We start from the raw sequence: 57671 nt of genomic DNA, 5'->3' as shown, positions 1-57671 counted from the left end.
GAGATCGGCCGGCGCGACCTGGCGGTGATCCTGGGCCAGTCGGCCCATGCCGACGGCTATGGCCAGTTCGGCCGCATCGCCTTCCCGGTCATGCCCACGCCGCCGGGCGCGAACTGGACCATGGTGCACGCGCTGACCCGGCAGGAAAGCCAGTTCGCCCAGAACGCGCTGAGCCACGCCGGCGCGCGCGGGCTGATGCAGCTCATGCCCGGCACCGCGCGCGAGCAGGCGGGCAAGCTGGGCCTGTCCTACGATCCGGCCGCGCTGACGACGAACGCGACGTACAACATCCAGCTTGGCAATGGCTATTTCGGGCGGATGATGGACTATTACGGCGGCGCCTATCCGCTGGCCGTCGGCGCCTACAACGCCGGGCCGGGCAACGTGAACAAATGGCTGGCGGCAAACGGCGATCCGCGCACCGGCGCGATCGACTGGGTGGAATGGATCGAGAAGATCCCGATCTATGAGACGCGCAACTACATCCAGCGCGTGCTGGAGAACGCCGTGGTCTATGACGCGATCTATCCCGATCACGCCTATTACAAGGGCGACACCCCGCTCAGCCATTTCCTTGGCAAGCGCACGCCGGGCTGACGGGTGAAGCCCGTTTCCCCGCCGATCTCGCCGGCCGGCATGGCGAGCCTGCGCGCCCGTTACGACCACCTGCTGGGCAAGGAGCGGCCCGAGATCGTCGAGATCGTGAGCTGGGCGGCCGGCAATGGCGATCGTTCGGAGAACGGCGACTATCTTTATGGCCGCAAGCGGATGCGCGAGATCGACCGCGAGCTGGCGCACCTGGCGCGCCGGATGAAGGCGCTGCGCGTGGTCGATCCGGCGGCACAGGAGGATCGCAGCCGCGTGTTCTTCGGCGCCACGGTGACGCTGGCCGACGAGGACGATGCCCGCATCACCGTGACGCTGGTGGGCGATGACGAGCAGGACGCCAGCGCCGGGCGAATCGGCTGGAGCGCACCGCTCTCGCGCGCGCTGCGCGGCGCCGCGATCGGCGATTTGCGCCGGGTGCGCCTGCCATCGGGCGAGAAGGAATGGGAAGTGACGGCGATCGCATATCCGACCGCCTGACCGATTTGCGTTCGATCAAAGATGCACCGCCACCCCCTCCGCTAGACCGGCTGAACACCTGGACAGCGCCGCTGCGCCGGGCCGGTTGCGGGAGTGGGACATGAACGAGGCAAGCAGGATCGAAGCCGGGGCGCAGGATATGCCCAGGCCCATGGTCATCCCGGTGGAAGCTTATATTTCAGCCGATTACGCCCGTGCCGAGTGCGACAGGCTGTGGCGCAAGTGCTGGCTTCAGGCCGGCCGGGTGGAAGACCTGCCCGAGATCGGCAGCTACCTGACATACGACATCGTCGACGATTCGGTGCTGATCGTGCGGGTGCGTCCGGGCGAGGAACCGGGCGCGATCAAGGCCTACCGCAATGTCTGCACGCATCGCGGCCGGCGCCTGGTCGATACGCCCAAGGGTATGCGCAACGCGCGCGGGCGCCAGATGAACTTCGTCTGCGGCTTCCACGCCTGGACGTTCGAGCTGGACGGCAGCGCCAGCTACATCGCCGCGAAGGAAGACTGGGGCCCGGCGCTGTGCGACGCGGTGACGCGGCTGGGCGAAGTGAAGCTGGACACCTGGGGCGGCTTCCTGTGGATCAACCTTGATCCCGAGGCAGAGCCGCTGCGCGCCTATCTGGAACCCGCCGCGACCATGCTCGATCCCTTCCGCCTGCAGGACATGCGCCCGCGCTGGCGCAAATGGACGGTGTTCGACTGTAACTGGAAAGTCGCGCTCGAAGCCTTCAACGAGACCTATCATGTCCCCGGCACGCACCCGGAATTCATGGCGTTTGGCGATTTCACCGGCTGGGGCCGGCAGCAAGGCAAGCACAGCCACATCGGCTATGACGCGCCCAAGGGGCTGGAGGAGAACAAGGCCAAGCTGCGCCTGGGCGCGGGCGATCCGCGCATCTCCACCGCCGAGATGCAGAAATACACCTGGGAAGGCGTCAACACCAACACCACGCAGACGCTGGTGGACGTGGCGCAAAGCCTGCCCGCAGTGCTCGCCGAGGACACGCCGGCCGACGAAGTGCTGCGCTATTGGCTCGACACGGCCCGCGCGCTGGACGAACGGCGCGGCGTCGTCTGGCCGAAAGTCGATTCGGGGCATGTCGCGGCCAGCGGCACGGCCTGGCAGATCTTCCCGAACCAGCAGATCGGCCACGCAGTCAACAACATGCTGTGCTACCATGCGCGGCCGTTCGGCCACGATCCCGACAAGTGCTATTTCGAAGTCGCGGTCTACGAGCTTTATCCCGAAGGCGCCGCGCCCGAAACCGAGTGGGAATACGCCAATCCCGAGCAGTTCCCGCATGTGCTGCGGCAGGATTTCTCGAACATGGCGGCGGTGCAGCAGGGGATGAAGACAGGCGGCTATGCCGGCAATATCCCCAACCCCAAAGGCGAAGGCGCGGTGATCAGCCTGCACCGTAACCTCGCCCGCTACATGGGCACGGGCGAACCGCGCGAACTGGGCTGACCATACCGCCTGCCGCCTCGACGGGCGAGGGGCGGCGCGATCAAGCGATCGCGAAGTGATCCGGCGCCAGTCCCTTGAGGCGGCGTTCGTGCATGGCGGCATAGGCGGCTTCCAGCCCCTGGGTATGCGTGGCGGTATCGAACAGCGGGTGCGTCAGGCGGTTGGCGGCAAGCCGCGCGCGCAGGTCCGCCAGCCGCGCCGGATCGCGCGCCAGGTCCAGCGCCAGCGCGGCATAGGCCGCCTCGCCGTGCGTCACCAGTTCGGGCAGGCCGACGGCGTGGAGCAGGCTGGCGCAGACACGCGCGGCGAACTGGCGGCCGGCCAGGGTCAGCACCGGCAGCCCGCCCCACAGCGCGTCGCTGGCGGTGGTGTGGGCATTGACCGCGAAACTGTCGAGAAACAGGTCGGCCAGCGCGAGGCGGCCGAGATGCTCGCCGTGCGGCAGGCACTCGCCGAACACCAGCCGCGCGGGATCGACCCCGCGCCGGGCCGCTTCGGCGCGCAAGTTGGTTTCGGCCCAGCGGTTCGATCGCAGCAGCCACAGCACGCTGCCCTCGACCTCGCGCAACAGGCCCATCCACACGTCGAACTCGCGCGGGCCGATCTTGTAGGTGTGGTTGAAGCTGGCGAAGACAAAGCCCTGCTCGGGCAGCCCATGCCCCGCCCGGCCCCGGCTGTCGGGCGTGATCGGCCGGCGATCGTCATTGGCCTGATAGCTGCCGGCAAGGCGCGCCACTTTCTCGGAATAGAACCGCTCGTCCCCCTCGGGCAGCACCACGGGGTCGGCGACGATATAGTCCATGCACGGATGGCCGATCGAACCGGGATAGCCCAGGTAGCTGACCTGCACCGGCGCCAGCCGCCCGGCGAACAGCGCGACCCGGCTGTCGCAGGTAAAGCCCTTGAGATCGACCGCGATGTCGAGCGCGTCGGCGCGGGCGCGGGCGATCACGGCGGTATCGTCCATCTCGCGAATGTCGATGAAGGCGTCGACATGATCGCGCACATGGCGGCGCATGGCATCGTCCCGGCCCGGCCCGTAGCTGTAGGCGCGGATCGCGAAGCGCGAACGGTCATGCGCGCGCAGCAGGCCCGACATCAGGAACAGCGTCGCGTGGTCATGGAAATCGGAGGAGAAATAGCCGATGCGGATGCGCCCGTCCGCGCTCGGCGGCGGCGGAGCGAGCGGCGCGGTTTCAGAGGGAAAGGTCGCGCGGGCATAAGCGGCCGAACGGCGCAGCTGGTGCTCGGGATCATCCTCGAACGGCAGCGCCGAGAACGGGGCGAGCGCGCCGCTATCCTGCCCCGCCTCGACCGGAAGCGCCGGGAATTCGGCATAGGCTTCCCAGTCGCAGGCGTGGGCCTGATGGAATAGCTGGTACTTCCTCACCGCCGCATCGCCCGGCGCGATCGTCAGCGCGCGCTTGAAGCAGGCCACGGCCAGATCAAGCTCACCCCGGCGGGCCAGCGCCTTGCCTTCGTTGACCAGCGCGGCGGCATTGCCTGGCTGCATCGCGACGGCGCGGCGGAACGCGGCGATCGCCTCCTCGTCGCGGTCGAGCGCGAGCAGCGCGCAGCCCAGGTTGTTGAACGCGTCGCCGTGATCGGGACGCAGCGCGATCGCGCGGGCGTAAGGCTCCAGCGCAAGGGCCGGTTCGCCGCCCTCGCGCAGCAGGTTGGCGAGGTTGTAGTGCGCATCGGCATAGTCGGGCTTCAGCGCGATCGCGGTTTGGTAGCCGCGCGCCGCTTCGGCCGCGCGGCCTTGCGCATGGAGCAGGCCGGCCAGGTTGTAATGCGCCTCGGCATAGTCCGGGCAGCGCGCGAGGATGTCGCGATAAGTCGCCTCGGCCTCGTCGATCCGGCCGGCGCGGCGCAGGGCAATCGCCAGGTTGTTATAGCTGGCCACTTGCCCCGGATCGATCGCCGCGGCTTGCCGGAACGCGGCCGCCGCCCGCGCATGATCGCCCAGCGACAGGCAGGCCGCGCCCAGCAGGTTGTGCACCGCGTGCGAGTGTGGATGGGCTTGCGCCAGCGCCTCGGCCTGTCGCGCAGCATCGCCGAACGCGCCCCGGCGATAATCGCGCACCGCCGCATCGAACGCCGCCTGCGGCGGATCGTTCTTCGGCGGGGCGGCGCTTTCCAGCTTGCGCAGGCTTTCATGGACACGCGGATTGCGGGGATAGCGCGCTTGTGCCTCGCGATAGAGCCCGAGCGCCAGCTCGCGCTCGCCCCGGCGCTCGGCGCCCCTGGCTTTCCTTAACAGCGTATCGAGCCCCGCGTTCATCTCTCGCCCTCAGCAAAGTCGAGGATTCGCGCGGCTTCACCGTCGCGCGCAAGGGCGGCGATAAGGGACGATTCATGATATCGGGTAATTCGCGGGCTAGGTAATGGCCCCTGCCCCCGACCTTTTCTCCCTGAAAGGGGAGAAGGCAGGATTATCGCGCCATGCGGTTCCAGGCATCGAGCGCGGCGATCTTGTAGGCTTCGGCCAGCGTCGGATAATTGAACGTGTTCTCGATGAAATAGTCGATCGTGCCTTTCAGGTTCAGCACGGCCTGGCCGATGTGGATCAGCTCGGTCGCGCCTTCGCCGATGATGTGCACGCCCAGCAGGCGCCGCGTCTTGTTCGAGAAGATCATCTTCATCAGGCCCTGTTCCAGCCCCATGATGTGCCCGCGCGAGGTCTCGCGGAAGCGGGCGATGCCGCATTCGTAATTGATCCCGCGATCGCGCACTTCCTGCTCGCTCATGCCCACGGTCGAGATCTCGGGCACGGCATAGATGCCATAGGGAAAATAGGCCGGCGCGGGCGGCAGCGGCAGGCCAAAGGCGTGGCAGGCGGCGATCCGGCCCTGTTCCATCGAGGTGGAGGCGAGGCTGGGAAAGCCGATCACGTCGCCCGCCGCATAGATATGCGGCACCGATGTCTGGAACGTCGCCGGGTCGATCGTCAGCCGGCCGCGCGCGTCGCACTCCAGCCCGCACCTGTCGAGCCCCAGGTCAGCCGTGGCGCCCATGCGCCCGGCGCAGTAGAGCAGCATCTCGGTGCGCACCATGCGCCCGTCGGACAGCGTCGTCACCACCCGGCCATCGGGGCCTTTCGCCACATTCTCCACCGCGACGCCGAGCCGGAAGGTGACGCCGCGATCGCGCAGCTGGTGGACGAACTCGTCGATGATCTCGCGATCGACGAAATCGAGGAAGGTCGGGCGCGGCTCCACCACGGTCACGGCCACGTCGAGCGCGGAAAAGATCGTCGCGTATTCGATGCCGATCACGCCCGCGCCCACCACCGTCATCGAACGCGGCAAGCGCGGAATCTCGACGACCTCGTCCGAATCCATGATGTCGGGATCGGTGAAATCGACATTGCCGGGATGGAACGGCACGGTGCCCACCGCGATCAGGAAACGCTCGCCTTCCACCAGCAGCTCGCTGCCGTCGGGCGAGGTGACGACCACGTGCTGCGGATCGGCGAAGCGCGCGAACCCGGCCAGCGTGGCGACGCCGTTGCGCAGGAACTGGTGTTCCAGCACGTCGACTTCGTAGTCGAGCGTCTTGCCCAGCCGGATCGACAGGTCATCGCTGCCGATCTCTTTCTTGACCCGGTAGGAACGGCCATAGAACCCGCGCTCGCGCCAGCCGGACAGGTTCAGCGCGGTTTCGCGCAAGGTCTTGGACGGGATCGTCCCGGTGTGCACCGAAACCCCGCCGACCTTCAGCCGCCCCTCGATCACGAGCACCGACTTGCCCAGCTTCGCGGCCTGGATAGCGGCACGCCGGCCCGCGGGCCCGCTGCCGATGACAATGAAATCGTATCGCCCCGCCAAGTTCGCCCCCTGGAAGACCGCCCGGCAGGATTGCCCGGACGGTTCCCTCTCCTCCCTGAAAGCGAGCGCGATTGTGCGGCCTGCCGCGACGCGACGCAACCGCCGAATTGCGGCGCGGCCACGTTTTTCCCTGGCGCGGACATATGAGCGATAGTATATCGTGAGCACGCTTACTGATGCGCCCGCCGGCGCCTTCCGCACCCTTTTCGAAATGGCGGTTTTCGCCCATTTCCGGGGCGGGCGAACGACGGGAAAAGACATGGGAGAAGAGAGAAATGGCAGGAATCACCGTCCGCGACCTTGATGACACGCTCAGCTTCGGCGCGCAGGTCAGTGGCCTGGGCTGGAGCAATATCGAGGACGAATCGATCCGCCAGCAGCTGCGCGACCTGTTCGTCGATCGCGGCATGATCGTCTTTCGCGGCATGGAGCCCAGCGCCCGGATGCAAGTGGCGCTGAGCAAGGTGTTCGGCCCGCTCAAGGACCACCCGACCAAATCGACCCCGCGCGACAAGGAAACCGGCGACGAGGCCGAAGGCGTGATCGACATGCACTATGTGCCCCGGAACGAGAATCCCGAGGAGGGCGAGGGTCTGGTCGAATATCAGGGCGAAGTGCTGGCGCGCTTTTCGCCGTGGCACTTCGATCACTGCTACAACGACGAGCTGAACTATGCCGGCGTGCTGCGATCGCCGATCGCCGCGCCCGTGGGTGGCCGCACCGGCTTCATGGACGGCATCGAGCTGTACCGCCAGTTCCCGCGGGGCTTGCGCGACCGGCTGGAAGGCCGGAATGTGATCTACACGCTCGACACCCGGCTTTCGAAGCAGAAATACGGGGTCAATTTCACGCCGCTGACCGAACATGCCTCCACCGCCGCGCTGCTCAAGGAAGTGGCGATCTTCCCGCGCGCCATGCACCCGGCGATCTGGGAGCGCCAAACCGGCGAGAAAGTGCTGCACTTCGGCCCGTGGATGGCGGTCGCGCTGGAGCACGAGGAGAACGCGGCCGGCGATGCCCTGCTTGACGAAGTGGCGCACGAGATCAACCGCCTGGGCGAAGGCACCAGCGCCTATTGGCACGACTGGTCGCCCACCGACATGGTGATCTGGGACAACCACCGGATGCTCCACGCGGTGGAAGGCTGCAACGCGAAGTACGAACGCCAGACCCTGCGCACCACGATCAAGGGCGACTATGGCCTGGGCTATTTCGAGGACGGCAAGAAGATCGGCGAGGTCTTCCGCGAAGTCGCCTGAGGAATCGCGCGAACGGGGCCTTTCGCCGGCTGACGCGATCTGCGATGGGGACGGCCGTGACCAGACGGACGGCCCTTTTCGCACTCTGCCTTGCCGCGATGGCCTTCGGCGGGCCGGCGCAGGCGCGAGAAAGCCTGGGGATGTATGGGCAGTGGGGCGCGTTTCGCGATCCGGCGGTGCCGCGCTGCTATGCCATCGCCATGGCCGAGCCCAGCACGCTGGCGCGCGATTACCAGCCCTATGCCGCCATCGGCACCTGGCCCCGGCGCGGCGCGCGCAATCAGGTGCATTTCCGGGTTTCACGCAAGCTGGCCGCCCATGCGCGGATCGTGCTGACCATCGCTGACCAGCGCTATCCGCTTTCGGGCGGCGGCGGCGATGCCTGGGCGCCCGATGACCGCGCCAATGCCGCCATCGTCGCGGCCATGCGCTCCGCCCCGGCCATGACCGTGAGCGCCACGGACGCGCGCGGCCGGCGCTTCAGCAATACCTGGCCCTTGCCGGGCGCCGCATCGGCGATGGACGCGGCCTCGGTGGGCTGCGCGAGGGTGCGGTAGCGGGCCGCCGACGCCGCAACGAAACACGCTCCTTGAAACACGCTCTTTCGCGTATTTCCGACACCCTTCATAAAGCGAAGGGGCGGCCGCGCGGTCGCCGCCCCTTCGCCGTTACGGCCTATGCTTCAGATCAGAAGCGCATACCGACGCTGGCCACCACCTGGTGCCGGTCCAGATCGACGTCGAAGCGCTGGCTGTCCGGCAAGTCGTCGCCAAAGTCGATCTCGCCCTTCGAGTAGTTCGAATAACGGTATTCGAGCTTGGCGAAGGTGTTCCTGCCCACCGCCTGCTCCACGCCGGCGCCCACGCGGTAGCCATCGGCATCGAACTTCTCGCGATAGGCGACTTCGCCGTCGCTCGAATAGGCGCCGAAGCGACCGTTGGTGTAGCCGGCCTTGGCATAGAGCAGCGTCGTCGGCGCGACTTTCACGCCGGCGCGCGCACCAACGTAGAGGTCACGGTTGGTCTTGATGTTGCCGCTGCCGAAGCCTTCGAAGTCCCCGGCGCCGAAGCTCTGCTTGGCGGTCGAATCGGTGACTTCGGCCTCCGCGCCCAGCACGACGCTGCCGAGATCGACGTCATAGCCGGCCCCGACGCCATAGAGCACGCCGTCCATCGACTGCTTGTTGCCGACCGCGGCATCGGTATCGACGCTGCTGCCGGCGCGGGTCTTGTCATAGCCGACGATGGCCTCGACACGCGGCCCGGTGAACGGCGAGGCCGTGTCCTGCGCCAGCGCGGGGACCGAAACGAGCGCGCCACCGGTGGCGATGCAGACAAAAATCTTCTTCATAGTGAACTCCATAATGCTCGGCAGCCGTGGCCGCCGGACTTGTGGAATGAAGTTCGTGGGAAGAAAGTTTCATGAACCTGACACAACGAAACAAGTGAGGGAAATTTGTCACATGTTTGCGATGGCCCGGCTTTGCCATGCGATCGTCGGCGGGAACCCGGCGGGCGAACACGCCATTCGCGCGCAAGCGACCCGGCGGGCTTCCCGTTCGGCCCGCGAAGGCTTATATCCGCGCTCCCATGGCCGATACCAATCTCATGCCGATCCCCGGACACATCGATCCGGTGCCCGTGCCGCGCCCCGATCTGGTCGAGGGCGTGACGCCGCGCGCCGATGGCCGCCTCGATCTGATGGGCCTGCCCCGGCGGCGGATCGCCGAACTGTTCGCCCAGGCCGGGCTGGACGCAAAGCAGGCGCGGCTGCGCGCCAAGCAAGTGTTCCACTGGCTCTACCATCGCGGCGTCACCGAATTCGAGGCGATGACCGATATCGCCAAGACCATGCGGCCATGGCTGGCCGAGCGCTTCGTGATCGGCCGGCCGGAAATCGTCGAGGCCCAGCATTCGACCGACGGCACGCGCAAGTGGCTGCTGCGCACCGCCGACGGCCACGATTTCGAGATGGTGTTCATTCCCGATGCCGATCGCGGCACGCTGTGCGTTTCCTCGCAAGTGGGCTGCACGCTCAATTGCCGGTTCTGCCACACCGGCACGATGCGGCTGGTGCGCAACCTGACGGCGGGCGAGATCGTCGGCCAGGTCATGCTGGCGCGCGACGCGCTGGGCGAATGGCCCAAGGGCGGCGGGACCATGGCCGGGCTGGACGAGGAGGAGGACGAAGGCTCCTATTCCTCGGACGGACGCCTGCTGACCAATATCGTGATGATGGGCATGGGCGAGCCGCTCTACAATTTCGACAATGTGCGCGATGCGCTGGCGCTGGTGATGGATGGCGATGGCCTGGCCCTGTCCAAGCGGCGCATCACGCTGTCCACCAGCGGGGTGGTACCGCTGATGGCGCGCTGCGGCGAGGAGATCGGCGTCAATCTCGCGGTCTCGCTCCACGCCGTGACCAAGGAGGTGCGCGACGAGATCGTGCCGATCAACCGCAAGTTCGGCATCGAGGAACTGCTGCAGGCCTGCGCGGATTATCCCGGCGCCAGCAATGCCCGGCGCATCACCTTCGAATACGTGATGCTGAAGGACAAGAACGACAGCGACAAGGACGCGCGCGAGCTGGTCCGCCTGATCCGCAAGTACAAGCTGCCCGCCAAGGTCAACCTGATCCCGTTCAACCCCTGGCCCGGCGCGCCTTACGAATGCTCCAGCCCCGAGCGTATCCGCCGCTTTTCCGACATCGTCTTCGAAGCGGGCATCAGCGCGCCGGTGCGCACCCCGCGCGGCCGCGATATCGACGCCGCCTGCGGCCAGCTCAAGACCGCGGCCGAAAAGAAGAGCCGGGCCGAACTGGACCGGCTCTATGCGGAAAAGCAGGCGGCGCTGGGTTAAGGCTGGCCTCTTACGGGCAGCGGGGATCGCGCTGGGGGGCGCCGCCGCCGCGCGTCTGCCAGCTTCCGTCCGGCGCCTGGTACTTCTCGCCCGGCCTGGTCTGCGAGATCAGCAGGCAGCCCGAAGTGAAGGCATATTCCTCCAGCGTGGCGTGCTGTTCCTGCGCCTTCTGGGCATAGACCGCCTTGCGCTTGATATTGAGATCGCTGATCATCTTCTGCACCGCGGCCGGAACGCCGCCGACCGCGCCGAGATAGCCATCCATCTTCTCGCCGATCTGGCCGGCGGCGCGCGCGGCCTCATAGGCCGGATCGCGCTGCGCGAAGGCCGGCGCGGCCAGCCCGGCCAGCATCAGCGCGGCGGCGCCGGCGGCAAGGCCGATACGGTGGAAACGGCTGGTCTGCATGTCATTCCTCATCAGAAGATATCCCCGTGGCTTTCGATCGTCTTCGAGGCATCATCGGCGAGACGATAGATCACTTCCTGCTTGATGTTGATGTTAAGCTCGATGACGATCGGCTTGTCCGGCGCGTTCACCGAAATGCAGCCCGAAAGCATCATCGCCCCTGTCACCAGCACCGCCGCCGCGCGTCCCGCGCCTTGCGGGAGCCCACGCCGGCCCGGCTGCCCGTATCCCATCCCTGCCACAGTCATGCCTGTGCTTGTCGCAGCGGGGAATCGAACGGTCAATCGTGATGGCTTCATGGCTGGTGCGCGCTTTCGGAAGGCTGAATGGGCGGTTGCGGCGGAGCAAGGCCGGCCGGCGCGCCGGGGGCGGGCGCGATCGGGCGGCCTTGCGCATCGATCAGGCCCAGCCCGCGCGGATCGCGCACATAGGCCGGATCGTAGAACGAGCGGAACGAGCTGGCGAGCTGGAAGAACGGCGCGCGCAGGTTGACGTTGAACCGGATGGGCAGCTTGGCGATCCGCCTGGTCAGGAAATTGCTCGACGTGCCCTGCCCCTGCTTGATGCCCAGGAACTGCACGCGCGTGACGATCTCGCCTTCCAGCGCGCCTTCCATGCCGATCTCCATCTGGCGATAGTCGAGCGATTTCAGCGCGTCGAACGCGAAGTTCGCCATGGCCGACAAGTCTTTATAAGTCAGCTCGCCGATGTAGGAGACATTGCCGCCGGGCGGCCGGGCGGTGAGCCTGCCGCCGACGATGCGCCCGCCGTTCTCGTCGAACACCAGCGGCATCGTGCCATCGAACGTGCCGGTGGCCGAAAGGTTGGCCAGCTCCATCCGCTCGACCAGCTGGGCCGCGTCCAGCCCCTCGATATCGAGCACATAGCGCCGCGTCTCGGCCACGCCCATGCGCATCGTTACCGGCTGCAGGCGCAGCGTGCCGCCAAGGAACGGCCAGTTTCCACCCTCGACGTCGACGACGTAGCCGGGCTTGAGATCGAAGAACAGCACACCCCCATAGACCTCGATGCCCGGATTGATCGCGGCGATATCGAGCCGCTGGCGCGGCGCGGTGACAAGGCCGAGCAGGTCGGTGAAGGCGACCGTGCCGGACAGGCCCCGCACCGGCCCGAAGGCGGCGGCGAAATCCAGCGCGTCGGTGGTGAAGCTGCCGTTCGAGGTGACGGCGTTCTCGTCCCAGTCGATCCGACCCCGGCCACGCACGGTGCCTTGCGCATTGGCGACCACGCCGAGCGCCAGCGGGGTCAGCGTATCGGGCTGGAGCGCGTTGTCGAAGAGAATGCCGGGCACGGCGAGGTCGGCATGACCGCGCCCGCTGGTCAGATCGTGCCGGATCGTCGCCAGCACCACCTCGCGCCCGCTTGCCGGCTCACGCAGCAGCGCCTCAGCGTCGATCACGTTGTCCTTGAGCGTCAGCGTCGCGTCGCGGGCCAGCAGCGGCGCGAAACGGTCCACCTGCTCGCGGTCCTCCAGCCGGAACGCGCCGTTGCCCAGCGTCAGCACGCCATCGGCATAGCGCCAGGTCCCGCCGGTATCGCGCAAGTCGAGCGGCACCGCCGCCAGCAGCACGTCCGAGCCATCGAACGTGCCCGAAATCTCCCGGCCGACCCGGGCATCGAGATGGGCCACGCGAAAGCGCGAGGCGGTGGCGGCAGGCCCCAGCGCGATATCGAGCGCGCGCGCCGTCAGCGTGCCGGGCCAGGCAAAGCCCACCGGGCCGCTGGCGATACGGATCGGTGTCTGGCCCAGCCGCCCGGAGAGATCGAGCGCGGGCACGCCGGCGGCGATGGCGATGGAACCGCCCGGCGTGCCTTGCACGATCGCCCGGCCGCGCGGCGGGCACAGCGGCAGGCGCCGCTTGTCGATCCGCAAGTTGGCGATCTCCAGCCGATCGAACCGCACATCGACACAGGACCGCCAGAGCGCCAGCGCGCCGCGCGCCGACCAGTTGCCATCAAGCGGCAGCACCAGGTTTTCCGCGCGCCCGCCCGGCAGTGCTCCCGTCAGGCGGGCCTCGCCGGCAAAGCCGATCGCCCCACCCGGGGCTTGCGCCAGCGCCAGTTCGGGCAAGGCGATGCGCGCGTCGCCGGCGCGGTATTCGGGCATCCGCACGCGCAGCGTCAACCCGCCCGAGGCGCCGCGCTCCATCCGGCCGGCGATCGCGGGCAGGCCCTTGCCGCCCGTGGCGAAATTGCCGGTGATCCGGGGCAGCCCCGCCTCGCCCGCCATGAGCTGGACGCGCGAGAGCGCCACCAGCGTCTGGCCGCTGCCGCCGTGCAGGGCGGCGCGCGGCACGACCAGCGTGACCGCCTTGCCCGCGCGGCGCAGGATCATGCTGCCGGCAAAGCGGCTGCCACGCGTCTCGCGGGCCAGCGCCGCGCGGATCTGCGTCAGCAGCGGCACGGCCAGCGTGCCTTCGCCCGCCGCCTGCGCGCGCGCCAGCGCATCGAGCAGCGCCCCCCCGCCGGCCAGCCCGGACCCGGTGATATCGCTTTCGACCTCGATCCGGCGCAGCCCGTCGGCGGCGCGGACCCGGCCCTCGATGCCCAGCGCCGCCAGCCGGGCCTGCGGCGTGACGATGGCTTGCGCCTTCAGATCGTGCCGCGCGGTCAGCGCGCCCTTGCGATACGTGAAGCGGACCGTGCCTTTCGCCTCGCCCAGCCGGCTTTGCCCCAGCGCCAGCGCGCCGCCGGCCAGCGAGATGCGACCCTCGCCGCCATCGAGCGGCTGGTCGAGCGTGATGTCGATCTCGGCCCCGGCTTTCGCCAGCTTCAGCGCATCGTCGGGGCAATCCAGCCCGGCCAGCCGCAGCGGCCCCCGCAAGCGCGGCTTCTCGCCAGCGATCGTCACCGTGCCGTAAAGGCTGGCCCGCCCCGTGCGGCAGGTGCCGTGGGCCAGTTGCGGCGCAAGCACGGCCAGCGCGCCGGCAAAGCCGCCACGCAAGGGCCCTTTCCCTTCCACCTTGACACCGAGCGGCCCGTAATCGCTTTCGATCAGCGCGCGCCCATCCTCGATCGCCACGTCGAGATCGGGCAGGCGGAACGGCGCCTTGCCGCCGGTGAACAGCACTTTGTCGAGGCTGCCGAAGCTCGGCTTGCCGCCATGGACACTGCCCCACAGGCGCGGGCGCACCAGCGTGATGCGCCCCAGCCCCGGCAGGCCGAAGCGCAGCCGCGTGCGCACGCGCACTTCGGCGATGGTCAGGTCCGGCCGCGCGGGATCGCCGATCACGACATCGCGCAGCACTTGCTCGTCGGGCGAGATGCGGGCGATCCTGTAGGTCGCCGGCAGGCCCATGCCTTCCAGCTGCCCGGCCAGGAAATCGTCGGCGATGCGCTCACGCGAGATCCAGGCGAATCCCAGCGCCAGCGCGAGCGCCACGGGAACGCCCACGGCCCAGCGCCGCCAGCCTCGCCGGCGCGGCGGCTCCTGTCCGGCTTCGGCATCCGGGTCCGGCAGGTCTTCGTCTTGCGCCATCCGCTCCCTCACTTGCGCGCGCCCCGCGAGAAAGGCAATGCAATCCACGACGCCATGCCAGACGAACCCCAACTCTTCGGTGAACGCGCGGTTCCTCCGGCCGGGCAGGACGCCAGCGGCCACCGCGCGCGCCTGCGCAAGCGGCTGATCGCCGGCGGCGAAGACGCGCTGGCCGATCACGAGGTGATCGAATACCTGCTGATGCTGGCGCGGCCGCGGATCGACACCAAGCCGATCGCGCGCACCCTGATCAAGCGGTTCGGATCGCTGGCCGGCGTGCTCAACGCCGATGCCCGCGCGCTGGCGCTGCATCCCGAGATGGGCGAATCGAGCGCCGCCGCGCTCAAGCTGGTGGCGATCGCCGCGCGCCGCCTGGCCCGCCAGCGCGTGCGCGAGGCGCCGGTGATCGGATCGTGGCAAGCGCTGATCGACTATCTGACGATCGACATGGCGCACCTGACGGTGGAGCGCGTGCGCGTGCTCTACCTCAATTCCCAGAACATGCTGATCCTGGACGATCACGTTGGCGACGGTTCGATCGACGAAGCCGCGATCCACCCGCGCGAAGTGATCCGCCGCGCACTCGATCTGGGCGCGACGGCGCTGATCCTGGTGCACAACCATCCCTCGGGCTCGCCCCAGCCGAGCCGTGCCGACATCGACATCACCAACCGCATCGCCGAAGCCGGGCGGCTGCTGGGCATCGTCGTGCACGATCATGTCGTGATCGGGCGCGAAGGGCATGTCTCGCTCAAGGCCAAGGGGCTGATCTGATGTGCGTGGCCGCCATCGCCTGGGCCGCGCATCCGCGCTGGCGGCTGGTCGCGATCGGCAATCGCGACGAATACCACCAGCGCCCCGCCGCCGCGCTGGCCCGCTGGGATGACGCCAGCGGCATCATCGCCGGGCGCGATCTCAAGTCCGGCGGCACCTGGCTGGGGGTGAGCGCGCGCGGCCGCTTCGCCCTGGTCACCAACCGGCGCGGCTTCGGCGATCCCGATCCCTCGCGCGCCTCGCGCGGGGCACTCGTCACCGATGCGCTTTCGGGCAGCGGCGCCTATGCCGATCCGGGCGCGGTGGACCTGATGGCTTTCAACCCGTTCAACCTCATCCTGGCGGACAAGGGCGGGGCGCGGTTCTTCTCCAACCGGCCCGAGGCGCTGCGCACCGCGCTGGCGCGGGGCATCTACGGCCTGTCGAACGGCGCGCTGGACGAGCCCTGGCCCAAGACGCTGCAGCTGAAAGCCGCCGTGCTCGACTGGCTGGCGCGCGAGGACAGCGCGTTCGACCCGCTGTTCGCCGCGCTGGCCGACGAGACACTGCCGGGCATCGGGCTGCATTCCACCCAGCCTTCGGAGATCCGGCGCGAGGCACCCGACACCGCGCCCTTCATCCGCGATCCGGTCTATGGCACGCGCTGCTCGACAGTGGTGGCGATCGACGCGCAAGGCCGGGGCAGCATCGTCGAGCGCCGCTTCGACGCACACGGCGAGGCCAACGGCGAGACGCGGATCGCCTTCGCCTGGCCAGAATAAGAGTTCACAGGGAGAGCAAGATGACCAACAGGACATACAAAGTGGTGCAATGGGCCACCGGCCACGTCGGCAAGACCGCGATCCGGCACTTCGCCGGCAATCCGGCCTTCGAACTGGTCGGCACGCTCGTCACCAATCCCGCGAAGGTCGGGCGCGACGCGGGCGAGATCGCGGGCATCGCGCCGCTGGGCGTGATCGCCACCGACGATCCCGAGGCGATCCTGGCGCTGGAGGCGGACTGCGTGCACTTCGCCCCGGCCCTGCCCGATCTCGACATGGTGAGCCGCCTGCTGCGCTCGGGCAAGAACGTGGTCTCGCCGCTCGGGCCGTTCTATCGCTATGGCAAGTACAAGGACGAGCTGGACGGACTGGACGCGGCGGCGAAGGCAGGCGGTGTCTCGTTCCACGGTTCGGGCATCCATCCCGGCTTCGCGGGCGACCTGTTGCCGCTCACCGTGCTGCGCATCGCCGACCGGGTGGACCATATCCATCTTTACGAGATCATCGATCACCTGGCCAACCCGTCGAACTATATCGAGTTCATGGGCTTTGGCCGCACGCCCGACGACGTGCTGGCCAATCCCGGCCGCTCGCCGGAGGCGCCGCAGATGTTCGCCCAGTCGATGCAGCTCGTGCTCGAAGCGCTGGGCCTGGCGGTGGAGGATGTCACCGCCAGGCTGGAACTGGCCACGGCCACGCAGGACATCCCCTATCCCAACGGGGTGATCCGGCAAGGCACCGTCGCCGGGCAGCATTACGAATGGACGGGCTGGGCCGGCGGCAAGCCGTGCATCACCTACCACTGCTTCTGGGTGATGGGGCAGGAACATGTCTCGCCCCACTGGGACACCGGCCCTTCGGGCTATCGCATCCGCATCGAGGGCGATCCGCCGATGGAGCTTTCGCTCACCTCGATGCGCGAGGTCGATGGCGAGAAGCGCTATGGCGGCCTGCCGTGGACAGCCATGGCCGGGGTCAACGTGATCCCGGCGGTGTGCGAGGCGGCACCGGGCGTAGTGACCCATCGCGAGATCGGCGTGCCGCGGATGCACGGCCTGATCCGCTAGGCGCAAAGGGGCGGGCGCGGTTCGCCCTGCCGCCCGCCCCCTCCTCATCCTCCCCCTCCCTCCTCCTCCTCCGCCCCGCCCCTTGCCTTCCGGCCCCCCGCGCCCTAGCGGCAGCCGCATCCAGCCAACCGGAGTCGAACATGGTCCCCCGTTATGCCCGCCCCGCGATGACCGCGATCTGGGAACCCGAAGCGCGCTATCGCATCTGGTTCGAGATCGAGGCTCATGCCGCCGTCAAGATGGGCGAGCTGGGCGTCGTGCCGGAAAGCGCGGGGCAAGCGCTGTGGGACTGGTGGGCGACCGACCCGGCGATCGACGTCGCCGCGATCGACGCGATCGAGGCCGTGACCAAGCATGACGTGATCGCCTTCCTGGACTGGGTGGCGCAGCAGGTCGGCCCCGAGGCGCGCTTCATGCACCAGGGCATGACCAGCTCCGACGTGCTCGACACCACCTTGAACGTCCAGCTCACCAAGGCGGCCGACATCCTGCTGGCGGACCTTGACGCGCTGCTCGCCGCGCTTCGGCGCCGGGCCGAGGAGCACAAGTATACCCCCACCATCGGGCGCAGCCACGGCATCCATGCCGAGCCGGTGACGTTCGGCCTCAAGCTGGCGCAGGCCTATGCCGAGTTCGCCCGCTGCAAGGCGCGGCTGATCGCGGCGCGCGCGGACGTGGCGACATGCGCCATCTCGGGCGCGGTCGGCACGTTCGCCAATGTCGATCCCTCGGTCGAGGAATATGTCGCCTGGAAGATGGACCTGGTGCCCGAGCCCATTTCCACCCAGGTCATCCCGCGGGACCGGCACGCGATGTTCTTCGCCACGCTGGGCGTGATCGCCAGCTCGATCGAGCGCCTCGCGATCGAGGTGCGGCACTTGCAGCGCACCGAGGTTCTGGAGGCGGAGGAATACTTCTCGCCCGGCCAGAAGGGGTCGAGCGCCATGCCGCACAAGCGCAACCCGGTGCTGACCGAGAACCTCACGGGCCTGGCCCGCATGGTCCGCGCCGCCGTGGTGCCGGCGCTGGAGAACGTGGCGCTCTGGCACGAGCGCGACATCTCGCACTCCTCGGTGGAGCGGTTCATCGGCCCGGACGCGACGATCACGCTCGATTTCGCGCTGGCGCGGCTGACCGGGGTGATCGACAAGCTGCTGGTCTATCCCGAACGGATGCAGAAGAACCTCGACCGGATGGGCGGCCTCGTCCACTCGCAGCGCGTGCTGCTGGCGTTGACCCAGGCGGGGCTCAGCCGCGACGAATCCTACCGCCTCGTCCAGCGCAACGCGATGAAGGTGTGGGAATCGGACGGGCAGCTCAGCCTGCTCGAACTGCTCAAGGCCGATCCCGAAGTCGCCGCCGCGCTGCCGGCCGAGACGATCGAGGAGAAGTTCGACCTGGGCTATCACTACAAGCAGGTCGATCGCATCTTCGATCGCGTGTTCGCCGCCTGAGGGTGTCGTCTGGAAGCGCGCCGTTGGGCCCGAGGCGGCACCGGCGCGCGCATTTCCAGACAAAATCCCCCAGCCGCACCGGGAATCTCCCGGCCTTCCCAACCGGCGCATTCCCGCCTAGCATTCCTTCGGGACTACAGGCGGGAACAGGAGGAAGCCTTGCAGGTCATTCGCACGATCCTGTGGATCGCCCTTACGGCGATCCTGGTGACATTCATCGCGATGAACTGGACGACGGTGCCGGTCAATTTCTGGCCCTTGTCCGATGGCAACTACATTCATTTCGAATGGCCGGTGGGCGTGGTCGCGCTGGTCTTCTTCGGGCTGGGCGCGGTGCCGATGTGGCTGCTCCACCGCGCGCGCCGCTGGCAATACAACCGCCGGATCACCGCGCTGGAAAGCAGCGTGCGCTCGGTCTCGGTCGCGCCGCCGCCCTCCCTGCCCGAGCTTGCGCCGGGCGATCCCGCCCCGCTGACCACGCCTGTGCCGAATACCACCACGGAAAGACCTGAATGAGCCAGAATCCCGTATATCTTGCCCTTGACCTGCCGCGTCTCGACGCCGCCGAAGCGCTTGCCCGCAAAGTTTCCGGGCACATCGGCGGGATCAAGCTCGGCCTCGAATTCTTCTGCGCGCACGGCCATCACGGCGTTCACGAGATCCACAAGATCGGCCTGCCGCTGTTCCTCGACCTCAAGCTGCATGACATTCCCAACACCGTCGCCGCCGCGATGCAGGCGATCCACGTGCTCGAACCCTCGATCGTCACGGTCCACGCCTCGGGCGGCCGGGCGATGATGGAGGACGCCAAGGCGGCGGCGGGCGAGAACTGCAAGGTCGTGGGCGTCACCGTGCTCACCAGCCTTGACGATGGCGACCTGAATGCGACCGGCGTTTCCGGCTCGGCGCACGAGCAGGCGCTGCGGCTGGCCGAACTGGCCCATGCCGCCGGGCTCGACGGCATCGTCTGCTCGGGCCACGAAGTCGGCGCGGTGCACGATCAGTGGAAGGACGGCTTCTTCGTCGTACCCGGCCTGCGCCCGGCCGATGGCAAGACCGGCGACCAGAAGCGCACCGTCACCCCGCGCGAGGCGCGCGACGCGGGCGCCAGCGTGCTGGTGGTCGGCCGCCCGATCAGCCGCGCCGAGGATCCGCTGGCGGCGGCCCGGGCGATCGAGGCGACGCTGTAGGCGGGATCGGCACCAGGCTGAACCTTGGGCGTTATCGGCGTTCAGGCCCGCGAAAGTGCCGAACGGCGATGAGCGGGCCGACGATCGAGGAGAGAAAAACCGATGTCCCTGAAGTCCGCCGTCCTGCTTGCCGCCGCCGCGTTCGCCGCCACCACCCTTGCCCAGCCCGCCATGGCCCAGCAGACCCCGGTGCCGACGCTGGAGGCCAGCCACACGCTGCTGACCGTTTCGGCGCAAGGCGCGTCCACGCGTGAGCCCGACATGGCGATGTTCACCGCCGGCGTCACCACCCAGGGGCCCAGCGCCAGCGCCGCCCTGGCCGAGAATTCCACGCGGATGACGGCGGTGATCGCCGCGCTCAAGCGCGCGGGCATCGCCGACAAGGACATCCAGACCAGCAATCTCAACCTCAACCCGGTCTACGCCCCGCCCAAGCGCCTGCCCGATGGCAGCTATGAAGCCGGCGATCAGAGCATCGTCGGCTATCAGGCGAACAACACCGTCTCGGTCCGCCAGCGCAAGCTCGACAACTTCGGCAAGGTGATCGACGCGCTGGTCACGGCCGGGGCCAACCAGGTCAACGGTCCCAACTTCATGCTGGCCAGGCCCGAGGAAGCGCTTGACGAAGCGCGGGTGGAAGCGATGAAGATCGCCCGCCAGCGCGCGCAGCTCTATGCCCAGGCGGCGGGCCTGCGCGTGGTGCGTATCATCTCGATCAGCGAGAACGGCGGCTATGCCCCGCAGCCGGTGATGTACCGCCGCGCGGCCGCCGACTCGCTTTCCGCCGCGCCGCCCCCGCCGCCGGTCGCCGCCGGCGAGCTGGAAATGAACATGGGCGTGACGGTGCAGTTCGAACTGGCGCCCTGATCGCCGGCAACGCTCGACATCCGGCCATGGCGCGCTAAGGGGCGTGCCATGGCCGCGCCGCTTATCAAGATCTGCGGGATCAACGATCCCGCCGCGCTCGACGCGGTGATCCGCGCGCGCGCCGACTACGCCGGCTTCGTGTTCTTCGCGCCCAGCCCGCGCAACCTTTCGCCCGCCACGGCAGCGGCCCTGGCGGCGCGGGCGCAGGGCCATGTCCGCAAGGTCGGCCTGTTCGTCGATGCCGATGATGCCGTGATCGCCGATGCGGTGGCGGCGGCGCGGCTCGACGCGCTGCAGCTTCACGGGGGAGAAAGCCCGGAACGCGCGGCGCACCTGAAGGCGCGCTTCGACCTGCCGGTGTGGAAGGCGCTGCCCGTCACTTCCCCCGCCGATGTCGCGCAGGCCGGCGCTTATGCGGGGGCGGCCGATCTCGTGCTGTTCGATGCCAAGACGCCCAAGGGCACGCTGCCGGGCGGCATGGGCCTCAGCTTCGACTGGAGCCTTGTCGCGCACTGGCAAGGGCCGCTCGCCTGGGGGCTGGCCGGGGGGCTCACGCCGGAAAACGTCGCCGAAGCCGCGCGGCTGACCGGCGCGCCGCTGGTCGATACCTCATCCGGCGTCGAAAGCGCGCCGGGGGTCAAGGACGCGGGCCGGATCGCCGCCTTCTGCGCGGCGGCACGCGGCGCATAACGATGGAACAGGGCCGGGCGCGCGCGCCCTTGCCACCGCCCGGTCTGGACAAGCCGGCGGCCCTCTGCCAAGCGCGCGGCATGAGTGTGAGTCCGCAGCCGAACAGCTTCCGCACCTTGCCCGACGAGCGCGGGCATTTTGGCCGCTTCGGCGGGCGCTATGTCGCCGAAACGCTGATGCCGCTGATCCTCGATCTGGAGAAGGAATACCGCGCGGCCAAGGCCGATCCCGCGTTCCAGGCCGAGTTCGACGATCTGCTCGAACATTTCGTCGGCCGCCCCAGCCCGCTCTATTTCGCCCCGCGCATGACCGCGCATTATCGCGAGGCGGCACCGCAGGGGATGGGCCCGAAGATCTATTTCAAGCGCGAAGAGCTGAACCACACCGGCGCGCACAAGATCAACAACTGCGTCGGCCAGATCCTGCTCGCGCTGCGCATGGGCAAGACCCGGATCATCGCCGAGACCGGCGCCGGCCAGCACGGTGTCGCCACCGCCACGGTCGCCGCGCGCTTCGGCCTGCCTTGCGTGATCTTCATGGGCGCCAAGGATGTCGAGCGGCAGAAGCCCAACGTGTTCCGCATGAAGCTGCTGGGCGCCGAGGTGGTGCCGGTGACGAGCGGCGCCGAAACGCTGAAAGACGCGATGAACGAGGCGCTGCGCGACTGGGTGGCGAACGTGCACGACACGTTCTACATCATCGGCACCGCCGCCGGCCCGCATCCCTATCCTGAACTGGTGCGCGATTTCCAGAGCGTGATCGGCAAGGAAGCCCGCGAGCAGATCCTCAAGGCCGAAGGGCGCCTGCCCGATATGCTGGTGGCCGCCGTCGGCGGCGGATCGAACGCGATCGGCCTGTTCCACCCCTTCCTCGACGATCCCGACGTGGCCATGGTCGGCATCGAGGCGGCCGGCCACGGCATCGCCAGCGGCCAGCACGCCGCCAGCCTCACCGGCGGCGGCCCCGGCATCCTCCACGGCAACCGCACCTATCTGCTCCAGGACGAGGACGGCCAGATCACCGAGGCCCACTCGATCAGCGCCGGCCTGGACTATCCCGGCATCGGCCCGGAGCATTCGTGGCTGCACGAAAGCGGCCGGGTGCGCTATCTGCCGATCACCGACAACCAGGCGCTGGATGCGTTCCAGCTGTGCTGCCAGCTCGAAGGCATCATCCCGGCGCTGGAAAGCGCCCATGCCCTGGCCGCGCTGCCCGAGCTAACCCTGACGATGGGCGAGGACCAGATCATCGTCGTCAACGTCTCGGGCCGGGGCGACAAGGACATCTTCACCGTGGCCGAAGCGCTGGGGGTGAAGCTCTAAAAGCCCTCTCCCCTTCAGGGGAGAGGGTTGGGAGAGGGGCAAGTGCGAGACGCAAGGCTGACTGGATATGCCAAAGCCATGCGTCAGCAGATGCCCGAACCCGAAACCCGCGTCTGGCTGCAACTGCGCGCCGGGCGGTTCGATGGAGTGAAATTTCGCCGGCAAAAGGTCATTGGCCGCTACATCGCCGATTTTGCCGCCAACGAGCCGAGGCTGGTCGTGGAGATCGACGGGCGGACGCACGATGCCGATGATGACTATGATACGGAACGGACGAGATTCTTGAATGAGCGCGGATATCACGTGATCCGCTTCACCAATCAGGATGTGATGACGAATATGGAAGGTGTGTTGATCAGGCTGGCCGAGACAATCGAGATGGCGCGCCGTGCCCCTCTCCCAACCCTCTCCCCTGAAGGGGAGAGGGCGTTGACGACGCAAGCCTTGCGCGCCTCTTCCCGCGAAGAGGAAACGCGATGACCGCCCGCCTTGCCAACGCCTTCGCCAGGGGCCGCCCCGCGCTCGTCTGCTTCATCACCGGGGGGGACGGCGATACCGCCGCCAATCTCGACGCGCTGGTCGCGGGCGGGGCCGACGTGATCGAGCTGGGGATGCCGTTCACCGATCCCATGGCCGATGGGCCGGCGATCCAGCAGGCGAACTTGCGCAGCTTCGCGGCGGGCACGAAGACCGCAGACCTGTTCCGCATCGCCGGCGAATTCCGCGCGCGCCATCCCGAAGTGCCGCTGGTGCTGATGGGCTATGCCAATCCCATGACCATTCGCGGCCCCGAATGGTTTGCCCGGGAATGCGCCAAAGCCGGCGTCGACGGCGTGATCTGCGTCGATATCCCGCCCGAGGAGGATGCCGAGCTGGGCCCGGCCCTGCGCGCGGCGGGCATCGCGCCGATCCGGCTGGCGACCCCGACGACCGACGCGGCGCGGCTGCCGGTGGTGCTCGATGGATCGGCGGGGTTCCTCTATTACGTCTCGGTCGCCGGGATCACCGGGATGCAGCAGGCCGCGCAAGGATCGATCGAGGATGCGGTCGCCCGGCTCAAGGCGGCGACGGACCTTCCCGTCGCGGTCGGCTTCGGCGTGCGCACGCCCGATCAGGCCGCCCGGATCGCGCGCGTAGCCGATGGCGTGGTGGTGGGATCGGCGCTGGTCGATCTGGTGGCGCGGCATGGCGCGGATGCGCCCGGCCCGCTGCGCGAGCTGACCGGCGCGCTGGCCGCCGCGGTCCATGCGGCGCGCGAGGTTGCGTGATGCGCGTCCTCCCCGGCGCGGGGAGGGGGAGCGCCGATAGGGTGGTCGAGAGGCCGTGAGAGACTTCGCCACGTCCGACAGTCCCGCCGTCCAGCGCCAGCTCGATCGGCTCGGCGCCCTGTCGCTGCCGCAAGGACGGCTCGGGCTCGATACGATCCGCGCCCTGCTCGCGCGGCTGGGCGATCCACACCGGCACATGCCGCCCGCGTTCCATGTCGCGGGCACCAATGGCAAGGGATCGACCTGTGCGTTCCTGCGCGCCGCGATCGAGGCTTCGGGCCAGGCGGTGCATGTCTTCAGCAGCCCGCATCTGGTGCGCTACAACGAACGCATCCGCCTGGCCGGCCGGCTGATCGAGGACGACGCGCTGGCCGAGCTGCTGGCCGAAGTGCTCGACGCGGCCGAGGCGGCGGGCATCGGCCCCAGCTTCTTCGAAGTGACGACGGCGGCCGCCTTCCTGGCCTTCGCGCGCGTGCCGGCCGCCGCCGCGATCGTCGAGGTTGGCCTGGGCGGGCGCTTCGATGCGACCAACGTGCTCGAAAGCCCCGCCGTCTGCGGCATCGCCTCGCTCGGCATCGATCACGAGGCGTTCCTGCTGGCGCCCGAGGAAGGCACGCCCCGGCCGCCCTTTTCGCGCATCGCGTTCGAAAAGGCGGGCATCGCCAAGCCGGGGGTGCCGCTGGTAACGCAGAACTATTCGCCCGCGATGAACCAGGTCATCGCCGATCAGGCCGCGCGGGTCGGCGCGCCGCTGTTCACCCGGCCCGACGACTGGCAAGTCACGCTGCGCGGCAAGCAGCTCAGCTATCGCGACCGGCATGGGTTCCTGCGCCTGCCGCCGCCACGCCTGCGCGGGCGGCACCAGATCGCCAATGCCGGGCTGGCGATCGCCATGCTGCGCCACCAGAGCGCTGTCGCGGTGCCCGATTCGGCGCTGGCGGCGGCGATGGAATGGGCGCGCTGGCCCGCGCGGCTGCAACAGCTTGGGCCGGGACCGCTGACCGGATTGCTGCCGCCGGGCACGCCGGTGTGGCTCGATGGCGGGCACAATGCCGACGCGGGCCACGCGCTGGCGAGCTTCTTCCGCCGGGCGGACCGCTATATCCACCTCGTCATCGGCCAGCTTGCCAACAAGAGCCCAGAAGCGATCGTGCAGCCGCTGCTGTCGCAACTGGCCAGCCTCAGCGTGGTGCCGGTGCCCGGCCATGAGCACCATGGCGTGGAGGCCTTCGCCGCGATCGCGCGCGGCGGACCCGCGCCCGAGGCCCGCGCCAGCGTGGCGGAGGCCCTGGAAGGGCTGCGGATCGGTCCCGCACGGGGCGAGATCGTGCTGATCGCGGGATCGCTTTACCTGGCGGGCGCAGTGCTGCGCGCCAATCGCGAGTTTCCCGACTGAGGCCGGCCCTAGCCTACCGGCCCTTCCACTCCGGCTTGCGCTTTTCGGCGAAGGCGCGCGGGCCTTCCTGCGCGTCCCCGGAATTGTAGGTGACTTCGTGGGCGGCGCGGGCGGCCTGCAGCGCGGCCCCGCGCCCCATCTCGGTGGCGAGCATCACCGTCTCGCGCGCGGCCTTGACCGAGAGCGGCGCGCCTTCCAGCACTTCGCGCGCCAGCTCCAGCGCCGCGTCCATCAGCACCTCGGGTTCGGCCAGGCGATTGACCAGCCCGACCTCGTAAGCGCGCTGCGCAGTGATCGGCCTGCCGGTGAGCATGATCTCCATCATGATCCGCTGCGGGATCATGTGGATCAGCGGCGCGGCCCAGGGGCTGCCGCGCCCGATCTTCACTTCGGTGATGGCGAACTTCGCGTTGGTGCTGGCCACGCACAAGTCGCAGGCCTGCGCGATCAGCCAGCCGCCGGCAAAGGCGAAGCCGTTGACCGCCGCGATCGTCGGCTTGGTCAGTTCCAGATTGTCGTAAGGCACCGGGATGAAATCGCGCGGCGGCACCTTCATCCCCGTCTCGACCATTTCCTTGAGATCGCCGCCCGCGCAGAACGATTTCTCGCCCGCGCCGGTCAGGATGGCGATGCGCAGCGCGGCATCGTTCTCAAAGCGCAGCCACGCCGCGCGCAACGCCTCGCGCACTTCGCGGCTGAGGCAATTGCGCTGCTCCGGCCGGTTGATCGTGATCACCGCGATGCCATCGTCGCGGGCATCAAACAGCACGGGTTCGCTCATCGTCAGAATCCCCTCTTGGCAATCGCGTGCGCGGCGCGGTCCAGTTCCGCGCGGAAATCCGGGTGTGCCACCGCGACCAGCCGGCGCGCGCGCTCGGCCAGCGAGCGGCCCTTGAGTTCGGCCGCGCCATATTCGGTGACGACCACGTCCACTTCGCTGCGCGCGGTGGTGACAGGGCCCGACAGCGCGGGCACGATCTTGCTGATCGTCCCGCCTTTCGCGGTCGAGGCGAGCACCATCAGCGAGGCGCCGCCCGGCGAGCGCGCGCCGGCGCGGACGAAATCGACCTGCCCGCCGGTGCCGCCGAGATAGGCCGCGCCCGATTGCTCGGCATTGACTTGCCCGGTCAGGTCCACTTCCAGTGCCGAATTGATCGTGACCAACCGCGACAGCCGGCCAAGCACGGCCGCATCGTGCGTATAGCTCGTCGGCGTCATGCGGATCGCCGGGTTGTTCGCCGCCCAGTCATAGAGCCGGCGCGTGCCGATCAGCGCGCCGTTGATCGAAATGCCGGCGTCGATCTCCTTGCGCGCGTTGGTCAGCACGCCGGCTTCGGCCAGATCGACCAGGCCGTCGCCCAGCATCCCGGAATGGACGCCCAGGTCCTTGCGATCGTGCAGCAGGCGCAGGATCGCGTCGGGCACCGCGCCCACCCCGGTCTGGATCACCGAGCCGTCGCCGATATAGGCCGCGCAGTGCCGCGCGATGGCCTCATCAGTCTCGCCGATTTTCGCGGGCGCCACTTCCACCGGCGCGCGGCTGACCGTGACCGCGACGTCGATCGCCGATGCCGGGATCGTCTCGCCCGGCACATAGGGTACCTGTTCGTTGACTTCGGCGATCACCACGCGCGCCCGGTTTACGGCGGCGCGCACATAATCGCTGATCAGGCCGCAGGAATGGTTGCCCTGCGCGTCGGCCGGGCTGACCTGGATCATCGCCACCTCGCAGCCGATCACCCCGGTGGCGATCAGCGGGCCGACCTGGCTGACGTGGACCGGGATCACGTCCAGCGCCTGCTCCCTGGTCATGGCCCGCAGCGCGCCGATCGCGCCCATCGACGAGAGGCGAAAGGCACTGGCGGTCTCGGGCGTGAACAGCCCGGAAAAGCTGGTGGCGATGAACGCGCCCAGCCCGCCGATGCCGGCCCCTTGCGCGATCAGCGCCTCGACCAGCGTGGTCGGCTCGCCGCAGGCCTGGCCGAAGACCACGCGGTCTCCGGCGCGCAGGAACCCGCCAAGGTCCAGATCGGCCGCGGCGACCCGGATCGTCACGGCTTGCCGGCCTGGCGCAGCAGCCGCTCGGCCCGGGCGAGATAGGGCCGGTCAAGCATTCCGCCCTTCCAGCCGATCGCGCCGACGCCGGGGTTGGCGGCGAAGAGATCGACGATCTCCTGCGCCTCGGCGATTTCCGCGTCGGTCGGCGTGAAGGCCGCGTTGATCACGTCGATCTGCGCAGGGTGGATCGCCAGCATCCCGCGATAGCCATCGCGCCGGACACGCTCGGCCCGCAGGCGCAGCGCTTCCAGATCTTTGAAATCGGCCGAGATCGTCTCGATCGCGGTCACGCCGGCGGCGGCCGCGCCCAGCACGGTCAGGCTGCGGGCGAGTTCATAGGTGAAGGAATAGGAACCGTCCGCATTCCTGTTCGAACTGGCGCCGATCGAATCGGCCAGGTCTTCCGCGCCCCAGGTCAGCGCGACGACGCGCGGCGCGCCCTTGTAGTCGCCGGTGTGGAACATCGCCTCGGCCGTCTCGGTGATGAGCACGATCACCGGGGTGGAGCCTTCCTCGATCCCGTGGGCGACTTCGAGCGCGGACAGGCAGTGGTCGAGCTTTTCGACATCGGCGCGGCCATAGACCTTGGGCAGCATGATCCCGCCGGGCCGGGCCGGCATGATCGCGGCCAGATCGGCCAGGGTATGCGGGCCGTCGAACGGATTGATCCGCACCCACAGGCGCTGGCGTTGCTCGGGATGGGCCTTGATGAAATCGTGCACCATCGGCCGGGCATGGGCCTTGTTGTCGGGCGCGACCGCGTCTTCCAGGTCGATCAGGACGATGTCGGCCGGCCCATCCATCGCCTTGGTCATCTTCTTCTCGCTGTCGCCCGGCGCGAACAGCCAGGAACGGGCGGAAATCGGTTCGTGGGTAACGGGCATGGACTATCCTCTCGTCACGGTGAGCTTGGCGTTGCCTTTGTCAGTAGGACTTCGGCAACTCAAGCACGCGCTCGGCGATGTAGTTCATGATCTGGTGCGGGCTGACCGGGGCGATGCGCGGGATCAGCACTTCGCGCAGATAGCGCTCGACATGGTATTCCTGCGCATAGCCCATGCCGCCCATCGACATGACCGCGGTCTGGCACGCCTCATAGCCGGCCTCGGCGGCCAGGTACTTGGCGGCATTGGCCTCGGTGCCGCAATCCTCGCCCTTGTCGAACAGGGTGGCAGCCTTGAACACCATCAGGCTGGCCGCCTCCACCTGCATCCACGCCTTGGCCAGCGGGTGCTGGATGCCCTGGTTCTGGCCGATCGGCCGGCCGAACACCACGCGCTCGCGCGCATAGCGCGATGCCTTCTGGATCGCCACGCGGCCAAGGCCGGTCGCTTCGGCACCGAGCAGCACGCGCTCGGGATTGAGCCCTTGCAGCAGGATCCTGAAGCCCTGCCCTTCGGCGCCGATGCGGTCTTCCTCGGGAATGAACAGGTCGGTGATGAACAGCATGTTCGATCCCACCGCGTGGCGGCCCATCTTGGGGATCAGCCGGTGCTCGATATGCTCACGATCAAGCCGGGTATAGAACAGGGTCAGCCCCTCGGTCTTGCGCTTGACCTCCTCGAGCGGGGTGGTGCGCGCGATCAGCAACATGCGATCGGCGACATGGGCATTGGTGATCCAGATCTTCTCGCCGTTGACGCGGTAGCCGCCCGCGACCTTTTCGGCCCGGGTCTTGAGGCTGGTGGTGTCGAGCCCGGTATTGGGCTCGGTCACGGCGAAGCACATCTTTTCCGCGCCCGAAAGGATCGGCGGGATCATGCGCTGCTGCTGCTCTTCGGTGCCGAACAGGATCACCGGCTCCAGCCCGAAGACGGGCCCGTGGATCGCCGAGGCCGCCGTCATGCCGCCACCGCTTTCGGCCACGGCCTGCATCATCACCGCCGCCTCGGTGATGCCGAGCCCCGAGCCGCCCACCGATTCGGGCATGGCGACGCCCAGCCAGCCGGCCTCGGCCATCGCCATGTGGAAATCGGTGGGAAATTCGCCCGAACGATCATGCTCCAGCCAGTATTCGTCGGGGAACTGCGAACAGTGCCTGAGCACTGCCTCGCGGATGTTCTGCTGGTCTTCGGTGAAGGAGAAATCCATGGGCCCGACCTTTCCGGCGCAATCCTGTCCGGCGGGCGCGGTAGCAGCGCGGTCGGGCCAAGACAACTGGCCAATGTCCCGATATTCGCCCAATGAACCGAAATACGAATAGACGAGACTGATGGCCTCGGCTAGCAGGCCAGGATCGACGCGGAGGATGCGATGGAAGAAACTGCCCGGGAAGACGCCGCCCGGCCGACCGGACCGCTCGCGGGCATCAGGGTGATCGACCTGACCAGCGTGGTCTTCGGGCCTTACGCCACGCAGATCATGGCCGACATGGGCGCCGAAGTGATCAAGATCGAGCCGCCCGCCGGCGACAACACCCGCTGGATCACCACGGGCCCGGTGCCGGGCATGGGCGGCATCTATGTCAACGTGAACCGGGGCAAGAAGAGCGTGATGCTCGACTTGCGGCAGGAAGCGGACAAGGCCGCGCTCGAAAGGCTGATCGCCACCGCCGACGTGTTCATCCATTCGATGCGCGGCAGCGCGATCGCCAAGCTGGGCTTCGATTACCCGGCGGTGCGCGCGATCCGCCCGGACATCATCTACACCAATTGCTACGGCTATTCGCGGCGCGGGCCCGAGGCGGACAAGCCGGCCTATGACGATACCATCCAGGCCGAATGCGGCATTCCCTATGTGCAGGGCCTGATGAACGGCGAGCCCGGCTTCGTCGCCACGATCATGGCCGACAAGGTGGCGGGCCTGCACGCGCTTTACGCCACGATGATGGCGCTGTTCCACCGCGAGCGCACGGGCGGGCGCGGCAAGGGCGAAGGCCAGGAAGTGGAAGTGACGATGTTCGAGGCGATGACCTCGTTCATGCTGGTGGAGCACGCCAACGGCGCGATGTTCGATCCGCCCACCACCCCGGCGCATTACCACCGCGCGGTCGAGAAGAACCGGCGGCCCTACCGGACCAGGGACGGCTATGTCGCCGCGCTGGTCTATAACGACAAGCACTGGGCCGCCTTCATCGACGCGGTGCGGCCAGCATGGGCCAGCGCCGAGTTCGACAGCCTGGAAAAGCGCGCCCGGCAGATCGGCCGGGTCTATGGCCTGCTGGGCGAGACCTTCCTGGAACGCACGACCGACGAATGGATCGCGCTGCTGGGCGAACTGCACATCCCCTGCGCGCGCCTGCGCACCACCGACGAACTTTTCGCGAACGAGCACCTGGCCACGATCGGCTTTTTCGAAACGGTCGACAGCGATCAGGGCCCGGTCACTTTCCCGGGCGTGCCGACGTGGTTTTCCGCCACTCCGGGCCATGTCGCCGGCCCCGCGCCGTTGCTGGGCGCGGATACCGAGGCGGTGCTGGCGGGGCTGACCGATGACGCCCCGGCGATGGCCGGAGCGCGGGCCGCGACGAAGTAGACAGTGCTGTTGATTTGAACTGGCAGGCCCCATCCACTTGGGCTAACAGCGAATCCAAGTCGAACCTTGGGAGGGTGGCCAGCCAGAACGCGCGATCGGGATGGAGCGGACGCGGCCAACGCCGCAACGCAATCCGCGCTTTTCAGCCAACCAATTGACCTCCCTTGAGAATTTGAACCAGACCTACAGGACCGAGATCAGGAAAGGCAACACGATGTACGATGACCAGCCTCAGGCGGAAACCAAACAGGCGGCAAGCGCGGGCATACCTGTATACAAGCGTATGCTCGACCTGTTCGAGGCCGAGGGAATCAAGACGCTGTTCGGCATTCCCGATCCCAATTTCGTTCACTTGTTCCTCGAAGCCGAGACGCGCGGCTGGACCGTCGTTTCCTCGCACCACGAGGCCGCGACCGGCCACATGGCCGCCGCCGCGGCGCGCATCACCGGCAAGCCTTCGGTCTGCATCGCCACGCTCGGGCCCGGCATGGCCAACGCGATGCCCGCGATCCAGTGCGCCAAGGTGGAGAACGACCCGGTCATCTTCATCGGCGGCCAGCGCGCCCGCATCACCGAGCGCCGCGTGCGCCGCGGCCGCATCCAGTTCGTGCGGCAGGAGCCGATGATCGAGGATTCGGTCAAGTTCTCCAGCTCGATCGAATATGCCGACCAGGTGGACGAGATCGTGCGCGAGGCGATCCGCGTCTGCATGTCGGGCACGCCCGGGCCGGCCTATATCGAATATCCGGCGCACGTGATCCTGGAGGAAGTGCCCAACACGCCGATCCTGCCGCCCAGCCGCTATCGCCTTACCATGCAGGGCGCCGACGGCGATCGCATCGCCGAAGCGGCCAAGATCATCGCCGAAGCCAAGAAGCCGGTGCTGCTGGTCGGCCACGGCGTGCACACCTCGAAATCGGGCGCGGCGGTCAAGGAACTGGCCGACCTGATGCAGTGCCCGGTGATCCAGACCTCGGGCGGCACCAGCTTCATCGAAGGGCTGGAAGACCGCACCTTCCCCTATGGCTTCTCGGAAGTCTCGATCGACGCGGTGGTGGAGAGCGACTGCTGCGTCGCGCTGGCGACCGAGCTGGGCGAGCCTTCGCACTATGGCCGCTGGCGCCACTGGGTGGACAACGAGGCCAACCGCAAGTGGATCTACGTCCAGCAGGACCCCACCGCGATCGGCGTCAACCGCCCGATCGACGTGCCGCTGGTCGGTGACGTGCGCGCAGTGGTGCCGCAGCTTTCGCGGGCGCTGAAGGAACTGGGCGGCCGCAAGCCGTCCGAGGAGCTTTCGGCCTATATCCAGCGCGACGCGCAGCAGCTCGTCGAACTGGCCGAGGAAGCCGCCGGCAAGCCCGACGGCAGCGAAAGCCTGATGCACACCAGCCAGTTCGTCACCGAAGCGACCAAGGCCTTCCCCAAGGACGGCATCATGATCCGCGACGGCGGCGCCACGGTGATCTTCCAGTGGACCTATTCGCAGTGCAAGCCCAAGGACGTGATCTGGAACCAGAACTACGGCCACATCGGCACCGGCCTGCCTTATGCGACCGGCGCGATGCTGGCCGACCGGGCGCAGACCGGCAAGTCGCGCCCCGGCATGTTGCTGACCAGCGATTCCTCGTTCCTGTTCCACATCGGTGAGCTGGAAGTGGCCGTGCGCGAGAACCTGCCGCTGGTCTGCGTCGTCGGCGTCGATTTCCAGTGGGGCCTCGAAGTGGGCGTCTACAAGCGCACCTTCGGCCAGGGGACCAGGGAAACCGGCACGCACTGGTCCGACAAGGTTCGCTTCGACAAGATCGCCGAAGGCTTCGGCTGCTATGGCGAATTCGTCAGCAAGGCCGCCGACATCGGCCCGGCCATCGCCCGCGCCTATGCCAGCGGCAAGGTCGGCGTGATCCACGTGCCGATCGATCCCAAGGCAAACTCGGAGGAAATGCCCAACTACTCCGAATTCCGCACCTGGTACGCCGAAGGCACGCAGTAAGAAGGCGACCAACGCCGCAGTTTTCACGGCGCGTCGCCCTTGCGGAAGGGCGGCGCGCCGGTGACGTTCGGGGCCGCAAACGCCCCGTTCGCGATCCCCGGGAGATGTTATGCGCGAATATCTGAAGTTCTACATCGACGGCCAGTGGGTCGATCCGGTCACGCCCAAGACGGCCGAAGTGATCAATCCGGCCACCGAGGAAGTCTCCGGCACGATCTCGCTCGGCTCGCCCGATGACGTGGACCTTGCCGTCGCCGCCGCCCGCAAGGCTTTCGCGACTTATTCGGAAACCTCGGTGAAGGACCGGCTCGACCTGCTCGAGACGATCCAGGCGGAATACCTGAAGCGCGAGCAGGAACTGGGCGAAGCGGTGATGGAAGAGATGGGCGCGCCGCGCTCGCTCGCCTGCGGCTTCCACACCCTGCTGGGCAAGGGGCACCTGGGCACCGCGATCGAAGTGCTGAAGGAATTCAAGTTCGAGGAACAGCGCGGCGTCACCATGCTGCGGCGTGAGCCGATCGGCGTGTGCGGCCTGATCACCCCCTGGAACTGGCCGATGAACCAGACCTGCGTGAAGATCTTCCCGGCGCTCGCCACCGGCTGCACGATGATCCTCAAGCCGCCGCAACTGGCACCCTATTCGGCCCAGATCCTGGCCGAGATCCTGCACGCCAGCGGGGTGCCCGCCGGCGTGTTCAACATGATCCAGGGCCAGGGCAGCGTGATCGGCGCGGCGCTTTCGAAGCACGAGGACGTGGACATGATCTCGTTCACCGGGTCCGAGCCGGTGGGCGTGCAGATCCAGAAGGACGCGGCCGACACGGTCAAGCGCGTCGGGCTGGAACTGGGCGGCAAGAGCGCGTGGATCGTGCTCGACGATGATGCCATGGCCGCCAACGTCGCGGGTGCCACCGCCGGCATGATGGGCAATTCGGGCCAGACCTGCTCGGCCGGATCGCGCCTGCTGGTTCCCGCCGCGCGCATGGACGAAGTCAAGGCCGCCGCCGCCGAGGCCGCCAACGGCGTCACCGTGGGCGATCCGCAAGGCAACTTCGCAATGGGCCCGGTCGTGTCCAAGAGCCAGTACAACATCATCCAGGACTATATCGAGAAGGGCCTGGAGGAAGGCGCCGAACTGATCGCGGGCGGCCTGGGCCGGCCCGAAGGGCTGGACAAGGGCTGGTACGTCAAGCCCACGGTGTTCGTCGGCACCAACCAGATGGTGATCGCGCGCGAGGAGATCTTCGGCCCGGTGCTCGTCATCATCGGCTACGACGATCTCGACCATGCGGTCGAGATCGCCAACGACAGCCCCTTCGGCCTGGGCGGCTACGTCAGCGGCAACGATCTGGAAACCGCCCGCGCGGTGGCGCGCAAGATGCGCACCGGCGCGATCTGGGTCAACGGCGGGTTCGATTTCCACGCCCCGTTCGGCGGCTACAAGCGTTCGGGCAACGGGCGCGAGTGGGGCGAACTGGGCTTCCACGAGTATCTGGAAACCAAGGCCATCGTCGGCTGGGGCTGACCGTAACAGACTCCGGCCGGGGCTGATGCCCTGGCCGATGGGATCAGGGCGAACCCGGCGCGGGCGGCGATCCGCCTTCCGCGCCGGCGCCTTCAGGCGATCGCGCCCGGCGGCATGTCGTGGCCGCCCACGCGCTCCATCAGGTAGCACAGGCAATCCTGGCGGATGACGCGTTCATCGCAAGTCAGCATCGCCGGCATGGCATCGCGGCGCAGGCGCAGCACGCCGCCCCGGGTGCTGAAGAACTTGCCGGCCACATCGCGCCCGGCTTCGTCCACCACCTCCACCGGCATGGCATGGCCCGTCTCGCCAAAGCGCGCGCCGGCGGGCATCTCGCGAAAGTTCATGCGGTCTAGCCCGGCATCGAAGCGCAGCCCAGCCGCGTCCGCCGCGGCGCCGATCGCCACGTCCGGCCGCACGCGCACCACCGCCATGGTGTGATAGAGGTCGATATCCTCGTGCCGCAGCGGGTGATCGGGAAAGGCGGCAAGGCTGAGCGCGGCATCGACCAGCCGCGCCGCCGCCGTGGCGTTCGCCGCCACTCCGGGCTGGCCGCATTCGGCCGTGATCGCCGGGATCGCGCCGGCGAACGAGGCGGTCTGCGTGCCGGGAATGCCGCGAAACCACACCGCGATGCGCGAGAACAGCGCGGCCAGATGCAGCGTGCGGGGATCGGGGCCGCAGACCACCGCGTAATAGGGATTGAGCCCGGTGTTGTTGTGCAGGTCGATCGCGGCGAAAGGCTGGCGGGCCAGCACGCGCGCGTGGACTTGCGCCATCACCGCCGCCTCGGGCGTGCCCGCGTGCGCGACGGTGCCGGGCCAGATCCGGTTGTAGTCCGGCTGGCCGTCCAGCCGCCGCAGGCCTTCGCGCGCGGCGCTGACATTGCCGACCAGCAGCATCAGCGCGCGCGGCAGCGCATGGCCGGCACGCGCGCGCAGCAATTGCTGGATCGCCGCCAGGCTCGACGTTTCGTTGCCGTGGAGCAGGATCGAGACGAACAGCGGCGCGGCCCGTCGGCCGGGCAGTTCGATCAGGGTCGGTTCGGGCAGCAGCCGGTGCAGATCGCGCGGCGCGCAGTCCAGAAAGCCGTCAGGCAGCGAATCGCGTATCGTCAGTTCGGGCACCGCAAGCGTTCCTACAACGGCCATTCGTGAACCGCCATGCCGCTGCGCTGGTGTTCGAGGTATTCGGCGGTGAGCCGGAACAGATCGCCATGCCGCGCGTGATGCGCCAGTTGCCAGGCCGCGCCCGTGCGCCCGCTGGCCAGCCGCAGGCCGATCACGTCCAGATAGCGGTCGATCAGCCCCGCCGTCACGCCCTGGCGCGCCAGCCCTTCGCGCGCGAGCGGCAGGAGTTCGGCCAGCACGTCGCGCACCGGCTGGATGCGCCCGTCCAGCCAGATGACTTGCGCGTCCAGCCCATGCTTGGCGGCGGTGTAGAAATTGGCCCGCGCGCTGGCGAAGGACAGCCCCTCGCGCCCCGGCCGCGAGACTTGCGCCAGCATGTGCACCGCGCCGTAGTAGAACGCGGCATTGGCGATCATGTCGATCACGCTGGGCCCGGCCGGCATGATGCGGTGCTCCAGCCGCAAGTGCGGCGTGCCATCCGCGTCGAAGCCCACCAGCACACGGTTCCAGCGCCAGATCGTGCCGTTGTGCAGCCGCAGCGCGGCATAGCGTTCGACCGGCTCGTGCGGCGGCACGGGCAGCAGCACCGGATAATCGCGCAAGTTCTCGGCGAAGATCGCGGTGGGATCATCGCCCAGGTAGCCGGCGCCGAACGTGACGCGGCGGTGATCGCTTTCGCCCGTGCGCGGCGGGGCCTGTTCCAGCGCCTGCTCGAAGATCGGGATGCGGCTTTCGTGCCAGAGCGGCTGGCCGAACAGGAACGGCGAATTGGCCGCGATCGCCACCAGCGGCGCGCTCAGCAGCAGCGAGGCGTTGAACAGCGCGGGCAGACGATCGCACGGCGCCTGCAAGTGAAGCTGGAACGATGTCGTCGCCGCTTCCAGCATGACATCGCTATGGCACGTGCGCAGGTGCGCGCCTTGCGCGTCGGCGCAATCGATGTCGATCCGCAGCGGCGCGCCCCGCCGCGCCTTGCCCAGTTCGGCATTGAGCGCGAGGTAGCGGTTCGATGGCGTGATATTGGCCAGCGACAAGTCGCTTTCGCGCAGCGTCGGCAGCGTACCGATGGCGATCACGGTATCGACATCGTCATGCGCGGTGCCGATGCAGCGCCGCCAGCTTGCCGCCAGCCCGCGCTCCAGCCGCAGCAACCCGTCGCCCGCCAACATCTGCGGCGGGCCGTTCAGCTCGATGTTGAAGCGCGACAGCTCGCTCACCACCATGGGATCGCGCAGCCGCGCCAGGAAGCTCTGGTTATGCGGGGCGGGAAAGCAGTTGCGATCAATCAGCCAGGCTTCCAGCTCAAAGCCGATGCGCGGCCCTTCGCGCGACAGGCGGCCTTCGGCAAAGCCCTGGCCCAGGCTGCGCGTCTCCAGTTCCAGCCGCTGCCGGAACGCGGCGAAGTCCGCTTCGCGGAAACCGGCGGTTTCGATGTCCTGGCCCACCTGCTGCCCCATCCTGCACGGTGCGAGAAGCCTGGCGACTAGGGCCGTAAAACCGCGATTGCCATGACCAGGATCAAGCCCGGGCCATGCAATGCACTGGCCGCGCCGGTTTTGCCTTGAAGAAACATCGGTAACGATATATATCCTCGCAAGCATCGGTTTGCCAAAGCCGATCACGCAGCGATCACCAGCCGGACAGCCTACCCCGATGACGTTCCCCCAGACCCAGGATTCCCCGGCACCCGCGATCGCCACGGCCTCTTGCCTGCTGCTGGAGGGCCTGCGCGCCATCGGCGTGGAGCATGTCTTCGCCAATTTCGGCACCGATCACGCCCCGATCATCGAGGAATTCGCCCGCTGGCGCAGCGCGGGCCGGCCTGCGCCCAACGTCATCCTGTGCCCGCACGAAAGCGTCGCGGTGCATATGGCGGCCGGTTTCACGCTGGCCACCGGCCGCTCGCAGGCGGTCTTCGTCCATGTCGACAGCGGCACGGCCAATGCCGCGATGGCGCTGCACAACCTGTTCCGCTGGCGCGTGCCGCTTTTGCTGATGGCGGGCGTCGCGCCGTTCACCTCGTTCGGCGAACTGCCCGGATCGCGCGACACCTACGTCCACTTCATCCAGCAGCCGTTCGATCAGGCCAGCCTGGTGCGGCCTTACGTGAAGTGGGAATATACCCTGCTGTCCGGGCTTTCCGCCGGCGAAGCGCTGCGCCGCGCGCATACCGTGATGAATTCCACGCCCAAGGGCCCGGCCTATCTGATGCTGCCGCGCGAGATCCTGACGCAGCAGTGGCCGGCCGACGCGGCGCCCGCCTTCCCGGCCGAGACCGCGCCCCCGCTGGAACCGGCCGGCGCCGATCCCGCCGCGATCGAGGCCATGGCCGAACGGCTGCTGGCCGCGCGCGATCCGGTGCTGCTCACCTCCTATGCCGGGCGCGATCCGGCCGCTTCGGACGCGATCGCCCGGCTGGCGGCGCTGGCCGGCATCCGCGTGGTCGATTACCTTTCGGTCCACAACATCGGCTGGGAATTCCCCGAATTCGGCGGGATCGCGCCTGGCCCGCTCGATACGGTGGATTTCGGGCTGCTGGTCGATATCGAAGTGCCGTGGATTCCGCTGACCGCGCGCACCAGCGAGGCGACGTTCTGGGCCCAGATCGACGTGGACCCGATCAAGGCGGGATCGCCGCTCTGGCCCTTTCCCGTGCACATGCGCCTGCAAGGCCGGGCCGCGCGCATCCTCGAACAGCTTGCCGACACGATCGAGCGCCGCGCCGCGCCGGACTTTCACGCCGCCGCGCGAGCCCGCCGCGCCGCGCTGGTCGCCGCGCGCACCGCCCGGCTGGCCGAGCGTGACCGGCTGGCGGCCGATCCCGGCGCGGCGGGCGGCATCAATCCGCACCATTTCTGCGCCCTGCTGGGCGAGCGGCTGGCCAAGAGCGACATCGTGATCAACGAGGCGGTGACCTCGCAGGCCACTGTCGCCATGCAGATCCCGCGACCGCTGCCGGGCACGATGATCAGCAATCCGGGCGGCGGCCTGGGCGCCTCGGGCGGGGTCGCGCTCGGCGTCAAGCTCGCCCGGCCGGACGCGCGCGTGGTCCAGATCGTCGGCGACGGGACATTCTATTTCAACAACCCCACCGCCGTCTTCGCGGTCGCCAGGGCGCAGGCCCTGCCGATCCTGACCGTGGTGCTGGACAATAGCGGCTGGGGCGCGGTGAAAGGCGCGGTGCAGCGCGTCTATCCCGCCGGCATTGCCCAGGCGCGCGAGGAATTCCATTCGCGCCTGCCCACCGGCATGGACTTTGCCCGGACGGTCGAGGCGGCCGGCGGCTATGGCGAGCAGGTGGCCGATCCCGCCGCGATCCCCGCCGCGCTCGATCGCGCGCTGGCCGCTTTGGCCGAAGGGCGCAGCGCGCTGCTCCACGTCATGGTCCGGCCGCATTGAGCGCGCGAGGCGAAGCCGTGCACCTGCCCCTTCCCCCGATCGAGGCCGCGATGCTGATCGGCGGCGCGCGCGTCATCGCGGGCGAGCGCCATCCTGTGACCAACCCGGCCGCACCCGAAGACGTGGTCGGCGTGATCGGCCTGGCCGGCGCCGCCGAGGCCAAGGCGGCGATCGCGGCGGCGAAGCGGGCCCAGCGCGGCTGGGGCCGGCTGTCGTTCACGCGGCGCGGCGAACTGCTGAACGCCGCGCTCGACCAGGTCGGCGCGATGATCGGCTCGCTGGCCGGACTTTATGCGCGCGAGAACGGGCGCACGCTGGGGGAAGCCGAAGGCGAACTGGCCTCGATCCTGCCGAACCAGCGCCAGACGATCGGCTGGGCAGCGCAGTTCGACGCGGGCAGCGCGATGGACCGTGGCGCCGGCTTCACCCGGCTGCGCCATGTGCCTTATGGCGTGGTCGTCTCGATCGTGCCGTGGAACGCGCCGGCCGCGCTCGCCTTTCTCCAGGTCATCCCGGCGCTGCTCGCGGGCAACGCGGTGGTGGTCAAGCCGCCCGAGACCTGCCCGCTGACGCTGCTGGCCCTGCTCGACGTGCTGGCCCGCGCCTTGCCCGAGGGGCTGGTCAATGCCGTCACCGGCCTGCCCGATGTCATCGGCCCGACGCTGACCACCGATGCCGATGTCGCCAAGATCGCCTTTACCGGCAGCGGCGCCTCGGCCGCGCGCATCGGCGCCGTGGCCGCGCTGACGCTGAAGAGCCTGACGCTGGAACTGGGCGGCAACGATCCGGCGATCCTGCTGCCCGGCACCCGGCCGGACGCGGCGATGTTCGCGGCGCTGCGCCGGGCGGTGTTCATGAACACCGGGCAGGTCTGCATGGCGATCAAGCGACTCTACCTGCACGAGGACGATGTTGCCGCGTTCGTGCAGGGCTTCCGCGAATGCGTCGATGCGCTGGTGGTGGGCAACGGGCTGCTGCCGCATGTCACCATGGGCCCGCTGCATTCGCGCGCCGCGCTGGCGCGCTCGCACGGCTTCATCGAGGATGCGCGGGCGCGCGGCGCCATCGTGCTCCCGCTCGGCACGATCGACGATGCGGCGGCGTTCGATCGCGGCCATTTCATGCGCCCGACACTGGTTACCGACATCGCCGACGACGCGCCGCTGATGGTCGAGGAACAGTTCTGCCCGGCGATCCCGATCGCCACCTATCGCGATCCCGACGAGGCGATCGCGCGGGCGAACGCCAGCGACTTCGGCCTGTCCGCCTCGGTCTGGGGGCACGATCCGGCGCGGGCGGCCGATCTGGCCACGGGGCTGGAAGCCGGCACCGTCTTCGTCAACGGCCATGGCGTTGCCAGCCTTGACCGGCGCCTGCCCTATGGCGGGCTCAAGCACAGCGGCCAGGGCCGCAAGGCCGCCCGCGAGGGCATTGCCGAATATTGCCAATCGCAGGTTCTCACGGTGATCGCATGACAGACCAGTCCCCCGACCAGATGCTCCGCGCCGCCGCCATGGCGCCGCGCGGCCCGGCACGGCCGGATATCGCATCCCCCACCCCATCGGAGAGCCCCGTATTGCTCGATCTGCTAGTGTCGGCGCGCGCGCAGGAAACCCCCGAGATCATCAGCCTGGAACTCGTCGCGCCCGATGGCGCGATGCTGCCCGCGCATCAGGCCGGCGCGCATGTCGACGTGCATCTGGGCGATGCGCTGGTCCGCCAGTATTCGCTGTGCGGCGATCCTGCGGACCGATCGCGCTATCGCCTGGCCATCCTGCTCGATCCCCGCTCGCGCGGCGGATCGCAGGCGGCGCACGCGCGGCTGGTGGAAGGTGCGGTCGTGCGCATCGGCGCGCCGCGCAACCACTTCCCGCTGCGCGAGGACCGGCCGCGATCGCTGCTGCTGGCCGGCGGCATCGGCATCACGCCGCTGCTGGCCATGGCCTATCGCCTGCACGCGCTGGGCCGCGCGTTCGAGCTGCGTTACTGCACGCGCGGCCAGGCGCAGACCGCCTTTGCCGATGAGATCGCCGGCGCGGGCTTCGCCGCCCAGTGCCATTTCCATTACGACGATGGCCCGGAAGCGCAGCGGCTCGATCTCGATCGCCTGCTGGGCGACCATATCGAGCGCAACGAGCGGCCCGACCTCTATGTCTGCGGCCCCAGGGGCTATATCGACTGGGTGGTGGGCACCGCACAGCGGCTCGGCTGGCCCGACGAGGCGATCCACCGCGAATACTTCGGCGCCGAGGCGGACCTGGCGGGCGATGCCTTCACCGTGGAAGCCCGGCGCAGCGGCAAGACCGTGACCGTCGGCGCCGGCCAGAGCATCGCCGAGGCGCTGGAGGCAGCCGGCGTCGCGGTCGCGCTGTCGTGCGAGGAAGGCGTGTGCGGCACTTGCATGACGCGGGTGCTGGCCGGCGTGCCCGATCACCGCGATCTTTACCTCAGCGCGGCCGAGCGCGCTTCGAACGAGGCGATCATGATCTGCTGCTCGCGCGCGTGCTCGCCCACGCTCTCGCTCGATATCTGAGCCGCGATGACGCCGCTGGCCCTGCCCTTGCTGGCGCTGTCCCTGCTCGAAACCGGCGGCCGGGTGCTGCTGGGATCGCTTTACGTCCTCAGCGGGTGGAGCGGCATCGCCGGCTTCGCGGGCACGGCGGGCGGCATGGCCCGGCGCGGCGTGCCGGCCGCGCGTGAACTGCTGGCGATCAGCATCGTCTTTCGCATCGCCGTGGGCGCGCTGTTCATGCTCGGCATCGCGCAAGGCACCTGCGCCCTGGCGCTGATCGCCTTCACGCTGGCGGCATCGGCGATGATGCTCGACTTCTGGCGCATGGAAGGGCGCGAGCGCGCCGCCGCGATCAATAGCTGGCGCAACAACATCGCGATCATCGGCGGCCTGCTGCTCGCCCTGGCGGACGGCGCGGTTCCGGGCTGATCGGCATCCGCCGGGAGTCCTTGCCGTTTATGCGGCACCAGCCCACGCCCCCACCCGACCTCCCATCAAGTATACTTCCGTGGGAGGTCGGGTGGGGGCGTGGGCTGGTGCCGCTTCCGCCCGAGGCGGACTGACTCTAGAGCGTCATCGCGTTGACCCGGCGCTGCGCGACCAGCATGGACGAGCGCAACAGGAAATCCTTCGCCCTGGCCGGGTCGGCCGCCGTCTCGCTCAACTGGGCGAAGGTGCGCTGGCGGGTCTCCTCGTCGCTCGCTTCCAGCCGCTTCTTGTTGGCGATCGACTGTTCCTGCACGAATTCGGTGGCCAGCGTGCGGCGCTGCAGGTCGTAAAGGTCGAGCAGGCTGTCGGGCGCGCCGTTCAGCACGATCTCGCTCAGCTTGTCGGCCAGGTTCGCCGCATCCTGCAACCCGCCGTTCAGCCCCATGCCGCCGATCGGATTGTTGACGTGCGCGGCATCGCCGGCCAGCGCCACCCGCCCTTGCCGGAAGCGGTGCGCGACGCGCTGGTGCGTGGTGTAGATGTTGCGGTGGACGATCTCGTAAGGCCGGTCGGCCGGGAAGTACTTCTGCAGCAGCGCCTGCGCGCCGGCATCGCTCATCAGTTCCTCAAGCGGGGTGTCGCCGGTGGTGGGAAAGACGGTGCGCCACAGGCCCGGCGGGCCGTCGGCGGCCACCTTGAAGCAATTGCACCACGCCTCGGGGTCGGCGAAATAGCTGCGGTAGCAATAGCCGCGCTCAGCCGCGAAATCGAACGGCGTGGTCAGCACGATGAAGCGCTCGTCCCAGGTGAAGCCCTCGAAGGCGATGTCGCACTGCTTGCGCACCGTGCTGCGGCCGCCGTCCGCGCCGATAAGGTAGGCCGCGCGGTGGCTGGCGATGCCGCCGGGGCCTTTCACCTCCACCGCGACCGCGTCGGCCGTCTGCGTGACCAACAGCACCTCGTGATCGAACAGCACTTCGACATTGCCGAGCCGCAGCAGCCGATCGAGGATCAGGCGCGAGGTCTTGAACTGCTCGCACTGGATGACAAAGGGAAAGCGCGTTTCGTCGCCAAGCAGGCCGTGGTCGAACTCGGCGACCAGCCGGGCCGAGGGCCGGTCCCAGAACTGATAGATCGGCGCGATCAGGCCGACCCGGGCCATGTCCTCGACCAGCCCGTCGACATCGATCACTTCCAGTGTAGCCGGATGGGTGGTGGCCGCGCGCGGATCGCGCTGAAGCCCGGGATTGATGTCGAACACGCGCACCGGCACGCCGCGCGCGCCCAGCAGCAGCGCGCTGAACAGACCGACCGGGCCAGCACCGGCGACAAGAACCTGGGGATTTTCAAGCATATCGGATCAGCTCGCGAAACAGGAAGGAAAGGGAGCGGGGTTTCACGCGGCCACGTTCAGCCGCGCCTCGATCGCCGCCGCGCAGTCCAGCACGCGGCGATCGGCATGGCCCGCGCCGGCGATGGTCAGGCCCACGGGCGGTCCGGCGGGATCGCCGATCGGGATCGAGATCGCGCAGCCATCGATCATGTTGATCGCGGTGGAATTGCGCAGCACCAGCAGGTTGATGCGCGAATAAGCCGCGTCGTCGGCCAGATCGGCGATGCGGGGCGGAGCGATCGGCACGGTGGGGAACAGCACCGCGTCGAAACCGGCAAGCGCGGCCGTCGCCTCGCGCACCAGCCCGGCGCGCGCCGCGTGCAGCGCGGCAATATCATGATCGCTCTGCTCCGCGCCCCGGCAGATGCGCATGAGCACACGCGGATCGTAGCTGGCCGCCCGGCTTTCGATCAGGTCGCGGTGCCAGGCATAGGCTTCGGCGGCGGGAAAGCCGCCCCCGGCGTTGATCGCGGCGATGCGATCGAGCATCGGCAGCGGCGCGGGGACGATCGCCGCGCCCGCATCGCGCAGCCGCGCCAGCGCGCCAGAGAACCCCTCGGCAATGGCCGGTTCCATGTCCTCGACCAGGAAGCCGGTGGGCACGAGCAGGCGCAGCGCGGCAAGGTCGGCGTCCAATGGCACGCCCGGCGCCTCGCCCGCAAGGCAGGCGTCGAGCGCGGCGCAGCAGGCGACGCTGCGCGCGATCGGCCCCACCGAATCGAGCGTGACCGAGAGCGGCACCGCGCCTTCGCGCGGCACGCGGCCGGCAGTGGGCTTGAAACCCGCCAGCCGGTTGAACGCGGCGGGGATGCGGCACGACCCGCCCGTATCGGTGCCGAGCCCGGCATGGGCCATGCCTTGCGCCACCGAGATCGCCGCGCCGGAGGACGAGCCGCCCGCAATGCGCGCTTCATCGCGGTGCCAGGCGTTGCGCGGCGTGCCGTAATGCGGATTGAGGCCGAGCCCGGAAAAGGCGAACTCGGTCATGTTGGTGCGCCCGATCGGGATGAAGCCGGCCGTGCGCAGCCGGGCGACGGCGGGCGCATCGTGCGCGGCCGGCGGCCGGTCGGCCAGCACGATCGAGCCGGCGCGCGTCACTTGCCCGGCGACATCGAACAAGTCCTTGATCGAAAGCGGAATGCCGGCGTGGGGCGGCACGGCCTCGCCAGCGCGCCGCAACCCGTCGATCCGGTCGGCGGCGGCACGGGCGCCCTCGGCGTCCACCGCCAGGAACGCGCGCGCGCCTTCGCCTTCGGGATCGGCGATCGCGGCGAGGCACGCTTCGACCAGCGCGCGGCTGGTGATCGCGCCGCGCGCCAGATCGGCGGCCAGAACCGCAAGCGTCGGCAAGGGCGCCATCGCGCTCAGACCGGATCGTAATAGTGGATTTCAAGCAGCACGCAGCCGCCGTCGGAGCGGAACGGACCATGCGCCACCCCCGGCGGCCGCACGGCATAGGTCGCGCCAGTGAACGGTGTGCCGCCCCGGCCCTGCTCGTCGCTGCCGACGCTGAGATCGCCTGAGACCAGGAACACTTCCTCCCAGTAATCGTGCGTGAACGGCCTGGTGGAAAAGGCGCCCGGCTGGAAGCGCAACAGCCGCGTGCGCGTGCCGCGCTTCGCTGCCGGATCGAGGCTGCCGGCCAGGACCTTCTCGTGCACCCCGGCATCGGGCCGATAGCCTTCGGGCAATTGCCAGCCATCCGCCATGTCGATGGCATGGAATTCGTCGTGAACCTTGTTGACCGCCATGATGTGTCCTTCGGGGGGAATTAATGAGCCGGACCGTCCCATTCGGCGCTGAACCGGGTGGCGACGACATCCTCGTAAGCGGGATCGCCTTCGAGCAGGCCGAGCGCGCGCAGGAAGGCGTTCATGCCGGTGATGGATGAGCGGCCGATCGCCGGCTGGTAGTAAGGCAGATCACGCTCGATCAGCGGACGGATCAGCGCCGCCTCGCGCGCGGGGAACAGCTTTTCGCCCACGCACGTCGCCAGTGCCGGATCGGCGGCCAGCAGGCGCTGCGCCCGCACCAGCCCGCGCACGGCGGCGGCGGCCAGCGCGGGATCGCGCGCGATCAGGGCATCGCTCGTCGCCAGCGAAGCGAACGTGTAATCGAACGCGCCGGCCGGGCCATCGCCCCGCCGCACATCGAGCACGACCGTGCCGGCGCCTTCGCGCACCGCCACTTCGGTGCCCATGCCATTCGCCCAGAAGCCGTCGATCGCGCCCGCCGCCAGCGCGTGCGCCGCCGTCACGCCGAAATTGACGCTGCCATCGCCGGTGCCGGGAACCGGCGCGATCTGGACCTCATCGCGAACGATGTCGATCCCGCCCGCCGCCAGCAGCCGGCGCAAGCCCATCTCGACCCAGGGCGCAGCGCCGATGCGGCGGCCCTTGACCACGGCGAGATCGCCGCGCCGGGCCGCCAGATCGGCGCGCATCACCAGGAACCAGTACATCCCCTGCGCCTGCGCGGCGAGCAGCTTGACCCCGCGCCAGCCGGGAAAGGCCGCCAGCGCCGAATGCGCCGAACCGCCGACGAAAGCGATCTCTCCGGCGGCAAGCATCCGGTAGGCGCGATCGACCGGGAAGATCATCTCCAGTTCGAGGTCGAGCCCCTCGTCGCGAAAGCAGCCGAGTTCCACGGCGGCGCAGACCGGGAAATAGGAATTGGAAATGAGATCGGGCACGGCGATCTTCATGGCCGCGCGCCCCGCGCGCGCAGGCCCGGAAACAGGGCACGCATCAACCGGCGACCTCCAGCTCGCAGATGGCATAGCGATGTGCGATCGTGCGGCCGAACACCGGGTCTTCCAGCTCGAAGGCGAAGCCGGGCGAAGGCCGGATGCCGCCTTGCGCGGCCAGCGTGCCGCAGAACATCAGCGTGCCTTCGGCCATCTCGCCGCCGTTCCACAAGGCGAGCAGGTCGGCCGGCGCCAGCATCGCGGTGACCGGGCCTTCCTGATAGAGCCGACGCTCGCCCTGCTCGACGATGAAGGAGCGCAGGATCAGCCGGTCCCAGTGCGGCAGGACATCGGCATAGTCCCAGAAATGGGCGGCGACCGGCTTGTCGCACATCTGCTTGGAGACCGTGACGCCATAAGCCTCGACCTCGCGGTCGGTATGGTCCGAGCCGACGCCGATCCACAGCTTGCCCGCGTGGCGCAGCACGGCGAACTCCACCTCGCCGCTCGACGCGCCGCCGCTGGCCTCGATCACCGGGGCGGTGGTCAGCCGCGCGGCGGCGACGCGGTAGAAGATCGGCGTGGACGCCGGGCGGCAGATGCCCAGTTCCTCCAGTTCGGCGATATGCTTTTCCAGCGCTGCGCGGTCCCGCCCGGTCCAGCCGGCGATGACCAGATGGCGCACCGCAACTTGCGCGATCTTGGCCGTATCGCGTTCGTGCAGCGTGACGGAAAGCGTGTTTTGTGGAGCGATATCAGACAATTTCGAGTTCCCGAAGCGAGCGGCAGGTGCGCTTTCGGGCATAATACATCGCTACCGGTGTTAATCAACCGGAATCGATATATCTTGTTTTTTACCGTCCTTCGCGCCTATGGCCGCAGTTGAGAGGAATGCCCGCATAGAGGGCCGGCCGGGGCGGTTCCCGCGCGCGGTCCGGGCGTCAGGCAGGGGAAGATTTCGTTGAATACACCGGAAAAGGTCGTGGCCGCGCACCTGAACGGCAAGGATGCCCAGGTTCCGCACCTTGTCGACGAGGCGCAGATCAGCTCGCAGATCAGCCTCGCGGCGCGCCTGCTGCAAAAGGCGGCGCGCGTGCGCCTGGGCGAAGTGGGCGCCTGGCCCGGCCAGATCCCGCTGCTGCTCTGGCTGCTGGAGGAAGGCAATCTGATCCAGAAGGAACTGATCGCGCGCACCGGCATGGAGCAATCCACCGTCGCCGAGCATCTGGACCGGATGGAGCGCATGGGCCTGGTCAAGCGCGAGCGCGAGCCGCAGGACCGCCGCGCCTTCCGCATCTGCCTGACCGACAAGGGCCGCGCCATCTCCGGCGACCTGGTCGAGAACATCAAGGAAGGCGTGCCGATCTTCACCAAGGGGCTGACAAGCGATCAGCTCGCCGGGTTCAATCAGGCGATCAACACGATCATCGACAACCTCAACACGTATCTGCGCCAGTCGAAAGCGAAACGCTGAACGCCCTCACAGCCGCGACATGTCGAGCACCGAAGGCGCGAACAGCTCTTCCAGCGCGACACGCCGGACCGAAAGCCCCTGCTCGACCGAATGGTCGAGAAAGGCTTCGAGCTGGGCGCGGTTGGGCGCGACGCCATAGGACCAGAAATCCTCGCCGATCAGCTTGCGCGCGTGGGTGAGCGCGGCCACCGGCCAGGGCAGCGTCACCGCCAGATGGCCGATCAGCCCCAGCTCCTCCAGCGCCAGCTTCTTGGCAGCCGAGAAAGCCTTGAGCACGCTGACCGGCAGCCAGGGATGCTGCTCGACCAGCGCGCGCCGGATGCCCACCAGATGCATGATCGGGAAGATCCCGGTCCGCCGGAAATAGTCTTCCTCCACCCCCTGATAGTCGGGGAACAGGCGATCGACATGCGGCGCGCCCTGGCTGAAGCATGACGGCTCCTTGGGGCTGAACACCGCGTCCAGATCACCATCGCGTAGCATCTGCGAAAGCGTGCCGCCGGCCGGCACCGGCTGATAGTCGATCGCGGGCGGCAGCGTCAGCGGCGCGCGCTCGCCTCGCCCCGGCTGCTCGATCCCGCCGACGCGCCAGCGGATCTCGTCGGCGCCGACGCCGTACTCGTCCTTGAGCAGTGCGCGAATCCAGACATTGGCGGTCTGCTGGTATTCGGGCAGGCCGATCGTCTTGCCGCGCAAGTCCGCCGGGCTGGCGATGCCCCGATCGGTGCGGATATAGATGCCGCTGTGCCGGAACGCGCGCGAGGTGAAGGCGGGAATGCCGACATAGGCGGACGTGCCGCGCGCCACGGTCAGCGTGTGCGAGCTGAGCGAGATCTCGGTGATGTCGAATTCGGCGTGCTTGAACGCGCGGTGGAAGGTTTCCTCGGGCGATAGCGCCACCGGCACGATATCGCAGCCCTCGACGCGGATGCGCCCGTCGAACAGGCCGGCGGTGCGATCGTAAGGTGAGGTCGCAAGGCTGAGCACCAGCTTCGTCACATGCATTCTCCAGCTATCGTCACGCGTCACGCCCGGCGCGGACCGGCGGGGAGCCTTGCCCCGGCCGGCCCGCGCCCCGGCGGAAACGCGCCTTTCAGTTCTTCGGCGCCCAGGCCCAGTCGACCGCGTCGTCGCGGAATTTGGCCGGCTTGACCTCGCGCCAGTTGCCCGCATCGTTCACGTCACCCTTGCCGGTGTAGCGCGCCACCGAGGGATAGGCATAGAGCGGCCGCGTGCGCTTCACCGATTTGTCCGGGTTGTACTGCGTCGCCAGGATGCCGTTGGGTGCCTGCCCCTGTTCGACCCAGGCCATGATCGGCGAGAGCAGGTCGAACGTGTTGGGCGCATCGCCGCCCCGGCAGTGGAACATGCCCGAGACCATGAACAGGCGGAACCACGGCTGCACGGCGGCCAGCCCGCCCTGCGCGCGCGCCACCCGGGCATAAAAGTCCAGCGTCCCTTCGGGCGGCACGCCGGGATCGGCCCAGCCATGATAGGCCAGCAGCTTGCCGCCCGCGGCCTGGAAGGCGGCAAGGTCCGGCGCCTCGCCCGGCGCCACCGGATCGTAGATCGCGGCTTGCGGCGCGGTGGCGGGAGGATCGGTGTCGAAATTGAACGTGCGGTAATCGTAGTCCGGGTTCGGCTCCCTGAACGCGAGATAGCGCAAGTTGCTTTGCGAGATCTCGCGGCGATTGTCGCCATCCCAGGACAGTTCGCTGCCATAGGGCGAGCCGCCGGGGGCATAGCGCAGCCCCTTGCTGTCACGCGGCCCCGCGTAGAGCGCCTCGGCGGCGGCGACTTGCGCGGCGCTGAGGCAATCGGGACCGTCGCCGCCGGGGCAGAGCAGCGTGCGCGGCGCGAAGCGGCAGGCGCGCGGATCTTCGATGATGCCGTCCTTCAGCCCGTCGATGCCGTCGCAGCCCTTGAGCACGGCGGCGTGCAGCAGCGCGAGCTTGGCGGGCGAAAACACGGCCTTGCCCCGGTCATCCAGCAGGTGGACCGCGTTCCAGTTGCTCGACAGCGCCAGCCGGCCGGGAAAGGCCGGATCGCCGGCAATGATGCCGTTGAAGTCCGTGGGATAATGCAGCGCTTCACTGAGGCCCTCGCGGCCGCCGGTGGAGCAGCCCTGGAAATAGCTGAAGGCGGGCTTCTTGCCATAATAGGTGGTGAGGATCGCCTTGGCGGCGACCGCCACGGCATGGGTGGAGCGCCGCCCCAGCCCTTCGCGCAGCATCGGGTCGATCGCCCAGAGCGGATCGGTCCAGGAATCGCTGACATGGCCAAGGTTGTTGGCGGCGACGGCGAAATCGCGCGCCAGCGCCGGGCCGCAGTTCTCGATATGGATCACGCCGCACAGCCCGCCGCAGCCGACCTGGAAATAGCGGCCGTTCCACGAGGACACCGGCAGCCGCAGCTCAAAGCCGATCTGCGGCTGGACATAGCCGGTGACGCGGCAATAGGCCTTGGCGGAGGCGGTCGCGGGCACTTCCTCCGCGCCCAGCAAGGCCGTGGGCGCTTCGGGCAGGCGCGTGAAATCGACCTTGAGCAGATCGGCGCAAGGCATGGCCGCGGCGACATTGGCCGCCACCGGCGCGACGGCCGCGTCGGCAAGGCGTGGCGGCGGCGGCGCCGCCAGGGCGGGAGCCGCCAGGGCGATCATCGCGGCGAGCAGGGCGAACTTCGCGAACAGGAATCGAAACATCGTCTTTCCTCCCGGAAAGGGCGGGGGAACGGCGCGCCGCTCCCCCGCCGGGCACCGTGCGACGGCGCGCTTCAGAAACGGGCCTGAAAGCGGGCGCCGATGGTACGGGGCGGCACGGTGTAGACCTTGTCGCCGTGGCTGCCGTTCTCCATGCCGACGATCGCGATCTTGTCCGTGAGGTTGTTCACGAAGACCGAGGCGTCGAACGGACCGGCGCGGAAGCCCGCCCGCAATCCCAGCAGGAAGTAGGAAGGCAGCGTCTCGTTATAGGTGTTGAGGTCGTTGAACGTATATTCGCTGGCGCCGCGATAGCTGAAGTTGCTCTGGGCATAGAACGACCGGGTATCGCTCAGCGCGTGCTCGTATTCGATCTGTCCGGCGAAGGTCCAGCGCGGCACGCGCGGCAGGCGATCGCCCTTCAGGCCGATCGTCCCCGCCTTGACCACGGCCGCGTCCAGATCCTCGCGCAGCACGGCATCGGTATACGTGATGCCGCCCGACATGGTGAGGCCGATGGGCGAGTTGTAGGTGACTTTCAGCTCCGCGCCGCGAATCCGCGTCTTGCCCGCGTTGAGCACGTAGGCGAACGCGCCCGAGGGATCGGTGGCGGACAATTGCTGGCCGGTCCAGTTCATCTGGTAGATCGAGCCGTCCAGGAACACGCGGCGCTGCGCCAGATAGAGCTTGGCGCCCAGTTCATAGTCCCACAGCTTGTCCGAGCCATAGGCTTCGGGCACGATCACGCCCACCTGGCTGGCCAGCGAGGCGGCATTGTTGGTGCCGCCGATGCGGAAGCCCGACGCGGCCCGCGCATAGACGCTGAGGTCGTTCGTCGCTTCGTAGAGCAGCGAGAAGTTGTAGCTCGGGCTGTCCTGCGTGGTGCGGTTGTCGCGCGTGACGGCCGGCGTGCTGATCTTGCCCGTCGCCCAGTCCGGCGCGATGCTCTGCACCGACAAGCCATAATCGTGCAGCTTGGCCTTGAAATAGCGGATGCCGGCGGTCAGCGTCAGCTTGTCGAGGATCTTGTAGTCGACCTGGCCGTAGACCGCCCACTGGTTGACCGTTTCCTTGAACAGCGAGGTGTTCTTGACGTTGCTGGCCGGCACCAGGCCGGGAACGCTGAAGCCCGCTCCGCGCAGGCCCAGCGGCGCGCAAGTGTCGATCGTATAGCACGGGGCGATGCCCGTGGCCTCGTCGGCGCGCACCGCCGTGGTCATGGCATCGGTCTTGTCATGCTCATAGAACGCGCCGGCGACGAATTGCAGCGGCCCGTCCAGCTTCGAGGCGAAGCGCAGCTCGCCGGTATAGTTCTTGAAGTCCTGGAAGCTGGTGATGATCGTCTTGTCCGGCAGCAGGTTGAACCGGCGCGCCAGCCCCTGGCTGATCGCGGTGGTGTCTTCCGGGTGGAACACGTACTGATCGCCGTAGGAACCGATCGCGGTGAGCGTGCCGATGCCCGTGTCATAAGTCGCGGTGGCCGAATAGAGCTCGTAATTGTCGCGATAGGGCGCCACCGTCGGCAAAGTCATGTTGTAGGCGCCTTCGCCCAGCAGCCATGCCTGGTAATCGTCGACCGCGATCTGCTGATGGCTGGCCTGCAGCATGAACGAGAACGCCTCGTTCGGCTGGAACAGCATCGACACGCGCCCGCCCCACACGTTCTTGTCATCGACGTTGTGGTTGGTGTGCGACTGGGTGCCGGCGATGTTGCTGATGGTGTGATCGACGTAGCCGCCGCCGAACTCGCCCCAGGCCACCGCCCGCACCGCGACCGTCGGGGCCAGCGGCAGGTTGAAATAGGCATCGCCGTCATAAGCCGCGCTGCCGCTCTTCACCCCGGCCAGGCTGGCGCTGAAGCCGCCGGCGATGGCATCCAGCTTGGGCTTGCTGGTGATGATGCGCAGCGTGCCCGCCATCGATCCCGAGCCGAACAGCGTGCCTTGCGGCCCTTCGAGCACTTCGATCCGCTCGATATCGTGCAGCCGCATCCCCGGCTTGCCGTCGCCATTGGCCTGCACCGCCTGGCCGCCCACCATCGGTGCCTCGTCGATGTAGAAGCCGGTGGTCGAGCCGATGTCCGACAGGATGCCGCGGATGATGTACTGGTTGCCGGCGACGCCCTGGTTGTTGACCACCAGCGTGGGTTCCAGGCTGCTCAGATCCTGGAACGAGGTGATGTTGTATTTCGCCAGCGTCTCGCCACTCGTGACCGAGACCGCGATCGGCGTATCCTGCAGCGTGGTGGCCCGCCGCGTGGCGGTGACGACGATCGCGCTGTCATCGCCTTGCGGGGCCGGCGCGGCCTGCGCCTGCGCGATGGCGGGAAAGGCCATGGTCATGGCCAGGACGGTTGCGCAAACACTCATCGAAAGGGCCCGGCCCCCGCGAGGGGACATGGCCGCGAAATGCGTGCCGGATGGATTGCGCCGGTCGGTATTCGTGATCGTGTCGGCCGATCGTTCGGTGGTCCGGCTGGACCACCTGCCATGGTGACAGGGATTATGGATTTGCACGCGACTTCCCCCTTTTTTCTCTGGGTGACCGTTCTCCCGCAGACACACTTTTATTTATATCGGGGACGATACACATATATCGGACCCAATGCAATCATACTGTAAGCAAGCTTTGGCAAAAGCGCCCCATTGGCCAGAAATTTGTCATAAATCGCTGATATAAATGTGAAATATATTGCCCCCCAAGGGGTTTCCCGCAGGTGGTGGCCGCTGCGGGGCGGCGGTTCGGCCGCGCGGGGCGGCGCGCCGGGCCGGAAAGCGACGCTGATCGCCGCGCCCCGGCGCAAAGCCGCGCGCGAATCCGGGCCGGCCGCGCGGCCTTGCGGAGCCTACACCGGGGGATCGATGATGCCTTCGATCGCGCCGGCCACGGCGAACAGATCCGCGTCATCGCGCGCGAAACCCATGATCTGGAGATTGAGCGGCAGGCCGCCGATCGCGAAAACCGGCAGCGACAGCGCCGGCACGCCCAGCATCGAGCCAGGCACGGCGAAGACCGGATTGCCGGTCGATTCGATCCCGATCGGCGCCACGTCGGGCGCGGCCAGCGTCACCACCGCGTCGTAGCGCCCGCGCAACTGCGCATAGGCATCGCGCACCACTTGCCGCCGGGCGAGATTGCCGGCGTAGACTTCGGGCGTCATCGCTTCGGCCATGGCCAGCCGCGATCGCATCGCCAGGCTGAGCTTTTCCGGCGCGCGCGCGGCATAGAGGTTGAGCGGCCAGCGGCTTTCCCAGGCATTGAGCGCTTGCGACAGCGGCAGCGCCCCGGCGATCAGCCGCTCGATATCCTCGACCAGCGGGTCGGACCCGCGCTGGCCGATGGCGATGCCGAAGCCGGCCAGATCGTCCAGCAGCGCTTCGATCGCCTGGCGCGCGGCCGGGGTCGCGACCGCCCAGCCAGCGGTCTCGATGAAGGCCAGCCGTGCCGGCACGCGCGCGGCGGGCGGCTCCTCGGGCCCCTGGAACGGCCAGCAGCCGGGATCGCCGCCTGCACGCCGGGCGATTTCGCGCATCACCTGCCAGCAATCGGCCAGCGAGGCGGCCAGCACGCCTTGCGCGCTCTGGCTGTTGAAATCGTGGCTGCCACCCCGGTTGATCGCGCCCACGGTGGGCTTGAAGCCATGGCAGCCGCAATAGCTGGCCGGCCGCACGATCGATCCGATCACTTGCGTGCCCAGCCCAGCACTCAGCATACCCGCGCCCACCGCCGCCGCCGATCCGCTGCTCGATCCGCCGGGCGTGCGCCGCAAGTCATGCGGATTGCGCGTCGGCCCCGGCTCGGTCGCGGCGAATTCGCAAGTCACCGTCTTGCCGACGATCACCGCGCCCGCCTCGCGCAAGGCGAAGACGCTGGCGGCATCGCGCCCGGTCATCGTGCCTTCGAACAGCGGCGATCCCATGCCGGTGGGCATGTCGGCCGTCTCGATCACGTCCTTGATGCCGATCGGCATACCGTCGATCGGCGAAAGCGGTCGCCCCTCGCGCCAGCGCGCGCTGGCCAGATCGGCCTGGTGGCGCGCGCCCGCAAGGTTCAGCGCGGCGAAGGCGTGCACCTCGTCCTCCCGCGCGGCGATCGCGGCAAGGCAGTCTTCGAGGAAATCGCGCGGCGTGATCGTGCCCGCGCGAAAGGCGCTGGTGGCGGCCGCGAACGGCTTTGACCGGAATTGCATGGTGGCCATGGCTAGTCTCCAGGGTTCGGCGGCGATCGCCGTGCCCGTGGCGCACACCGGCCCGATGCCCGCGCCGCGGCGGCATCGGCGCATCGGCGGCGATGCGCGCAACGGGCGATGGCGGATGCGATCAGCCGCGGATGAATTCGTTAGTGAACAGGTCGGCCAGCTTCAGCCGCTTCACGTCGGGCGTCGTCTGGCCGATGATGTCGATCACGTTCTGCCAGTCCGCCTCGGGCATCCAGCCCAGCGGCTTGCCGGCGGTGGAAGGGCTGGTGATGCGCTTGTCCAGCGTATCGTCCAGCATCGCGCGCTGTTCTTCCCTGGGGGTGCTGAAGGTGATGCTCTTGCGCAAGGTGTCGATGGCGGCATCGCGCTGGCCCTTCGCGGCGTCGACCGCTTCGGTGACGGCGGCGGCGAACCGCGCCATCAGATCGCCGTTCGCCACGGTCGAGGGCTTGGCGACGATGCATTTGGACAGGATGTTGAAATCATGCTCGGCATAAGGGAACGCGCCCACGCCGGGGTCCGATCGACTGACCTTGACGAAGCTGTTGTTCATCGCGGTATAGGTCGCGTCGAACTCGCCGTTGCGGAACGCGGCCCATTGCGAGGACGGGCTGATGTTGACCAGCTTGATCGTCTTCGGATCGACGCCCAGCTTCTTCATGAACAGCGCCCAGAGCACATATGTGGCCGCGCCCGGCGAATCTCCATAAGTGTGCCCGGCAAGGTCGGTCGGCACCGCAATTCCCGCTGACTTCTTGTAGCACACGCCGAACGGCGTCGTCGGCATGAAGCAGTAGATCGCCTTCAGGTCGGTGCCTTGCAGCACCGCCTGCGGCATGACCGTGGCATCGACCATGCTGAACGTGGTGTGCCCGGCCGCCACCGCCAGCGCCGCGTTGCGGCTGCCCGTGCCCGGCAGCAGCGTCAGGTCGATCTTGTGCCTGGCGAAAATGCCCTTTTCCAGCCCATAGAAGAACGCGGCGTGCAGCCCTTCGAACACCCAGTCGAACATCAGCGTAACCTGATCGGCGCCATTGCCCGCCGGCTTCGAACCACAGGCGCCCAGCATCGGCAGCGCCGCCGCGCAAGCGGAAAGCATGATCGTCTGTCGTCTGGTCAGGCTGAACGTCACGGGGGGCTCCCTTCTATCGTTTGCGAAAGCCGGAGCGTATATTTATATCGGTGGCGATGCAAACTGAATGTTCGCGCTTGACGGATACATCGGTACCGTTATTGTTTGTCGCAGCGAACCCACCCTGCCAGACGGCAACCACATGCAACCGCGCCGCCGCGCGCGACGCTGGAGGACACTTCCTTGAACGACGCCATCGCATTCAGTTTCGACCCGCACGACTACAACGCCGATCCGGTCGAGATCGCCTATCGCAATGCCCTGGGCGACGGGCTGGAGCGGGTACTGGGCCAGGGCGCGGATACGCTGGCCGATCTGGCGCGCGGCCTGAACGCCATCGACGTGACCGACCGGGGCGGCAAGACCTGGACCGAAGACAGCCTGCAAGACGAATTGCGGCGCCTCGCCTGGTGATCGGCGCGGGCGATACAGGAGCAAGAACAATGGATAAGATAAGCGGCGGCAAACCGTCTTCCGTCGACGATCTGCTGGAAACCGGCCTGCTGGACAGCTGGTACCTGGTCTGCCGGGACGTGGACCTGGGAGTGAAGCCGCTGGGGCTGACGCGCCTGGGCCGCCAGATCGTGCTGTGGCGCGACAAGGCCGGCCGGCCCCAGGCGATCGAGGATTTCTGCCCGCATCGCGGCGCGCGGCTTTCGCTCGGCCATGTCTGCGAAGGCGAGATCGCCTGCGAATACCATGGCGTGCAGCTTGACGGCGAAGGCGTCGTCACCGCCACGCCGCCGCAGCCGGGCAGCCGCATGGTCGGCCGCAAGCTGATCCAGTCCTATCCGGCCGAGGAACGCCACGGCGCGATCTGGCTCTATTTCAGCAGCCGCCCGCTGGAAGGGGCGCCCCCGCCGCTGCGCTTTCCCGACGAGTTCGGCACGGGCGAATGGCAGGGCTTCCTCGATATCCGCAGCTTCGGCTGCAACTGGCAACTGCTGCGCGACAACCAGTTCGATCCGGCCCACGGCTCGTTCCTGCACCTGGGCACCCACGCCTTGCGCGAGGGCAAGAAGGACGCCGACATGGCGTTCGAGGAGACCGAGCGCGGCTTCGTCGTCTGGCGGCAGAACCAGCAAGGCGTCAATCTCGATCGTACCTGGCTGGAACACTATGAAAACAGCGGCTTCTGGGCGATCACCGACATTCCCTATCCAGCCAAGGAAGCCGGCGGGCTGGGGCGGCTGTTCCGCTTCCCCACACCGATCGACCGCGACAACACCCTGGTGTGGAACTATCGCATGATCCGCCACACCGGCTGGAAGCGCGATGCCTGGCGCTTCCTCTACCGCAACCGCGCTTCCGATCGTGGCGCCGAAGTGCTGGCGCAGGATGCGGTCGCGCTTTCGGCCATCCCGCACGGCGCGCTGGAGCGCGAGAACCTGCTCCAGTGCGATGTCGGCGTCAGCCGCATCCGCCGGCTCTACCGCCAGGCCGCGCAAGCGCAGTTCGACGCGCTGCAGGCCGAGGCCGGCTAGGCGAGGGGCGGCAAGCGCGATGTCCGGTCAGGCCCAAACCAGCGCGCTCGCGCGGATCGGCGTGGTCGGCCTTGGCCGCATCGGCCTGCCCGTGGCGCGCAATCTGGCCGCGGCCGGGTTCGACGTCTTCGTCATCGACACGCGGCCCGAGGTGACGCGCGCGTTCGGCGAACGCGCGCTGGCCTCGGTGCGCGAACTCGTCGCCGTGACCGACGCGGTGATCATCGCCGTGCCGGGCCCCGATGAGGACGAGAATGTCCTGCTCGGCCCGGCCGGGCTGATCGCCGAAGCCCCGGCCGGCCTGCTGGTGATCGATTTCACCACCCTGCCCGTTTCCGCCAGCAGGATTTTCGCCACCGAGGCGCGCACGAAAGGCATCGCCTACCTCGAGGCGCCGGTCAGCGGATCGCAGCAGGGCGCGATCGACGGGCAACTGACGATCATGGTCGCGGGCGAGGCCGATGCCTTCGCCCGCGCGCGGCCACTGTTCGACGTGCTGGGCGGCCATGTCGCGCATGTCGGCCCGCCGGGCACGGCCATGCTGCTCAAGCTGATCAACCAGATCATCTACATCTCCTATATGATGGCCTTTTCCGAAGGCGTCGCGATGGGCGAGCGGGCGGGGCTGGACCTGGACCTGATGCTGGAGGTGCTGGCCACGTCCGCCGCCGGAGATCCCCGGATCGCGGCCAAGTTCCCGCAGATGCGCGGCGACACCGGGCAATGCTTCAGCGCCGCCAATGCGCGCAAATACTTCGATTTCGCGCTGGCCGACGTGCCGCCGGGGCCCATCGCCGAGGCCGTGCACCGCCGCCTGGGGCAAGCGCTGGCGGCGGGCGCCGGCGCGATCGACGTCACCGCGCTCGACCGGCCGGATGCGCGGGCCGG

General features: G+C 68.3%; 51 protein-coding genes (2 of these 51 cut by a window edge). 29 read left to right on the top strand and 22 right to left on the bottom strand.

Annotation, left to right across the window (positions count from 1 at the left end; translation table 11 throughout):
- From PYV00_RS07565 to PYV00_RS07555, 3 genes are all read left to right on the top strand, one after another.
- Window positions 1–597, top strand: the 3' end of a protein-coding gene (locus PYV00_RS07565) for a lytic transglycosylase domain-containing protein (RefSeq protein ID WP_275227670.1). The gene continues 1368 nt to the left of window position 1, outside the view; 597 of the gene's 1965 nt are visible here — the last part of the coding sequence; the start codon falls outside the window, past its left edge; the stop codon is at window positions 595–597.
- 3 nt (window positions 598–600) lie between these two features.
- A complete protein-coding gene (locus PYV00_RS07560) occupies window positions 601–1086 on the top strand; it encodes a GreA/GreB family elongation factor (RefSeq protein ID WP_275227669.1) in 486 nt (161 codons plus the stop codon).
- Window positions 1087–1186: 100 nt separating this feature from the next.
- The gene (locus tag PYV00_RS07555; RefSeq protein WP_275227668.1) at window positions 1187–2557 is read left to right on the top strand and encodes an aromatic ring-hydroxylating oxygenase subunit alpha; all 1371 of its coding nucleotides are present in this window, start codon (window positions 1187–1189) and stop codon (window positions 2555–2557) included.
- Window positions 2558–2597: 40 nt separating this feature from the next.
- Here PYV00_RS07555 and PYV00_RS07550 read toward each other — a convergent pair whose 3' ends face one another.
- Window positions 2598–4841 carry a tetratricopeptide repeat protein gene (locus tag PYV00_RS07550; RefSeq protein ID WP_275227667.1) on the bottom strand — a complete coding sequence of 748 codons (2244 nt, stop codon included), beginning with the start codon at window positions 4839–4841 and terminating at the stop codon, window positions 2598–2600.
- Between the two features lie 151 nt (window positions 4842–4992).
- Entirely contained in the window at window positions 4993–6387 is a 1395-nt protein-coding gene (gene sthA, locus PYV00_RS07545) for a Si-specific NAD(P)(+) transhydrogenase (RefSeq protein ID WP_275227666.1), read from the bottom strand.
- 275 nt (window positions 6388–6662) lie between these two features.
- Between sthA and PYV00_RS07540 the strand changes: the two genes are divergently transcribed.
- Together PYV00_RS07540 and PYV00_RS07535 are read left to right on the top strand one after the other, a co-directional pair.
- Window positions 6663–7646 carry a TauD/TfdA dioxygenase family protein gene (locus tag PYV00_RS07540; RefSeq protein WP_275227665.1) on the top strand — a complete coding sequence of 328 codons (984 nt, stop codon included), beginning with the start codon at window positions 6663–6665 and terminating at the stop codon, window positions 7644–7646.
- A 56-nt stretch (window positions 7647–7702) separates the two neighbouring features.
- Window positions 7703–8203 (top strand): hypothetical protein, encoded by a 501-nt coding sequence (locus tag PYV00_RS07535; protein ID WP_428981615.1) that lies wholly within the window; start codon window positions 7703–7705, stop codon window positions 8201–8203.
- Window positions 8204–8333: 130 nt separating this feature from the next.
- On the opposite strand, the gene PYV00_RS07530 is transcribed toward PYV00_RS07535, so the two are convergent.
- Window positions 8334–8996: an outer membrane protein gene (locus PYV00_RS07530; RefSeq protein ID WP_275227663.1), complete on the bottom strand. Its 663-nt coding sequence runs from the start codon at window positions 8994–8996 to the stop codon at window positions 8334–8336.
- Between the two features lie 239 nt (window positions 8997–9235).
- On the opposite strand from PYV00_RS07530, the gene rlmN reads away from it, so the two are divergent.
- On the top strand, window positions 9236–10504 hold the full coding sequence (rlmN, locus tag PYV00_RS07525; RefSeq protein ID WP_275227662.1) for a 23S rRNA (adenine(2503)-C(2))-methyltransferase RlmN: 1269 nt from the start codon (window positions 9236–9238) through the stop codon (window positions 10502–10504).
- Between the two features lie 10 nt (window positions 10505–10514).
- Here rlmN and PYV00_RS07520 read toward each other — a convergent pair whose 3' ends face one another.
- From PYV00_RS07520 to PYV00_RS07510, 3 genes are read right to left on the bottom strand one after another with little or no spacing between them, the layout of a single operon-like run.
- The gene (locus tag PYV00_RS07520) at window positions 10515–10922 is read right to left on the bottom strand and encodes a YdbL family protein (RefSeq protein ID WP_275227661.1); all 408 of its coding nucleotides are present in this window, start codon (window positions 10920–10922) and stop codon (window positions 10515–10517) included.
- A complete protein-coding gene (locus PYV00_RS24355; RefSeq protein WP_342803800.1) occupies window positions 10922–11158 on the bottom strand; it encodes a YnbE family lipoprotein in 237 nt (78 codons plus the stop codon). Before PYV00_RS24355 ends, PYV00_RS07520 begins: the two co-directional genes overlap by 1 nt.
- Before the next feature lie 47 nt (window positions 11159–11205).
- Window positions 11206–14409: a YdbH domain-containing protein gene (locus tag PYV00_RS07510; protein WP_275227660.1), complete on the bottom strand. Its 3204-nt coding sequence runs from the start codon at window positions 14407–14409 to the stop codon at window positions 11206–11208.
- Between the two features lie 54 nt (window positions 14410–14463).
- Between PYV00_RS07510 and radC the strand changes: the two genes are divergently transcribed.
- From radC to PYV00_RS07450, 12 genes are all read left to right on the top strand, one after another.
- On the top strand, window positions 14464–15183 hold the full coding sequence (gene radC / locus PYV00_RS07505; RefSeq protein WP_275227659.1) for a RadC family protein: 720 nt from the start codon (window positions 14464–14466) through the stop codon (window positions 15181–15183).
- Window positions 15183–15944 (top strand): NRDE family protein, encoded by a 762-nt coding sequence (locus PYV00_RS07500; RefSeq protein ID WP_275227657.1) that lies wholly within the window; start codon window positions 15183–15185, stop codon window positions 15942–15944. Before radC ends, PYV00_RS07500 begins: the two co-directional genes overlap by 1 nt.
- A 20-nt stretch (window positions 15945–15964) precedes the next feature.
- On the top strand, window positions 15965–17011 hold the full coding sequence (locus PYV00_RS07495) for an NAD(P)H-dependent amine dehydrogenase family protein (RefSeq protein WP_275227656.1): 1047 nt from the start codon (window positions 15965–15967) through the stop codon (window positions 17009–17011).
- Between the two features lie 140 nt (window positions 17012–17151).
- Window positions 17152–18465 carry an adenylosuccinate lyase gene (gene purB / locus PYV00_RS07490; protein WP_275227655.1) on the top strand — a complete coding sequence of 438 codons (1314 nt, stop codon included), beginning with the start codon at window positions 17152–17154 and terminating at the stop codon, window positions 18463–18465.
- Between the two features lie 159 nt (window positions 18466–18624).
- Window positions 18625–18981: a LapA family protein gene (locus tag PYV00_RS07485; RefSeq protein ID WP_275227654.1), complete on the top strand. Its 357-nt coding sequence runs from the start codon at window positions 18625–18627 to the stop codon at window positions 18979–18981.
- Window positions 18978–19655 (top strand): orotidine-5'-phosphate decarboxylase, encoded by a 678-nt coding sequence (gene pyrF / locus PYV00_RS07480; RefSeq protein WP_275227653.1) that lies wholly within the window; start codon window positions 18978–18980, stop codon window positions 19653–19655. The genes PYV00_RS07485 and pyrF overlap by 4 nt, the downstream gene beginning before the upstream one ends.
- A 102-nt stretch (window positions 19656–19757) precedes the next feature.
- Entirely contained in the window at window positions 19758–20522 is a 765-nt protein-coding gene (locus PYV00_RS07475) for an SIMPL domain-containing protein (protein ID WP_428981614.1), read from the top strand.
- Window positions 20523–20570: 48 nt separating this feature from the next.
- Window positions 20571–21212 (top strand): phosphoribosylanthranilate isomerase, encoded by a 642-nt coding sequence (locus PYV00_RS07470; RefSeq protein WP_275227652.1) that lies wholly within the window; start codon window positions 20571–20573, stop codon window positions 21210–21212.
- Window positions 21213–21292: 80 nt separating this feature from the next.
- A complete protein-coding gene (gene trpB / locus PYV00_RS07465; protein ID WP_275227651.1) occupies window positions 21293–22534 on the top strand; it encodes a tryptophan synthase subunit beta in 1242 nt (413 codons plus the stop codon).
- A 42-nt stretch (window positions 22535–22576) separates the two neighbouring features.
- Window positions 22577–23014: an endonuclease domain-containing protein gene (locus tag PYV00_RS07460; RefSeq protein WP_275227650.1), complete on the top strand. Its 438-nt coding sequence runs from the start codon at window positions 22577–22579 to the stop codon at window positions 23012–23014.
- Window positions 23011–23802: a tryptophan synthase subunit alpha gene (gene trpA, locus PYV00_RS07455; protein ID WP_275227649.1), complete on the top strand. Its 792-nt coding sequence runs from the start codon at window positions 23011–23013 to the stop codon at window positions 23800–23802. The genes PYV00_RS07460 and trpA overlap by 4 nt, the downstream gene beginning before the upstream one ends.
- Window positions 23803–23857: 55 nt before the next feature.
- Window positions 23858–25198: a bifunctional folylpolyglutamate synthase/dihydrofolate synthase gene (locus PYV00_RS07450; RefSeq protein WP_275227648.1), complete on the top strand. Its 1341-nt coding sequence runs from the start codon at window positions 23858–23860 to the stop codon at window positions 25196–25198.
- A 13-nt stretch (window positions 25199–25211) separates the two neighbouring features.
- Here PYV00_RS07450 and PYV00_RS07445 read toward each other — a convergent pair whose 3' ends face one another.
- Genes PYV00_RS07445 through PYV00_RS07430 form a run of 4 tightly spaced genes read right to left on the bottom strand, consistent with a single transcriptional unit; the run spans window position 25212 to window position 29347 of the window.
- Entirely contained in the window at window positions 25212–25979 is a 768-nt protein-coding gene (locus PYV00_RS07445) for an enoyl-CoA hydratase/isomerase family protein (RefSeq protein ID WP_275227647.1), read from the bottom strand.
- Between the two features lie 2 nt (window positions 25980–25981).
- The gene (locus tag PYV00_RS07440) at window positions 25982–27253 is read right to left on the bottom strand and encodes an acetyl-CoA hydrolase/transferase family protein (protein ID WP_275227646.1); all 1272 of its coding nucleotides are present in this window, start codon (window positions 27251–27253) and stop codon (window positions 25982–25984) included.
- Window positions 27250–28140, bottom strand: a complete 891-nt coding sequence (locus tag PYV00_RS07435; RefSeq protein WP_275227645.1) for an HpcH/HpaI aldolase/citrate lyase family protein — start codon at window positions 28138–28140, stop codon at window positions 27250–27252. The genes PYV00_RS07440 and PYV00_RS07435 overlap by 4 nt, the downstream gene beginning before the upstream one ends.
- A gap of 40 nt (window positions 28141–28180) precedes the next feature.
- Entirely contained in the window at window positions 28181–29347 is a 1167-nt protein-coding gene (locus tag PYV00_RS07430) for an acyl-CoA dehydrogenase family protein (RefSeq protein WP_275227644.1), read from the bottom strand.
- Between the two features lie 162 nt (window positions 29348–29509).
- Here PYV00_RS07430 and PYV00_RS07425 point away from each other — a divergent pair, with 162 nt between their 5' ends.
- The 3 genes from PYV00_RS07425 (at window position 29510) to PYV00_RS07415 (ending at window position 34248) form a co-directional block, all read left to right on the top strand.
- Window positions 29510–30730, top strand: coding sequence for a CaiB/BaiF CoA transferase family protein (locus PYV00_RS07425; protein WP_275227643.1), 1221 nt, complete (start codon window positions 29510–29512; stop codon window positions 30728–30730).
- Window positions 30731–30902: 172 nt separating this feature from the next.
- Window positions 30903–32723, top strand: a complete 1821-nt coding sequence (locus PYV00_RS07420) for a thiamine pyrophosphate-binding protein (protein ID WP_275227642.1) — start codon at window positions 30903–30905, stop codon at window positions 32721–32723.
- Window positions 32724–32832: 109 nt separating this feature from the next.
- Window positions 32833–34248 carry an aldehyde dehydrogenase family protein gene (locus tag PYV00_RS07415; protein ID WP_275227641.1) on the top strand — a complete coding sequence of 472 codons (1416 nt, stop codon included), beginning with the start codon at window positions 32833–32835 and terminating at the stop codon, window positions 34246–34248.
- A 92-nt stretch (window positions 34249–34340) separates the two neighbouring features.
- On the opposite strand, the gene PYV00_RS07410 is transcribed toward PYV00_RS07415, so the two are convergent.
- The gene (locus tag PYV00_RS07410) at window positions 34341–35399 is read right to left on the bottom strand and encodes a M14 family metallopeptidase (RefSeq protein ID WP_275227640.1); all 1059 of its coding nucleotides are present in this window, start codon (window positions 35397–35399) and stop codon (window positions 34341–34343) included.
- Entirely contained in the window at window positions 35387–36823 is a 1437-nt protein-coding gene (locus PYV00_RS07405; protein WP_275227639.1) for a hypothetical protein, read from the bottom strand. The genes PYV00_RS07410 and PYV00_RS07405 overlap by 13 nt, the downstream gene beginning before the upstream one ends.
- Before the next feature lie 208 nt (window positions 36824–37031).
- Here PYV00_RS07405 and PYV00_RS07400 point away from each other — a divergent pair, with 208 nt between their 5' ends.
- Genes PYV00_RS07400 through PYV00_RS07385 form a run of 4 tightly spaced genes read left to right on the top strand, consistent with a single transcriptional unit; the run spans window position 37032 to window position 41718 of the window.
- Window positions 37032–38777 (top strand): thiamine pyrophosphate-requiring protein, encoded by a 1746-nt coding sequence (locus PYV00_RS07400; RefSeq protein ID WP_275227638.1) that lies wholly within the window; start codon window positions 37032–37034, stop codon window positions 38775–38777.
- Between the two features lie 17 nt (window positions 38778–38794).
- A complete protein-coding gene (locus tag PYV00_RS07395; RefSeq protein WP_275227637.1) occupies window positions 38795–40252 on the top strand; it encodes an aldehyde dehydrogenase family protein in 1458 nt (485 codons plus the stop codon).
- Window positions 40249–41310, top strand: coding sequence for a PDR/VanB family oxidoreductase (locus PYV00_RS07390; RefSeq protein WP_275227636.1), 1062 nt, complete (start codon window positions 40249–40251; stop codon window positions 41308–41310). Before PYV00_RS07395 ends, PYV00_RS07390 begins: the two co-directional genes overlap by 4 nt.
- Window positions 41311–41316: 6 nt before the next feature.
- The gene (locus PYV00_RS07385) at window positions 41317–41718 is read left to right on the top strand and encodes a DoxX family protein (protein WP_275227635.1); all 402 of its coding nucleotides are present in this window, start codon (window positions 41317–41319) and stop codon (window positions 41716–41718) included.
- Window positions 41719–41854: 136 nt separating this feature from the next.
- Here the strand turns inward: PYV00_RS07385 and PYV00_RS07380 are convergent, their stop codons facing one another.
- Genes PYV00_RS07380 through PYV00_RS07360 form a run of 5 tightly spaced genes read right to left on the bottom strand, consistent with a single transcriptional unit; the run spans window position 41855 to window position 46560 of the window.
- Window positions 41855–43072, bottom strand: a complete 1218-nt coding sequence (locus tag PYV00_RS07380) for an FAD-dependent oxidoreductase (RefSeq protein ID WP_275227633.1) — start codon at window positions 43070–43072, stop codon at window positions 41855–41857.
- A 42-nt stretch (window positions 43073–43114) separates the two neighbouring features.
- Complete coding sequence (locus PYV00_RS07375; protein WP_275227632.1) at window positions 43115–44470, bottom strand: amidase; 1356 nt, start codon at window positions 44468–44470, stop codon at window positions 43115–43117.
- Window positions 44471–44475: 5 nt separating this feature from the next.
- Window positions 44476–44862 (bottom strand): cupin domain-containing protein, encoded by a 387-nt coding sequence (locus tag PYV00_RS07370; protein WP_275227631.1) that lies wholly within the window; start codon window positions 44860–44862, stop codon window positions 44476–44478.
- A 20-nt stretch (window positions 44863–44882) separates the two neighbouring features.
- Window positions 44883–45815: an ABC transporter substrate-binding protein gene (locus tag PYV00_RS07365; protein ID WP_275227630.1), complete on the bottom strand. Its 933-nt coding sequence runs from the start codon at window positions 45813–45815 to the stop codon at window positions 44883–44885.
- A 43-nt stretch (window positions 45816–45858) separates the two neighbouring features.
- Window positions 45859–46560 carry a DUF2848 domain-containing protein gene (locus PYV00_RS07360; protein WP_275227629.1) on the bottom strand — a complete coding sequence of 234 codons (702 nt, stop codon included), beginning with the start codon at window positions 46558–46560 and terminating at the stop codon, window positions 45859–45861.
- Window positions 46561–46758: 198 nt separating this feature from the next.
- Between PYV00_RS07360 and PYV00_RS07355 the strand changes: the two genes are divergently transcribed.
- Window positions 46759–47271, top strand: coding sequence for a MarR family winged helix-turn-helix transcriptional regulator (locus tag PYV00_RS07355; RefSeq protein WP_275227628.1), 513 nt, complete (start codon window positions 46759–46761; stop codon window positions 47269–47271).
- A 6-nt stretch (window positions 47272–47277) separates the two neighbouring features.
- Here the strand turns inward: PYV00_RS07355 and PYV00_RS07350 are convergent, their stop codons facing one another.
- The 5 genes from PYV00_RS07350 to PYV00_RS07330 form a co-directional block, all read right to left on the bottom strand.
- Complete coding sequence (locus tag PYV00_RS07350) at window positions 47278–48270, bottom strand: ABC transporter substrate-binding protein (RefSeq protein WP_428981613.1); 993 nt, start codon at window positions 48268–48270, stop codon at window positions 47278–47280.
- 94 nt (window positions 48271–48364) lie between these two features.
- Window positions 48365–49972 carry a tannase/feruloyl esterase family alpha/beta hydrolase gene (locus PYV00_RS07345; RefSeq protein WP_275227626.1) on the bottom strand — a complete coding sequence of 536 codons (1608 nt, stop codon included), beginning with the start codon at window positions 49970–49972 and terminating at the stop codon, window positions 48365–48367.
- Between the two features lie 71 nt (window positions 49973–50043).
- Entirely contained in the window at window positions 50044–52338 is a 2295-nt protein-coding gene (locus tag PYV00_RS07340; protein WP_275227625.1) for a TonB-dependent receptor, read from the bottom strand.
- Between the two features lie 476 nt (window positions 52339–52814).
- Entirely contained in the window at window positions 52815–54251 is a 1437-nt protein-coding gene (locus PYV00_RS07335; RefSeq protein WP_275227624.1) for an amidase, read from the bottom strand.
- Window positions 54252–54288: 37 nt separating this feature from the next.
- Window positions 54289–55299, bottom strand: a complete 1011-nt coding sequence (locus tag PYV00_RS07330) for an ABC transporter substrate-binding protein (RefSeq protein ID WP_275227623.1) — start codon at window positions 55297–55299, stop codon at window positions 54289–54291.
- A gap of 183 nt (window positions 55300–55482) precedes the next feature.
- Between PYV00_RS07330 and PYV00_RS07325 the strand changes: the two genes are divergently transcribed.
- The 3 genes in view from PYV00_RS07325 to PYV00_RS07315 are tightly spaced (at most 29 nt apart) and all read left to right on the top strand, a layout consistent with a single transcriptional unit that may run on beyond the window.
- Window positions 55483–55713 (top strand): recombinase-like helix-turn-helix domain-containing protein, encoded by a 231-nt coding sequence (locus PYV00_RS07325; RefSeq protein ID WP_275227622.1) that lies wholly within the window; start codon window positions 55483–55485, stop codon window positions 55711–55713.
- A gap of 29 nt (window positions 55714–55742) precedes the next feature.
- Complete coding sequence (locus PYV00_RS07320; RefSeq protein WP_275227621.1) at window positions 55743–56783, top strand: Rieske 2Fe-2S domain-containing protein; 1041 nt, start codon at window positions 55743–55745, stop codon at window positions 56781–56783.
- Between the two features lie 19 nt (window positions 56784–56802).
- Window positions 56803–57671, top strand: the 5' portion of a protein-coding gene (locus PYV00_RS07315) for an NAD(P)-dependent oxidoreductase (protein WP_275227620.1). 7 nt of this gene lie beyond the right edge of the window; 869 of the gene's 876 nt are visible here — the first part of the coding sequence; it begins with the start codon at window positions 56803–56805; its stop codon lies beyond the right edge, outside the window.

This window comes from Novosphingobium album (ex Liu et al. 2023) (assembly GCF_029076845.1).
Classification (GTDB): Bacteria; Pseudomonadota; Alphaproteobacteria; order Sphingomonadales; family Sphingomonadaceae; genus Novosphingobium.
The sequence above is the reverse complement of the archived record's forward strand: the minus strand, read 5'-3'. Positions and strand labels throughout refer to the sequence as shown.

What these genes read in the sequence shown, in the direction of transcription:
- PYV00_RS07555 (WP_275227668.1), top strand. Translation starts at nt 1,187, where the DNA reads ATGAACGAGGCAAGCAGGATCGAAGCCGGGGCGCAGGATATGCCCAGG.
- PYV00_RS07550 (WP_275227667.1), bottom strand. Translation starts at nt 4,841, where the DNA reads ATGAACGCGGGGCTCGATACGCTGTTAAGGAAAGCCAGGGGCGCCGAG.
- PYV00_RS07540 (WP_275227665.1), top strand. Translation starts at nt 6,663, where the DNA reads ATGGCAGGAATCACCGTCCGCGACCTTGATGACACGCTCAGCTTCGGC.
- PYV00_RS07530 (WP_275227663.1), bottom strand. Translation starts at nt 8,996, where the DNA reads ATGAAGAAGATTTTTGTCTGCATCGCCACCGGTGGCGCGCTCGTTTCG.
- rlmN (WP_275227662.1), top strand. Translation starts at nt 9,236, where the DNA reads ATGGCCGATACCAATCTCATGCCGATCCCCGGACACATCGATCCGGTG.
- PYV00_RS07520 (WP_275227661.1), bottom strand. Translation starts at nt 10,922, where the DNA reads ATGAGGAATGACATGCAGACCAGCCGTTTCCACCGTATCGGCCTTGCC.
- PYV00_RS24355 (WP_342803800.1), bottom strand. Translation starts at nt 11,158, where the DNA reads ATGACTGTGGCAGGGATGGGATACGGGCAGCCGGGCCGGCGTGGGCTC.
- PYV00_RS07510 (WP_275227660.1), bottom strand. Translation starts at nt 14,409, where the DNA reads ATGGCGCAAGACGAAGACCTGCCGGACCCGGATGCCGAAGCCGGACAG.
- radC (WP_275227659.1), top strand. Translation starts at nt 14,464, where the DNA reads ATGCCAGACGAACCCCAACTCTTCGGTGAACGCGCGGTTCCTCCGGCC.
- PYV00_RS07500 (WP_275227657.1), top strand. Translation starts at nt 15,183, where the DNA reads ATGTGCGTGGCCGCCATCGCCTGGGCCGCGCATCCGCGCTGGCGGCTG.
- PYV00_RS07495 (WP_275227656.1), top strand. Translation starts at nt 15,965, where the DNA reads ATGACCAACAGGACATACAAAGTGGTGCAATGGGCCACCGGCCACGTC.
- purB (WP_275227655.1), top strand. Translation starts at nt 17,152, where the DNA reads ATGGTCCCCCGTTATGCCCGCCCCGCGATGACCGCGATCTGGGAACCC.
- pyrF (WP_275227653.1), top strand. Translation starts at nt 18,978, where the DNA reads ATGAGCCAGAATCCCGTATATCTTGCCCTTGACCTGCCGCGTCTCGAC.
- PYV00_RS07475 (WP_428981614.1), top strand. Translation starts at nt 19,758, where the DNA reads ATGTCCCTGAAGTCCGCCGTCCTGCTTGCCGCCGCCGCGTTCGCCGCC.
- PYV00_RS07470 (WP_275227652.1), top strand. Translation starts at nt 20,571, where the DNA reads ATGGCCGCGCCGCTTATCAAGATCTGCGGGATCAACGATCCCGCCGCG.
- trpB (WP_275227651.1), top strand. Translation starts at nt 21,293, where the DNA reads ATGAGTGTGAGTCCGCAGCCGAACAGCTTCCGCACCTTGCCCGACGAG.
- trpA (WP_275227649.1), top strand. Translation starts at nt 23,011, where the DNA reads ATGACCGCCCGCCTTGCCAACGCCTTCGCCAGGGGCCGCCCCGCGCTC.
- PYV00_RS07445 (WP_275227647.1), bottom strand. Translation starts at nt 25,979, where the DNA reads ATGAGCGAACCCGTGCTGTTTGATGCCCGCGACGATGGCATCGCGGTG.
- PYV00_RS07435 (WP_275227645.1), bottom strand. Translation starts at nt 28,140, where the DNA reads ATGCCCGTTACCCACGAACCGATTTCCGCCCGTTCCTGGCTGTTCGCG.
- PYV00_RS07430 (WP_275227644.1), bottom strand. Translation starts at nt 29,347, where the DNA reads ATGGATTTCTCCTTCACCGAAGACCAGCAGAACATCCGCGAGGCAGTG.
- PYV00_RS07425 (WP_275227643.1), top strand. Translation starts at nt 29,510, where the DNA reads ATGGAAGAAACTGCCCGGGAAGACGCCGCCCGGCCGACCGGACCGCTC.
- PYV00_RS07415 (WP_275227641.1), top strand. Translation starts at nt 32,833, where the DNA reads ATGCGCGAATATCTGAAGTTCTACATCGACGGCCAGTGGGTCGATCCG.
- PYV00_RS07410 (WP_275227640.1), bottom strand. Translation starts at nt 35,399, where the DNA reads ATGGCCGTTGTAGGAACGCTTGCGGTGCCCGAACTGACGATACGCGAT.
- PYV00_RS07400 (WP_275227638.1), top strand. Translation starts at nt 37,032, where the DNA reads ATGACGTTCCCCCAGACCCAGGATTCCCCGGCACCCGCGATCGCCACG.
- PYV00_RS07390 (WP_275227636.1), top strand. Translation starts at nt 40,249, where the DNA reads ATGACAGACCAGTCCCCCGACCAGATGCTCCGCGCCGCCGCCATGGCG.
- PYV00_RS07385 (WP_275227635.1), top strand. Translation starts at nt 41,317, where the DNA reads ATGACGCCGCTGGCCCTGCCCTTGCTGGCGCTGTCCCTGCTCGAAACC.
- PYV00_RS07380 (WP_275227633.1), bottom strand. Translation starts at nt 43,072, where the DNA reads ATGCTTGAAAATCCCCAGGTTCTTGTCGCCGGTGCTGGCCCGGTCGGT.
- PYV00_RS07375 (WP_275227632.1), bottom strand. Translation starts at nt 44,470, where the DNA reads ATGGCGCCCTTGCCGACGCTTGCGGTTCTGGCCGCCGATCTGGCGCGC.
- PYV00_RS07370 (WP_275227631.1), bottom strand. Translation starts at nt 44,862, where the DNA reads ATGGCGGTCAACAAGGTTCACGACGAATTCCATGCCATCGACATGGCG.
- PYV00_RS07365 (WP_275227630.1), bottom strand. Translation starts at nt 45,815, where the DNA reads ATGAAGATCGCCGTGCCCGATCTCATTTCCAATTCCTATTTCCCGGTC.
- PYV00_RS07345 (WP_275227626.1), bottom strand. Translation starts at nt 49,972, where the DNA reads ATGTTTCGATTCCTGTTCGCGAAGTTCGCCCTGCTCGCCGCGATGATC.
- PYV00_RS07340 (WP_275227625.1), bottom strand. Translation starts at nt 52,338, where the DNA reads ATGAGTGTTTGCGCAACCGTCCTGGCCATGACCATGGCCTTTCCCGCC.
- PYV00_RS07335 (WP_275227624.1), bottom strand. Translation starts at nt 54,251, where the DNA reads ATGCGCCGATGCCGCCGCGGCGCGGGCATCGGGCCGGTGTGCGCCACG.
- PYV00_RS07320 (WP_275227621.1), top strand. Translation starts at nt 55,743, where the DNA reads ATGGATAAGATAAGCGGCGGCAAACCGTCTTCCGTCGACGATCTGCTG.